A 56481-nucleotide genomic window follows, 5' to 3' on the forward strand; every position below is an offset into this window, starting at 1 on the left:
TGCAATTCGCAGGGATGGACTACATCACGGCGGCAGGCGCATTTAACTGGCTTGTGCCAGCCTACATAGACGTGATCGACATCATCGCGGTGGGTGCGGGCGTATCAGCTATCAACGGGGGCGCCGTTTACGGAGCATCAAGCCCCGTGTCGCAGCGAGTGGGTAAATCAGTCACTCCGGGTCAGAGTATTACTGGAACGATTGGAACAACTGTGTCGGTTGACGGAATGTCGCTGAATGATGCAGCCACCAATATCTACGTAGTTCAACCCGCAGGTGTTGGGGGAGACGTCAATTTTCCTGGCTTTCAGGAGAGTAATGGGCCGGCTGATATCTACTCACTCACGGGAAACCTTATCGGACCAAGTATTGATGGAAGCGCACGCATTAACCGATCATATAGTCCCACCGCGCAGTATAGCGGCACCTTCCCCGGCGGTGGGGCATCTAGGGGAATTGGGTCTACACCGAACTACGGCGGCTCCGCCGCTGTGTTCTTTGTAATGTTCCGGAGGGTCAGGTAATGGCTTACTGCAAGATCAACCTCGAAACCCTCGCCGTCGTCAGCGGCCCGGAAGATCTTCCCCCGGCGCTCATGGGTTTGCTTCCAGAGTCCTTGGTCGATCTCGGCTGGACTGACCCCGCTCTGGGGATGATCGGTTGCGGGTACTGGCTGACAACCGAAGAGGCTGTCGAGCTCCCGTCGGCGCTCACCCACCAGATCGTCGCCGATCCTGATCGGGCGCCCCTGGTCGATGAGGACGCCAAGAGCATCACCATGCCGCGCAAGGTGGTGCCTCTGCCGGCCGATGTGCTGGCGGCCAATCTGGCGGCACGCCAGGGAGCCAAGGTGGACGCGATCAATGTGGAGCGGGACCGCCGCTTGGCGCTTGGCGTGACACACGGCGGTAAGACCTTCGGGACGGATGTCCTGACGCGCACGGACCTGGGGGGCATGGCCACCACTGCGGCTCTTGTGCTGGCCGGCGCGCTCGACTGGCCTGACAGCTACGCCCAAGGCTGGATCGCCATGGACAATAGCAGGCTCCCGCTGCCGGCCCCGCAGGACGGCATCGCCCTGGCCGCTGCGGTCGCCGGCACCTATAGCGCGGTGGTGCAGCACGCCCGCGATTTGATGGACGCCGCCCTTCAATCGAATGAGCCCGAGGCGATCGACCAAACCCTAGGTTGGCCACAGCAAGCCCGTTGACCGACGTCAAACCATTGTGCGCGTCACGTCAAACCAAATTTCGCGCCACAGGGGGCCGGTTGGGTGCGCCACTCTAAAGAGGTTCTCCGGCAGCGTCGATGCATGCACGGGCTTGAGCGGAGCCGATACCCCGTGCCGTGCGTTGTTGCATGTCATGGGAAAGACGGCAGACGGGAGTTCGACGGCAATGTTCCAATCGGCGGCGCGAGGGATGTACCGGCTGGCGGCGGTGACGCTGACCCTGTTCTCCCTGCTGTTCATCGGGCTGTCGGCGCTGACGGTGGTGGAGGGGGTCGTGGCGCTGAACGCCGCGACCCTGACGTCGGCGATGCTCGACGGGGTCGGGATGATCGTGCTGGCGATCGCCGTGTTCGAGATCGCCAAGTACCTCTACGAGGAGGAGATCGCCCGCGACCGCGAGCTGCGCCGCGCCGACGAGGCGCGCCGGACCCTGACCAAGTTCCTGACCACGATCATCGTCGCCTCGAGCCTGGAAGGGCTGGTCCTGGTGTTCGAGGCGAGAACCTCGGAGATCTCCGAGATCGTCTATCCGGCCATCCTGCTGGCGGTCGTCACCCTGCTGGTGGTCGGGCTCGGCACGTTCCAGTGGATGACGCGCCGGGCCGAAAGCATCCCGGTCGATCCCAGCGCCTCCGAAGCCGACGAGGCGGAGGACGACAAGCGCACGGAGGCATAGGCCGACACGGCGAGCCGTCCCGGCAGCCCTCGACCGTTCGGCGTCATTGACCCGCCCGCCAAGCCTGCGCCAAGCTTGCCGCCATCCTAACTGGTGCAGGGGGAAGGGTCATGGCCCGCGATACGGGCAACTACACCGGAGTCTACGGCTTTCCGGATTCCGAGGCGGCGGCGCGCCGGCTGGCCGAGGCGCTGGGCATCCCCTGCCATATCGCCGAGCTGCACCGTTTTCCGGACGGCGAGAGCCTGGTCAGGCTGCCGGAGCCGGTGGAGCGCGCCATCGTCTACCGGTCGCTCGACCGTCCGAACGACAAGCTGGTGGAACTGACGCTCGCCGCGTCGGTGCTGCGCCGGCAGGGGGCGACCGACCTGTGCCTGGTGGCGCCCTACATGGCCTACATGCGCCAGGACGCGATCTTCCGCCCGGGCGAGCCGGTCAGCCAGGCGGTTGTCGGAGACTGGCTGGGGCGCTGTTTCGACCGGTTCGTCTGCGTCGAGCCGCATCTGCACCGCACCCATACCCTGGACGAGGTTTTCGTCGGCCGTCCGTCCGTCTCGCTGAGCGGTGCCGCGCCGATCGCCGACCATCTGCGCCGGCAGGGCGTGGCGCCCGGTACCGTGATCATCGGCCCAGACGAGGAGTCCGCGCCGCTGGTGGAGGCGGTGGCCGGTCCGCTGGGCCTCGCCGCCATCGTCGGGCGCAAGGAACGGCGCGGCGATCGCGACGTCACGGTGACGCTGCCGGCGGATTCTCGCCTGGCCGGACGGCCGGCGGTGATCGTCGACGACGTCATCAGCTCCGGCGAAACCATCTTCTCCTGCGCGCGGGCGGCGCTGGCGCAGGGGGCGGAGGGGGTGCGGGTCTATGGCGTCCATGCGCTGTTCGGCGACGCGGTCGCCCAGCGTTTCCTCGACGAAGGGCTGGGCCGGCCCCTGTCCTGCGACGGCGTACCGCACCCGTCCAATGCCCTGGCGCTCAGCGGCCTGATCGCGGACGCGATCCGCAGCTTCGCAGCGACCTGACCGCGGGCCTCCGGGGGCCCCTGGCACTTGCTCCCCACAAGACGGGCCACATGCCCCCGCCGGCCGGCGGGCGGCATCGCGGCGGTGCGCACCCTGGCAGGCGCGTCCGGTAATGCTTAGGATTGGAGGCGATTTTGATGTAAGCTGAAGGGGTCCGCGCTGCCCGGGGGTGGTATGGCGGCGGAGCGGGCAGCGGCACATGACGGGGCCGGCGGTGAGCGGAGGCGAGGGATGGCCAGGGTGACGGATGTCGTGCTTCGGATGGCGCGCAAGCTCACCGAGGATATCGCCAACCTGGGCCGGCAACGCGCCGCGGGAAAGCCCCGGACCTTCCCGCGCTTCCGTGAAATCCGTGCCGCCTACCTCGACATCCAGGGGCTGGTCTTCTCCATCCAGGAAAAGCTCGACGCCGCGGGCAAGGAGCTGCCCCCCAATTTCCCGCAATGGGTGACCCGGCAGAAGCTGACCGCCATCGCCATCTTCACCGACATCAGCCATTCCTTCATCAGCGATCCGCCCCTGGCCCTCACCGCCTCGCTCGGCGCCTTCGACGTGCTGGTAGCGGAGCAGAAGGCCTTCAACGAGACGCTGCACAGCTTCGACACGATGCTGATGGAGGCCGGCATCGACGACAAGACCGCCGACGAGCTCGACGCCACGCGGACGAAGATCGAGCAGATCCTGGGCATGATCGAACGGCTTCTGAAAAGCAGCCCCAAGATCCTCGAGGAGTTCTGATGGACGGGCCGGCCGCCGATCCTGCCGCAGGCAGCGCGCCGGCTTCGCAGTCCGGCCTTCACGGCGACCACCCCCCCGGCCCCCGGCCGTCACGCCGCCATTTCCGGCCGCCCACGACCCTCGTCCTGACGGTGCTTGTCCTCGCCGTCGGGGCGGGGCTGTCGGTGCTGGCATGGGACCAGAGCAGGCGATGGCTGCATGCCGAGGAGGTTCACCGCTTCTCGGACCGGGCGGAGGAATTGCACAGCCGGTTGGCGGAGCGGGTGAGGCTGTACGAACAGGTCACGCGCGCCGCCGCGTCCCTGGTTATGGCCTTCCCGGCGCTGGGTTGGCGCGACTGGAGCCGCTTCGTGGAAGCGCTGGACGCGCCTGGCCGCCATCCGGGCATGACCGCCGTCGCCTATGCCCGTGCCGTTCCGCCCGGCGGCTCCGGCGACCTCGTGGCGTCGATGCGGGCCGTCGGCCTGTCGGATTTCCGCATCTGGCCGGACCGGGGCGGCGACCGGGCGGGCGACGGGGCCGAGCGGCTGGTGAATGTTTTCGCGGCGCCGGTGAACGAAGCCAACGTCCGCGCGCTCGGCTTCGACATGATGTCGGACAAAGTCCGGCGGGCCGCCATCGAGCAGGCGCGCGACAGTGGCGAGCCGTCGGCGACCCCGGCCGTCACGCTGAAGATCGACGAGGCGGCCGGGGTGAAATCCGCCTTCATCGTCTATCAGGCGACCTACCGTGGCGACCCCCAGCCGCCGTCCGTCGAGGCCCGGCGGGCTGCCTTCACCGGCGTCGCGCTGACCCCGGTGCGCATCGGCCCGCTGATGGGGCGGCTGCTGGAGGATCGGCGCCCGGACATCGGGATCGAACTCTACGACGCACCGCCGACCGCGGGGGATTTCCCGCTGTACCGCAGTCCCCAGCTTCCCACCGCCAGGCAGCCGGCGTCGTCCGCCGCCATCGCCATCACGCGGGAGCTGCCGGTCGGCGGCCGGGCCTGGACCGTCCGCTATGTGGACCTGCCCGCGGCCTCCCCGGCGGCGGGCTGGATGCCGCCGGCGGTGCTGGCGGGCGGGCTGGTGCTCAGCCTGGCATTGGCGGCGATGCTGCGCGTGATGATGGCGACACATACGCGCGCCCTGGCCATGGCGCAGCAGATGACCGCCTCGCTGCGCCTCCAGGAGGCCGAGCGCAGCCGGCTTTTCACCCAGGCACCGCTGGGCATCGCGCTGATCGGCGTGGACGGCACGGTGACCGATTGCAATCCCGCCTTCGCCGCCGCTGCGGGCATGGAGCGCGGCGACCTGCTGGGCGTCGATGCCCGGCTGCGCTTGGCCGACCAGGCGGCCGTCTTCGCGCTGGACGCGGCGCTCCAGGGCGAAAGCGGGCGGCTGGAAACCGACCAGCCGCTGCTGATCGGCGGGCGGCGCAGCCATTTCAGCCTGCATTTCCAGCCGGTCACCGTCGGCGGCGACCTGAAGTTCGTGCTGGCCTTCGCCGAGGATACCGGCGAGAAGCGGCGGGCGGAGCAGCATATCCAGTACCTTGCCCATTTCGACGCGCTGACCGGGCTGCCGAACCGCGTCCTGCTGTTCGACCGCCTGGCCCAGGCCCTGCGCGAGGCGCGGCGCGACGGCGGCAGGGTGGCGGTGCTGTTCATCGACCTGGACCGCTTCAAGGTGATCAACGACAGCCTGGGCCATTCCTTCGGCGACGAGGTGCTGCGGTCGGTGGCGCAGCGGCTCCAGGCCGGCTTGCGCGACTGCGATACGGTCGGGCGGCTGGGAGGTGACGAGTTCCTGATCGTCGCCCGCCGGATGGCCGTGCCGGACGATGTGGCCCGCATCGCCGGGAAGGTGGTGGCCCACCTGGCCAGCCCCTTCGCCGTCGGTGGCCGGAACTTCGTGGTGACGCCCAGCATCGGCATCAGCCTCTATCCCGACGATGCCGAGGATCCGGAGGGCCTGATCCGCTGTGCCGACATCGCGATGTATCACGCCAAGGAGCATGGCCGGAACAGCTTCCGTTTCGTCACGCGGGAGATGGGTGCCAGGTCGCGGGAGCGGCTCGACCTGGAGGGCAACCTGCGCCGGGCCATCCAAGAGGGCCAGCTTTTCCTGGTCTACCAGCCCCAAGTCGATACCCTGTCGGGGCGGATCGTCGGATTCGAGGCGCTGGTCCGCTGGCGCCATCCGGAGGAGGGGCTGATCATGCCCGGCCGCTTCCTGCCGGTGGCCGAGGAGAGCGGCCTGGTGCTGGCGATGGGCGACTGGGTGCTGGGCGAGGCCTGCGCCCAGATCCGGCGCTGGAAGTCGAGATTCAGCCTGTCGGTCCCGGTGGCGGTCAACGTTTCCGGCGCCCAGTTCCGCGACGGCCAGTTGCCGCTGAAGGTCGCCCATGCGCTCGACATCAACGGGCTGAGCGGGCCGGAGCTGGAGATCGAGGTGACGGAAGGCACGCTGATCGGCGACGTCGAGGCGGCGGCGGCAACGCTGACGGCGCTGAAGCGGCGTGGCGTGCTGATCGCGTTGGACGATTTCGGCACCGGCTATTCCAGCCTCAGCTACCTGCACCGGCTGCCGATCGACAAGCTGAAGATCGACCGCTCCTTCATCCACGACCTGTCCACCGGCGCCAGCGACTCCTCGGTCCCCCGCGCCATCGTCGGGCTTGGCCGCAGCCTGGGACTGTCGGTGATCGCCGAAGGGGTCGAGACGCAGGAGCAGCTCAGGCTGCTGCGCGACCTGTCCTGCGAAAGCTACCAGGGCTTCCTGTTCAGCCGTCCCGTGCCGGTGGAGGAGGTGGAGCAGTTGCTCGGCCGGCGGGAAGCGGGCGAGCCGGTGCCGGCCTGACGCGCCCGCCAGTCTTCCCGGGTGATCTCCCACAGTTCCGTCTCAAGCCGACCGGCAACATAGTCGCGCATCTCGATGCCGACGAGCCGCATGCCCATGCGCTCCGACAGGCGGCTGGAGGCACGGTTCGCCACCGCCTTGGGCACGCGCAGGACCGGCCGCCCCAGCGTCTCGAACCAGAAGCCGGTGACCGCCTCGGCGGCCTCGGCCATCAGCCCGCGGCCCTGCCAGGGCAGCCCGAGCCAGAATCCCCGGTTGTTGTCCTCCTCCAGCATCAGGCTGATCGCGCCGATCACGTCGTCCGGAGCCTCGCGCAGGCGCAAGGTCCAGTGCCATTCCTCGCCACGGGCCGCGGCCGGCAGCGCCACGTCCCGGACATAGCCGAGCGCGCCGTCGGGCGGGTAGGGCCAGGGGACACGGTCGTTCAGGTGGCGCACGATCTCCCACCGCGGGAACAGCCGCTGGATGGCCGCGGCGTCGGCGATGGCCAGCGGCTGCAGCACCAGCCGGCTGGTGGCGAGCCGCGGCGCGGCCGGGAGCAGGGCGTCGCCGTCGCAAGGCGCCGTCATGTGGCGGAGGCGCGGGAGGGGCGGCCGAGCAGATCCAGGGTCGCCAGCGCCATCACCTGTGCCGAATGGACCATGTCGTCGATGCCGACCCATTCGTCGGGCTGGTGGGCGAGGTCGAGGATGCCGGGGCCGTAGGCGATGCAATCCTTCAACTGGCCGACGCGCACCACATGCTTCTGGTCGTAGGTGCCGGGGGACACCACGCGTTCGGCCGGCCGGCCCAACACCGCCTCGATGGCGGCGGCCACCGCCTGCACGACCGGCGCCTCGGCGTCGGTCATCGTCGGCAGGAAGGCCAGCACCTCGCGCAAGTCGTAGTCGAAGCCCGGCCGGATGCGGCGCAGGTCGTCCAGGATGGCGACGATCTCGCCGCGCACCGTTTCCGGATCCTCCTCGATCAGGTAGCGGCGGTCGATCACCATGCGGCAGCGGTCGGGCACCATCGGGCTCGGCAGCCCGCCGTGGTCCTCGGCCTGGCCGCCGTGGATGGCGTTGATGTTGATGGTGGACTGGCGCGCCCCCTCCGGCACCACCGGCATGCCGGTGCGCCTGGCGGCGAGGCGGGGGATCAGCTCCGTCTCGATCCGGTGCAGCACGGCGCCCATGTGGCGCACCGCGCAGTTGCCGAGGAAGGGCATGGAGCCGTGGGCGACGCGGCCCTTGGTCTCGATCTCCGCCCACCAGACGCCGCGATGGCCGACGCAGACGCGGTCGACGTTCAGCGGTTCCGGGATGATGACGTGGTCGACCCGCGGCCGGGAGAAGTATCCCAGCCCGGCCAGATGCCCGACCCCGCCGTAGCCGCCCGACTCCTCATCCACGGTGCCGGAGATTTCCAGCGCGCCGGCGGTCAGCCGCCCCTCGTCCAGCAGCGATTCCACCGCGATGATCGAGGCGGCGATGCCCCCCTTCATGTCGCAGGCGCCGCGTCCGTAGACCCGGCCGTCCCTGACCAGGCCGCCGAAGGGATCGACGGTCCAGCCCTGGCCGGCCGGCACCACGTCGATGTGGCCGTTGAAGTGGATACAGGGGCCCGGCCGCGGCCCCTCGATGCGGGCCACCACGTTGGTGCGCGGATAGCGGTCGCTGTCGCCCGCCGCCCCTTCCGCCCGCACATACCCGACGGTGAAGCCGCGGGCCGCCAGCCGGCGGCCGATCAGCTCGGCGCAGTCGGTGTAGGCATCACCGGGCGGGTTGACGGTGGGGATGCGGATCAGGTCGCGCGTCAGCGCCACCAACTCGTCGCGGCGCTCCTCGATCCGGCGGAACAGGCTTGCGGTGGCGGCATCGGCGGCCGGTCGGTCGGGACGCATGGGCTCTCCCGCGAAGATTGCGGGCCCAGTGTCCCCCGAACCGGACGGTCAGTCCACCCCGCCTTTCGGAAACGTTGCAGTCCGTTATGTTGCGATGCACTTTCCTGGTGCGGCCCTGCCCGTTGGAGTGTGACCGGTTCAGGCGGACTCACTCGAACCGTGAATCGCACGGGAAAACAATGGCCGGAGTCGCGCCGCCCCTCTACCGGAGACGCCGTGCCATGACCGTTGTCCACCCCCATGGGCTCAGCGCCCCGACCCTGACCGATGCCGAGATCGCCGGCATCGCCGCAAGCTTCGTCGATGCCCGCCGTGGTGCCACCGCGCTCGCCGACTTCCCCGGCCCCCTGCCGGCCGACCTCGCCACCGCCTACGCCATCCAGGCCGCGGCGATCGCGGGGTGGGGTGACGAGGTCGCCGGCTGGAAGGTGGCGCGCGTGCCGCCGGCCCTTGAGGAGAGGCTGGGCGCCATGCGCTACATCGGCCCGGTCTTCGCCCGCGGCATCCGCCGTTTCGACGGCGGCGACCTCTCCTTCCCCGTGATCCCGGGTGGCTTCGGCGCGGTGGAGGCGGAGTTCGCCGTGCAGGTCGCCGCCGATGCGCCGGCCGACAAGCTCGATTACAGCCCGGCCGAGGCCGGCGCCTTCATCGGCGCCGTCCACGCGGCCATCGAGGTGGCGGGGGGACCGCTGGCGCCGGTCAACGACCTCGGCCCGACCGCCGCGACCTCCGTCTTCGGCAACAACACGGCGCTGATCGTCGGCGAGCGGGTCCCGACCGACGACGAGGGCGGAGGCACCGCGGGCGCCGACGCGCTGAGGGCCGAGGTGCTGATCGACGGCCAGAGCGTCGGGGTCGGCAGCACCGCCAAGCTGCCGGGCGGCATCGCCGCGGCGCTGGCGGTGGCGTTGGGCACGGCCGCCCGGGTCGGCCGTCCGCTGAAGGCAGGACAATGGGTGTCGACCGGCGCGCTCACCGGTGTCCATGCCATCGCCATCGGACAATCGGCGCGTGTCTGCTTCACCGGCTTCGCGCCGATGAGCGGGATCGCCGTCGCCGCCATGCCGGCCGAGTGAGTTCGACCCTTCACCATCCGTGCCGCGGATGGCGCAATCCTGGGTCCGACCGGGGGCATGGCGACCCGCCTTCTTGACGGAAGCCAACGGGAGGCGGGGGTGCTTCAATGGCGCCCCTCCTCCCATCGCCCCTGCACGAGACCCACCCCTTGTCCCAGCCGAGCGCCGCGTCCGAGGCCACCCCCCTCAATCAGCCGTCTCTGCAGCCGTCCCTGCAGCCGTCCCTGCCGCCGGCGCGGCTGTTCGCCGGCGTGGCGCTCGCCGTCCTCGGGGTCATGGCCTTTTCGCTGCGGCCGGTCATCATCAAGCTGGCCTACCGGTACGACGTCGATCCGGTGACGCTCATCATGCTGCGCATGGTCTTCTCGCTGCCGTTCTTCCTGGCGATGGCAGCCTGGTCGGGGACGCGGGGCGGGCGGAGCCGGGTCAGCGGGCGCGACTTCGCGCTGACCGTCGGGCTGGGCATCACCGGCTATTACGCCGCCAGCTTCTGCGATTTCCTGGGCCTGCGCTACGTGTCGGCGGGGATGGGGCGGCTGTTGTTGTTCCTCTACCCCACCATCGTGGTGGTCCTGTCGGCACTGTTCCTCGGCAAGCGGATCGGCCTGCGCGAGGTGGTGGCGCTGGTGGTCTCCTATGTCGGTGTCGCCCTTGTGGTGTGGTCGGAGGTCGGGACCGGCCATCCCGACTTCATGACCGGGGCCGGATTGGTCTTCCTGGGCGCCTTCCTCTACTCGGTCTACCTGGTCGGCAGCAGCCGGGTGGTGCAGCGGATCGGCTCCATGCGCTTCACCGCCTACGCCATGACGGCCGCCAGCCTGTGCTGCATCGCGCAGTTCCTGGTGCTGCGGCCGCTGTCGGCACTCGACCTGCCGATGCCGGTCTACGGGCTGTCGGCGCTGATGGCGGTGGCGTCCACCGTCCTCCCGGTCCTGATGACGGCGGAGGCGCTGCGCCGGGTCGGCCCCAACCTGGTGGCGATGAGCGGCGCCATCGGCCCGGTCTCGGCCGCCGTTTTCGGTTATCTGGCGCTGGCGGAACCGATGGGCTGGCTGCAGGTCGTCGGCGCTGCGCTGACGGTCGCCGGCGTGATGATCATCACCCTCTGGAAGACGCCCTGACCCTGTCCCGGGCCGACCCCGCGGTCGCGACGGCAGGATCGATCGGCGTGCCGGCGGCCGCCTTCCGGGTTGGATGGAATAATCGCCGCGGTGGCGGCGTCGCACATGACCTGAACAACATGCCGCCGGCACGGACCGGCGGCGGGGACCGGAAAGGGATGAGAGAGATGATGAACAATGCCACCGACGCCGGCTGGACCGACCGCAGCGTCGGCGCCGGCCAGGACGCCCTGCTGCTGGCGGCGCGCGTGCTGCTGGGCGCCATCTTCGTGCAGAGCGGCTTCGGCAAGCTGATGGCGCTGGGAGGCTTCATTTCCGGGCTGGAAAGCCAGGGCGTGCCGGCCGCCGCCGTGCTCGGGACCATCGGCGCGCTGGTCGAGGCGTTCGGCGGCCTGGCCGTGGTGCTGGGGGCCTGGACCCGCCTGGCGGCGCTGCTGGTCGCCGTCTTCACCGTGGCCGCCACCCTGATCGCCCACCGCTACTGGGATGCGGCACCGGAAGCGGCGAAGATGCAGCAGATCCAGTTCATGAAGAACCTCGCCATCATCGGCGGCTTCCTGTCGCTGGCCGCATCCGGCGGCGGGCGCTTCAGCATCGACGGCTGGCGGATGGGGCGCCGCTGACCTGACGTTCGGTTGCCGCCGGACGGGAGAGGGGCCATATCTGGCTCTTGTCAGAACCCGCCGGCGGTCCCGATGTCCTTGCGTGCCCATGTCCAGCAATCGGCCAAGCGACTGGCCAGGAAACTGTCCGGAAGGGGCCGCGGCATCGCGGTGGCGGGGGTGTTGCTGCTTGGCGCCTCGGCCGTGACGGCGGTTCCCGCCGCAGCGGCGCCGGCCGCCTCCGACCTGGCACAGAAGACCTGCGGCGTCCTGACCAGCCGCGTCGACGAGGTTGCCGGGCGCGGCCCGCTGTTCCTGCGCAGCTACGACAATGCCTTCGCTCCCGGCCCGACCAGCGAGCCGGCGCTGTCGACCGCCGCCTTCACCTACGACAATGCGCTGGCGATCATGGCGCTGACCGCCTGCGGCCGGCAGAGCCAGGCGCTGCGCATCGGTGAGGCGCTGCTGGACGCCGTGTCGCTCGACCGTGCCGGCTACAAGGGCCGGCTGCGCAACACCTACCGCGCCGGTGCGCAGAGGCAGCGGCCGATCCCGCCCAACGGCTGGTGGGATGCCGTCGGCAACCATTGGGGCGAGGATCCCTATCAGGTCGGCACCGCCACCGGAAACGTCGCCTGGGCCGGGCTGGCCCTGCTGACGCTTGCCGAGGCGACCGGGCAGGACAGGTTCCGCGACGGTGCGGCCGAATTGGCCCGCTGGGTGGTCGACAACGCCCGCGACCCGCGCGGGCCCGGCGGCTTCACCGGGGGCGTCCAGGGCTTCGACGACGCGCCGCAGCCGCTGACCTGGAAATCCACCGAACACAATACCGACCTCGCCGCCCTGTTCGGCTGGCTGGGAGGCGACTTCGCCGCCCCCGCGCGCGAGGCGCGGGGTTTCCTCGATGCCATGTGGCAGGCCGGGAACGGCCATTTCCCGATCGGCACCACGCCCGACGGGGTGACGGCGAGCATCGCCACCTCCGGCCTCGACGCCCAGCTCTGGCCGCTGCTTCTGCCGGGGGCGCCGGCCGGATGGCGGGAGGCGTTGGCCTATGCCGAGCGGGCGCACGGCGCGGATGGCGGTTTCGACTTCAACGACGACCGCGACGGGATGTGGGTGGAAGGCACCGCCCAGGCGGCCTTGGCCTACCGCGCCGTCGGCCGCCCGACGGACGCGGAGCGGCTTTTCGGCGAACTGCTGAAGGAGATCAGCCCGGGCGGCTACCTCTACGCCACCCGTCCGCAGGTCCTGACCACCGGCCTCGCCATCGGCCCCGACAGCAAGACCGACGACTTCCTCTATTACCGCCGGCCCCACCTGGGGGCCACGGCCTGGGCGTCGCTGGCGTCCCTGGGGTGGAACCCGTTCACCGGAAAGAAGATCCCCTGACCGCGGCCCGGATCGGTGCCTGGTTCAGCCCGCCCGGATCTGCGACAGGAAGCCCTCCACTTCCCGGTGCATGGCTTCGGACTGCCGCGAGAGCTCCCGCGCGGCGGACAGCACCTGGCCGCCGGCCGTCTCGGTCTGCGTCGCCACGCCTGTCAGGTCCGAAAGGCTCTGCGACACGCTGACGGTGGCATGCGAGGCCTGCTGGATCGCCCGGCTGATCTCCTCGGTGGTGGCGTTCTGCTCGACGATCGCGCCGGAGATGGCGGTGGCGATCTCGTTCATGCGGGCGATGGTGACGCCGATGCCCCGGATCGCCCGCACCGCGCTGTCGGTGACCGACTGCATCGCCTGGATCTGGGTGGCGATCTCGTCGGTGGCGCGGGCGGTCTGGCTGGCCAGGCTCTTCACCTCGCTCGCCACGACGGCGAAGCCTTTGCCCGCCTCGCCGGCACGCGCCGCCTCGATGGTGGCGTTGAGCGCCAGCAGGTTGGTCTGCGCGGCAATGTTGCTGATGAGCTGCACCACCTCGCCGATCCGCTGGGCGGTCTGGGACAGGTCGCCGACCACCGCGTCGGTCTGTTCGGCCTCCTTCATCGCCGCTCCGGCGACGGCGGTGCTCTGGTCGACCTGGCGGGCGATCTCGGCGATGGAGGCGTTCATCTCCTCCGTGGCGGCGGCGACGGCCTGCACGTTGGCGGAGGTCTGTTCCGACGCGGCGGCGGAGCCGGTTGCCTGATGCATCGACTGCTGGGCGATGCCGCTCATGCTGCGGGCCGTGCTCTCCAGTTCGGTGGCGGCGGAGGATACCCCCCGCAGGATGCCGGAGATCGCGCTGTCGAAGGCGCGCAGCAGCCCTTCGCGGCGGGTTGCCACGGTCAGCGCCTCCTCGCGCCTGCGGTCGGCGTCGGCCTGGGCCGCCCGTCCCTGCACCAGCCCCTGGCGGAAGCCCTCCACGGACCGCGCCAGCTCGCCGATCTCGTCCTTGCGGGCGATGCCGTGGACGGGGACGTCCAGCGCACCGCCGGCCATCCGCCGGACCTCCAGCATCAGGGCGCGCAGCGGCAGGACCAGCCCGGCGCGCGAGATCATGAGCGACGCCAGCAACCCGATGCCGAGCGCCAGCGCCGCCGCGACGGCCAGGGTGGTTTCCATCGTCCGGGCAAGGCTCGCCGCGTCGCTCACCGCGGCGTCGGTGCGCTTCGTCACGTCGGCGTTGTAGATCTTGACCGCGTCGGTCAGCGCCATCTGGCCGTTGCGGCTGTTCTTCAGCCCGTCCAGGATCATCCCGCGGTCGTTGCCGGCCGCCGCCGCCTTGGCGGTGTCGATCATCGCATGGACATTGGCTTCGTAGCCGCGGAACCCGGCACGGATCGCGTCGACCTTCGACGCCCCCTCGGGCGGAGTGCGCGAGGCCAGCGAGTCCAGCCGCCCGTTCATCTCGGCGATCCGCTTGTCCGCCTGAGCGGTGAAGGTCCCGGCCTGGGCGGGATCATTGCCCAGCTCATATTCCATCCGGCTCAGCGCGATGATGTCGATGCGCATGTCGAAGGCGTCGAGCTGTTCCTTCTGCGTGCGCACCAGTTCCGCCACCGCCTGCTCCGTGCGGTTCAGGGCGTAGAAGCCGGCGGCGGCGGTCACCACGGAGAAGAGGCCGACGATGGCCGCGGCGGCGGCCGTTTTCGTTTGGATGGGCCAATCGGCAAGCATGTCCTTCACCTTGCTTGGACAATGGTCTGTGCAGGCACGGGTGCCGCTGCAGGTCCATGGATGGAATGGGGAAGCATCCGCGCTTTAATGAGAGCCATCCGAGCACAGCATTGTTTATTTTTCTTGAATCCCGGCGCAAGGCGCCGAGAAAATCCCTAATTGCGGGTTGTAACGTCAGTGTAATACAAGCGTTTTCCGGCTGTTGTTCTTCGAACGCTTCAGCCGTCGGGGCGCTCTGCCGGGGTTGTCCACCCTGGATGTGTCGCTCACGGGATCGGGATCACCCGTGGAAATACTCGTACAGCTTCTGGGCGATGGCGGCGCTGATGCCCGGCGTGGCCTCAAGATCCTTCAGGCCGGCCGACGCCACCGCGGCGGCACTGCCGAAATGATGGAGCAGGGCCTTCTTCCGGGTCGGGCCGATGCCGGGAATGCCGTCGATACGGGTGTGGGACATCGCCTTCATCCGCCGGGCACGGTGGCCGTCGATGGCGGTGCGGTGCGCCTCGTCGCGCAGCCGCTGCAGGAAATGCAGGACCGGATCGTTGGGCGGCAGGCTGAGTGGCGGCTGACCGGGCCGGAACAGGCGCTCGCGCCCGGCATTGCGGTCGGGACCCTTGGCGATGGCGACGAGCGGGATGTCGGTGATCCTCAGCATCGCCAGTTCGTCGCGCACCGCGTTGAGCTGTCCCAGCCCGCCGTCGATGAGGATGAGGTCCGGCCACAATCCGGCGCTGCGGTCCGGGTCGTCGGTGCGGGCGCGGGCGAAGCGGCGGGTGAAGGTCTCGCGCAGCATGGCGTAATCGTTACCCGCGGCCTCCGGATCGCGGATGTGGAAGCGGCGGTAGGCGTTGCGCTGGAATCCCTCGGGTCCGGCGACCACCATGGCACCGACCGGGAAGGCGCCCTGGATGTGGGAGGTGTCGTAGATCTCGATGCGCTTCGGCGAAGCCGGCAGGGCGAAGAGGCGCGCCACTCCCGCCAGCAGCGTTTCCTGGGTCGAGCGCTCGGCCAGCCGCCGGCCGAGCGCGTCGCGGGCGTTGGTCAGCGCATGCTCCACCGCGCGCTGCTTGGGGCCGCGTTTCGGGCATTCCACCGTCACCCGCCGGCCCGCGGTCAGGCTCAGGGCTTCGGCAAGCAGGTCCGGCGCCGTCGCCGGCTCGCTCAGCAGCAGCAGGGCGGGCGGCGGCATGTCGGCGTAGAGCTGGGCGGCGAAGGCGGCGAGGATGGCGCCGGGCTCCTCGTCCGCGTCCACCCGTGGGAAGAAGGCGCGGGTGCCCTGGTTGCGGCCGCCGCGGAAGAAGAAGGCCTGGACGCAGGCCGCCGCCCCCTCGCGGTGCAGGGCCAGCACGTCGGCGTCGCCGAGCGTGCCTTCCAGGTTGATGTCCTGGCGGCTCTGCAGTGCGGTCAGGGCGCGGATGCGGTCGCGCCAGCGGGCGGCGTCCTCATATTCCAGCCGGTCGGAGCTGTCGGTCATGCGGCGGGCGAAGGCGGCCTGGACCTCGGCGCTGCGGCCGGACAGCACGTCGCGCACGCCCTGCACCTGCTCGGCATACTCCTCCTCGCCCACCCGCCCGACGCAGGGGGCGGAGCAGCGCTTGATCTGGTACTGCAGGCAGGGCCGGGTGCGCGAGGCGAACACGCCGTCGTCGCAGGTCCGAAGCTGGAAGGCCCGCTGCAGCGTCGAGATGGTGATGGCGACCAGATGCGGCGAGGCATAGGGGCCGAACAGGTCGGAGTCCCGACGGTTGCCCTTCCCGCCACCGCCACGGCGGTCGGCGCTGCCGCGGTGCTGCATCAGGCGGGGAAAGTCATGACCTTTGCCGCCCTGGCCTTTGCCGCCCTGGCCTTTGCCGATGACGATGTAGGAGAAGGAACGCTCGTCCTTGACCAGGATGTTGAAGGGCGGCAGCAGGCTGCGGATCAGGTTGGCTTCCAGCAGCAGCGCCTCGGCCTCGGTGTGGGTGGTGACGAATTCCATGGCGCGGGTCAGCGCCACCATGCGGCGCGTGCGGTTGGGCAGCCCGTCGGTCCGGGTGTAGCTGGCCACCCGGCGCTTCAGGTTCTTCGCCTTGCCGACATAAAGGACCGACCCGTCGGCCGCCAGCATCCGGTAGACGCCGGGCGTGTCCGGCAGGGTCGGCAACTGGGCGCGGATCACCTCTGCCCCGTCCATTCCTGTCCTCGATCCCCTGATCCCGATTCGCAGCCACACAAGCAATAGAACGGAACGGGATCAAAGGACAAGAATCGGACACGGGAATCGGATACGGGGCTCCGGGGTGGCGCTGGCGGATCAGCCGCCGAAGACGGTGTTGAGCTGGGCGCCGACCCGCACGAAGGTCGTGCGCTTCGGCACCTCCTTCAGCCGGGTGGCGCCGATGTAGGTCATCATGCTGCGGACGCCGCCCATCATTTCCTGCATCGTGCCCTCGACCGGGCCGCGGTAGGGAACCTCCACCGTCTTGCCCTCCGAGGCGCGATAGGACGCCACGCCGCCGGCATACCTCTTCATCGCCGTGTCCGACGACATGCCGTAGAAGGTCATGGCGACCGGCACCCGCTCACCGTCCCGCTCCTCGAAGCGGATGTCGCCCTCGCACTCGTCATGGCCGGCCAGCATGCCGCCGAGCATCACGAAGTCGGCGCCGGCACCGTAGGCCTTGGAGATGTCGCCCGGCACGGTGCAGCCGCCGTCGCCGCAGACCTGGCCCTTCAGCCCGTGGGCGGCGTCGGCGCATTCGATGATGGCGGAGAGCTGCGGGTAGCCGACCCCGGTCATCTTGCGGGTGGTGCACACCGATCCCGGCCCGATGCCCACCTTGACGATGTCGGCCCCGGCCAGCAGCAGCGCCTCGGTCATGTCGCCGGTAACGACATTGCCGGCCATGATGACGCTGTCGGGATTCTCGTCGCGCATGCGGGCGATGATCTCGACGAAGCGTTCGGTGTAGCCGTTGGCGACGTCGAGGCAGATCTTGCCGACCGGCGCCTGGGCCTTCACCGCCTTGAACTTCTCGTGGTCGGCATCGGTGGTGCCCATCGAATAGAAGACGTTGTCGAGCGTCACCGACTCGTCCTCCGCCCGGAAGAAGGCGATCAGGTCGTCGGCCCGGTAATGCTTGTGCAGCGCGCTCATGGCACCGAAGCGGGCGAGCGCGCGCGCCATCGACATGGTGCCGGTGACGTCCATGTTGGCGGCGATCAGCGGGAAGCCGGTCCAGTCGCGCTTGGTGTGCAGGAAGGTGAAGGTCCGGTTGACGTCCACGTCGTTGCGGCTCTGCAGCGTGCTGCGCTTCGGCCGGATCAGCACATCCTTGAAGTCGAGCTTGAGATCGCTTTCGATGATCACCACGCACCTGTCTGGTCTGTTTGGTAGGGCCGATGGTTACGCAAGGCCCAACATCACAGAGTGGAGGTGCGGCGGCGGTTCGGCAAGCGGGATCGCGGGGGCCGGCAGGGGCGTGCCTTTGAAGGTGTTTCCGGAATGCCGGGGGGTGTCTCCCGTCCTATTCGTCGCCGTCTTACTCGTCGACGTCCTCGGCGTCGCCGCTGGCGGGTTCGCTGCCGTCGGCGACATGGACCTGGCAGTCGGCGGTGCTCAGCACCTCCATCAGCTCCGCGGACGGCAGGCGGTCGGTGAACAGCGCGTCCAGCACGCTGACATGCGCCATGCGGATCATCGCGTTGCGGCCGAACTTGGTGTGGTCGGTGACCAGGAAGACGCGCCGCGAGCTCTCGATGATGGCGCGGGCGACGCGCACCTCCTGCTCGTCGTAATCGAGCAGGTCGCCCTCGGCGTCGATGCCGCTGATGCCGATGATGCCGATGTCGACCTTGTAGCGGCGGATGAACTCGACCGTCGCCTCGCCGATGATGCCGCCGTCACGTTCGCGCACCTGGCCGCCGGCGATCGACAGCGCGAAATTGGTGCTCTTGTGCAGGACGGTGGCGACGTTGAGGTTGTTGGTCAGCACCCGCAGCCGCTTGTGGCCGGTCAGCGCCTGGGCCACCGCCTCCGTCGTCGTGCCGATGTTCAGGAACAGCGAGGCGTCCTCGGGCACGTGCCGGGCGACCAGTTCGGCGATGCGGCGCTTTTCTTCCGCCATCAGGGTCTGGCGGGTGGAATAGGCGATGTTCTCGACGCTGGACGGGACGGTGACGCCGCCGCGGAACCGGCGCACCGCCGATTGGGCGGCCAGATGTTCGATATCGCGGCGGATGGTCTGCGGCGTGACGTCGAAATGCTCGGCCAGCCACTGGATCTGCACCATGCCTTTGGCATGGACCAGGGCAACGATCTCCTGCTGGCGGCGTTCGGCGTCCAGGCGCGCGTCCATATGGGGGCTGTCTCCGGCGGGCGGGGTTTGGGAAGGGCGGGGCGAGTGGATCAGAAGTGCGGAATGGAGCAAAGCGAAAATGGACGCCAGCGGAACCGGTGCCGCGTCCGCGGGGTAAGCTAGCCGCAAGATTGTTTGGCGGACAAGCTTAATTGTTACGGAACATCGATGCCCCAAGGATGGGGCGGGTGGCGTTTGCGAAAATCCGGCCGGATCATGGCGCCGACACCCATCGGAAAGCCGGCCGGCCGACCGGCCGGCCTCGCCTATTTTCCTATGGGAAAGCTCTGCGTTCCGGCGTAGCCTTCATACATCATCAGCAGAACAAACATTTTCCTTTTCAATCGCAAACGAACACCGTATGTTCCGAACCGAAAGCGTCAGGTTTCGAAAGCGACCGGCGCGATGGGCAGAGGAACTCGAGGAAGTCATGGCAAACGCCACCAGCGCAGGGGCCGGCGCAGAGGCTGCCGATCACCCGATCGTCGATCTTCTGGTCGTCGGCGGCGGCGTGAACGGCGCGGGGATCGCCCGCGACGCCGTCGGGCGCGGCATGTCCGTGGTGCTGTGCGAGCAGGGTGATCTGGCCGGCGCCACCTCGTCGGCCAGCACCAAGCTGATCCATGGCGGCCTGCGCTACCTCGAATACTACGAGTTCCGGCTGGTGCGCGAGGCGCTGCAGGAGCGCGAGGTGCTGCTGCGCGCCGCGCCGCACATCATCTGGCCGCTGCGCTTCGTCCTGCCGCACGACAGCAGCATGCGTCCGGCCTGGATGGTGCGCATCGGCCTTTTCCTTTACGACCATCTGGGAAAGCGAAAGCTGCTGCCGGCGTCGCACGGTGTCGACCTGACCACCGCGCCGGCCGGCCGGCCGCTGGCTGGCGGCTTCACCAAGGCCTTCGAATATTCCGACTGCTGGGTCGAGGACAGCCGGCTGGTCGTGCTGAACGCCATGGATGCGCGCGAGCGCGGGGCGGAGATCCTGACGCGGACCCGCTGCGACAGGGCGGTCCGCCGCGGCGGGCTGTGGGAAGCGACCCTGGTCGACAGCGACAGCGACAGCGGCGCCGTCCGTGCCGTCCGTGCCCGCGCCCTGGTGAACGCGGCCGGCCCCTGGGTGCGCGACGTCATCACGCGGCGTACCGGCGTCAAGGTCGACAAGTCGGTGCGGCTGGTGAAGGGCAGCCACATCGTGGTGCCGAAGATCTACGAGGGCGACCACGCCTACATCTTCCAGAACGACGACCGCCGCATCGTCTTCGCCATTCCGTACGAGCGCGACTTCACGCTGATCGGCACGACCGATCTCGATTATTCCGGCGACCCCGCCGCAGTCGCCATCAGCCCGGAGGAGATCACCTACATCTGCCGGGCGGTCTCGCGCTATTTCAAGGCGCCGGTGCGCGAGAGCGACGTGGTGTGGACCTACAGCGGCGTCCGGCCGCTGTTCGACGACGCCAGCGGCAACGCCTCCGCCGTCACCCGCGACTATGTGCTGGAGATGGACGAGCCGGCCGGCGAAGCGCCGATGCTGTCGATCTTCGGCGGCAAGATCACCACCTTCCGCCGCTTGGCGGAGGAGGCGGTCGACAAGCTGGGCGGCGCGCTCGGCAAGAGCGGGGGGAACTGGACCGCCGATTTCCCGCTGCCCGGCGGCAACATCCCCGAGGCCGATTTCGCGCGCTTCCTCGACCAGTTCAAGCGCGGCCGGCCCTGGTTGCCCGATGCGACGGCGCTGCGGCTGGCGCGCGCCTACGGCACGCGGGTCGAGGGCCTGCTCGGCGGCGCGCAGGGGCTCGCCGACCTCGGCCGGGACTTCGGCGGCGGCGTGTACGAGGCCGAACTGGACTATGCCGCGCGGGAGGAATTCGCGCTGTCCGGCGACGACTTCCTGTGGCGGCGCTCCAAGCTCGGGCTGCATCTGGACGCGGCGGCCCGGCAGGCCATCGGCGGCTGGTTCGAGGACCGCCGCCGCGACCGGTCCCCCGACCGCCGCCAAGCCACAAGCGACGTGCAGGCCGGCCGCCGGTCGATGGGAGGGCTGCGGTGACACTCAGACTTGAAGGCGCGGCGAAGCGCGTCGGCGCGGAGCAGCATCTCCACCCCCTGTCGCTGGAGCTTCAGCCGGGCAGCTTCAACGTGCTGCTTGGCCGGACGCTGGCCGGCAAGACGACGCTGATGCGGCTGATGGCGGGCCTGGACGCCCCGAGCGCCGGGCGCGTGCTGGAGAACGGCAAGGACGTCACCGGCCAGTCCGTCCGCCACCGCGACGTGGCGATGGTCTACCAGCAGTTCATCAACTATCCGGCGATGACGGTGTACGAGAACATCGCCTCGCCGCTGCGCCGCCAGGGCAAGGACAAGGCCGAGATCGACGCCAAGGTGCGCCGCACCGCCGCCATGCTGCGGATCGAGCCCTATCTGGCGCGGCTGCCGGCCGAGCTGTCGGGTGGCCAGCAGCAGCGCTGCGCCATCGCGCGGGCGCTGGTGAAGGGCGCCGGCCTGCTGCTGCTGGACGAGCCGCTGGTCAACCTGGACTACAAGCTGCGCGAGGAGCTGCGCGCCGAGCTGCGCGACATCTTCGCCGATGGCAGGACCACCGTCGTCTACGCCACCACCGAGCCGCAGGAGGCGCTGATCCTCGGCGGCAACGTCACCGTGCTGCACGAGGGGCGGATGCTGCAGACCGGCCCGACGGGCGAGGTGTTCCATGCCCCGGCCTCGCTGGACTGCGCCGAGGTGTTCAGCGACCCGCCGATGAATGTGGTGGATGCCATCCTGACCAACGACCGGGTGGCGCTGACCGACGGCACCAGCCTGCCGCTGTCGGCCCACGACCGCAACCTGCCGGCCGGCCCCTGCCGCGTCGGCATCCGCGCCAACCACCTGACGGTGCTGCGCCGCAGCGAGCGGCTGGTGCCGATCCGCGGCCGGGTCGAGCTGTCGGAGATCAGCGGGTCGGAGACCTTCATCCACCTGCGCCATGGCGGCACCACCCTGATCGCACGCGAGGAGGGGGTGCACAGCCACCCGATCGGCAGCGACATCGAGGTCTACGCCGATCCCGACCGCATCTTCGTCTTCTCCGCCGCCGGCCGGCTGGTGGCGGCACCCAATTGGCGGCGCCGCGCGCTGCGCAACATCGCGTGAGGGCGGAAGCGATGGCGACCATCCAGTTCGACAATCTCGGCCACTCCTACCACCCGCATCCCGGCAAGCCCGAGGATTACGCGCTGCGCCGCCTGTCGCAGGAGTGGGAGGACGGCAAGGCCTATGCGCTGCTCGGGCCCTCGGGCTGCGGCAAGTCCACGCTGCTGAACATCATCTCCGGCCTGCTGGTGCCCAGCGAGGGGCGGGTGCTGTTCGACGGGCTGGACGTCACCCGCTGCACGCCGGAGGAGCGCAACATCGCCCAGGTGTTCCAGTTCCCGGTCATCTACGACACGATGACGGTGTACGAGAACCTGGCCTTCCCGCTGCGCAACCGCAAGGTTCCGGCCGCCGACGTCGACCGCCGGGTGCGGCAGGTGGCCGAGGCGCTCGACCTGACCGCGGACCTGAAGAAACGCGCCCAGCGCCTGACGCCCGACGCCAAGCAGAAGATCTCGATGGGCCGCGGGCTGGTGCGCTCGGACGTCGCGGCCATCCTGTTCGACGAGCCGCTGACCGTCATCGACCCGCACACCAAGTGGATCCTGCGCCGCAAGCTGCGCCAGATCCACGAGGACTACCGCCTGACCATGATCTACGTGACCCACGACCAGGTGGAGGCGCTGACCTTCGCCGACAAGGTCGCGGTGATGTACGAGGGCGCCATGGTCCAGCTCGGCACCCCGCAGGAGCTGTTCGAGAATCCGCTGCACACCTTCGTCGGCTACTTCATCGGCAGCCCCGGCATCAACCTGATGCCCTGCACGCTGGGCGGCGACCACGCGCTGGTCGACGGCATCGCCATCCCGCTGCCCGAGCGCACCGTGCCGGCGGTGGAGGGCAGGGCGGCGGGGCGCTTCGAGTTGGGCATCCGCCCGGAGTTCCTGGAGCTGACCCGCGCCGGCGGCGCCGGAGCGGTCCCGGTGCAGGTCACCGGCGTCGACGACCTCGGCACCTCCAGGCTGGCGACCGTCCGGCTCGGCAGCCACACGCTGAAGGCCCGGCTGAACGAGGAGCAGGAAGTCCCGGCGCTCGACGCCGCCGTCCGCTTCCCCGGCCGGTGGACCAAGCTCTACCGCGACAGCCATCTGGTCAACTGAGGACCCATCGCCATGGACAAGGTCCAGGACAACCGGGCTTGGTTCCTGATCATCCCGGTCTTTCTGATCGTCGCCTTCAGCGCCGTGGTGCCGCTGATGACGGTGGTCAACTATTCGGTGCAGGAGATCTTCGGCCCCGGCCAGACCTTCTTCGTCGGCACCGAATGGTTCGAGGCGGTGCTGGCGGACGACCGGCTGCACGATGCGCTGGTCCGCCAGATCATCTACTCGCTGGCGGTGCTGCTGATCGAGATTCCTCTCGGCATCCTGATCGCGCTCGGCATGCCCGGTGGCCGCAGCGCCAGGACGTCGTTGACGCTGGTGCTGCTGGCCCTGCCGCTGCTGATCCCCTTCAACGTGGTCGGCACCATCTGGCAGATCTTCGGGCGCGGCGACATCGGCCTGCTCGGCGCCACCTTCCGCGCCATCGGCATCGACTACAACTACACCAGCAATTCGGCCCACGCCTGGATCACCGTCCTGGTGATGGACGTCTGGCACTGGACCAGCCTGGTGGCGCTGCTGTGCTACGCCGGCCTGCAGTCGATCCCGCCGGCCTTCTACCAGGCGGCCAAGATCGACGGCGCCTCGAAATGGGCGGTGTTCCGCTACATCCAGCTTCCGAAGATGCGCGGCGTCCTGATCATCGCGGTGCTGCTGCGCTTCATGGACAGCTTCATGATCTACACCGAGCCCTTTGTGCTGACCGGCGGCGGCCCCGGCAACTCCACCACCTTCCTCAGCCAGTACCTGACGCAGATGGCGGTGGGTCAGTTCGACATCGGCAAGGCGGCAGCCTTCTCCATCGTCTACTTCCTGATCGTGCTGCTGTTCAGCTTCGTCTTCTACACGATCATCACCCGCACAGGCGAGGGAGAGAGGAAATGAGCAAGGCCGCGGTTCTCGCTCCCGGTTCGCTGGCGGCGCCGGCCAACATCCGCCGCTCCTCGGCGCGGGTGTCGGGCAGGACGGTCGTGCTGGTCTGCTACGTCGTCTTCCTCATGCTGCCCATCTACTGGATGGTCAACATGTCCTTCAAGACGAACGAGGAGATCCTGTCGGGGCTGACGCTGTACCCGCACAATCCGACGCTGCGCAACTACGCCGTCATCTTCACCGACCCGAGCTGGTACAGCGGCTACATCAACTCGATCTACTATGTGACGCTGAACACGATCATCTCGCTGTCGGTGGCGCTGCCGGCGGCCTACGCCTTCTCGCGCTACCGCTTCATCGGCGACAAGCACGTCTTCTTCTGGCTGCTGACCAACAAGATGGCGCCGCCCGCGGTGTTCCTGCTGCCCTTCTTCCAGCTCTACCAGACGGTCGGGCTGTTCGACACGCACATCGCCGTGGCGCTCGCCCACTGCCTGTTCAACGTGCCGCTGGCGGTGTGGATCCTGGAAGGCTTCATGTCGGGCGTGCCGCGCGAGATCGACGAGATGGCCTACATCGACGGCTACAGCTTCCCGCGCTTCTTCACCACGGTCTTCATGCCGATGATCCGCGCCGGGATCGGCGTCACCGCCTTCTTCTGCTTCATGTTCAGTTGGGTGGAGCTGCTGCTGGCCCGCACGCTGACCTCGGTCGACGCCAAGCCGATCGCCGCCACCATGACCCGCACCGTCAGCGCGTCGGGCATGGACTGGGGCCTGCTGGCCGCCGCCGGCGTGCTGACGATCCTGCCCGGCGCGCTCGTGATCTGGTTCGTCCGCAACTACATCGCCAAGGGCTTCGCCCTGGGCCGCGTCTGACAGGGGCCTTGCCATGGACATGGACTGGATGGCGTGGACCACGCCGACGGCGATCTTCTTCCTCTGCATCGCCCTGATGCTGGCCGCGATGACGGCGTGGGAGGTGGTGTCGCCGACGGTGGAGGCCAAGGGGTTCCTGCCGATGCGCACGACGCGCGGCGACCGCCTGTTCATCGGCCTGCTGGGCAGCGCCTTCATCCATCTGGGCTGGCTCGCCACAACGGACCTGTCGCTGTGGGGAGCCCTGGCGGTCTCGCTGGTCTGGACCGCGGTCGTGATCCGGTTCGGCTGAGGGGGAGGGGACAACGGAAGGGGACGCGGAAGGCGGACAAACGCCTGACATTCGGTCGCGCAGAAACGGCGAAGTCTCGACACCAACAGGATCCAGAATGGCAGGATCCAGAATGGGAGGAATCATGCTCAAGAACACGTCACTCAACAACCTGCCCCTGCGGCGCCGGCTGACCGGCGCGGTGATGGCCGGCGGCATCGGTGTGGTGATGGCCATGGCGTCGGCGGCGCCGTCGGCGGCGATGACGCCGGACCAGGAAGCCGTAGCCAAGCGCATCATCGAGGAACTGCAGCCCTCCACGCTCTCCAAGGACGAGCAGATGAAGGAGCTGGAATGGTTCGTCAAGGCGGCCGAGCCCTACAAGGGCATGGAGATCAACGTCGTCTCCGAGACGCTGACGACCCACGAATTCGAATCGAAGACGCTGGCCAAGCTGTTCAGCGACCTGACCGGGATCAAGCTCAAGCACGACCTGATCCAGGAAGGCGACGTCATCGAGAAGCTGCAGACCCAGATGCAGTCGGGCCGCAACGTCTATGACGCCTACGTCAACGACAGCGACCTGATCGGCACCCATTTCCGCTATGGCCAGGCCATAGCGCTGTCCGACTTCATGAGCGGCGAGGGCAAGGACGTCACCCTGCCGACGCTGGACGTCAAGGACTTCATCGGCACCAGTTTCACCACCGGCCCGGACGGCAAGCTCTACCAGCTTCCCGACCAGCAGTTCGCCAACCTCTACTGGTTCCGTGCCGACTGGTTCGCCCGTCCCGACCTGAAGGAGAAGTTCAAGGCCAAGTACGGCTACGACCTGGGCGTGCCGCAGAACTGGTCGGCCTACGAGGACATCGCCGAGTTCTTCACCAACGACGTGAAGGAAATCGACGGCGTGCGCGTCTACGGCCACATGGACTACGGCAAGAAGGACCCGTCGCTCGGCTGGCGCTTCACCGACGCCTGGCTGTCGATGGCCGGTGCCGGCGACAAGGGCCTGCCCAACGGCAAGCCGGTGGACGAGTGGGGCATCCGCGTCGAGGGCTGCCGACCGGCCGGCGCCTCGGTCAAGCGCGGCGGCGACACCAACGGCCCGGCGGCCGTCTACTCGCTAGTCAAGTACATCGACTGGCTGAAGAAATACGCGCCGCCGGAGGCGGCCGGCATGACCTTCTCCGAATCCGGCCCGGTCCCGGCGCAGGGCAACGTCGCCCAGCAGATCTTCTGGTACACCGCCTTCACTGCCGACATGACCAAGCCGGGCCTGCCGGTGGTCAACGCCGACGGCACGCCGAAGTGGCGCATGGCCCCGTCGCCGCACGGCCCCTACTGGGAGGAGGGCATGAAGCTCGGCTACCAGGACGTCGGTTCCTGGACGCTGCTGAAGTCCACCCCGGCGGAGCGCCGCAAGGCTGCCTGGCTCTACGCCCAATTCACCGTGTCGAAGACGGCGTCGCTGAAGAAGACGCTGGTCGGCCTGACCCCGATCCGCGAGAGCGACATCCAGTCGGAGCCGATGACCGCAGCGGCGCCGAAGCTCGGCGGCCTCGTCGAGTTCTACCGCAGCCCGGCCCGCGTCGCCTGGTCGCCGACCGGCACCAACGTGCCCGACTATCCGAAGCTGGCCCCGTTGTGGTGGCAGAACATCGCCGAGGCGGTCACCGGCGAGCGCACCCCGCAGCAGGCGATGGACAACCTGGCCGAGCAGATGGAGCAGGTGCTGGCCCGCATGGAGCGCGCCAACATCGGCGGCGAGTGCGCGCCCAAGCTGAACAAGGCCGAGGACGCCAAGGTCTGGTTCGACAAGCCCGGCGCGCCGAAGCCCAAGCTCGACAACGAGAAGCCCAAGGGCGAGACGGTCGCCTACGACGACCTGCTCAAGGCCTGGAAGGAAGGCCGCGCCCGCTGAACGCGGGCGCGGTAGGGGGCTCATCCTGCCGGCACCTGTCCTGGTTGCGCCGGGGGTGACCCTGGGGCGGCGGTTCGCCGCCGCCCCCTCTTTTTGCTCGGCGGCTGCCGATCGCGTCACCTGGTGCCGGGCATGGCTTGGGGGAAAGCGAGGCAGGCGCGAGACCGGAACATTCACGGGGAACACGCACCATGAGCAAGGCCGGCCATATCCTCGCCATCGACCAGGGCACCACCTCGTCCCGGGCGATCCTGTTCGATGGCCGGGGGACTCCGCTGGTGGAGGCGCGGCGCGAATTCCCGCAGCATTATCCCGGCGACGGCTGGGTGGAGCATGATCCCGCCGACATCCTGCGCGACGTCCGCACCGTGGCGCGCGAGGCGGTGGAGAAGTCCGGGATCGACGTCTCCGCCATCGCCGCGATCGGCATCACCAACCAGCGCGAAACCGCCGTGGTGTGGGACCGCGCCACCGGGGAGCCGATCCACCGCGCCATCGTCTGGCAGGACCGCCGCACCGCGGCCCTTTGCCGGGACCTGGTGGCGGCGGGCAATGCCGAGCTGGTGCGGTCCAAGACCGGACTGCTGATCGACGCCTATTTCTCCGCCACCAAGATCGCCTGGATCCTCGACAACGTGCCGGGTGCCCGCGCACGGGCTGAGCGGGGCGAGCTGTGCTTCGGCACCATCGACAGTTTCCTGATCTACCACCTGACCGGCCGCCGGGTGCACGCGACCGACGCCACCAACGCGTCGCGCACGATGCTGTTCGACATCCATGCCCAGGACTGGGACGACGAGCTGCTCGGCCTGTTCCGGGTGCCGCGCGCCATGCTGCCGCGGGTGCTGGACAGTTCCGACGATTTCGGCGCGACCGATCCCGAGCTGCTCGGGCGTCCCGTCCCGATCGCCGGCGTCGCCGGCGACCAGCAGGCCGCCGCCTTCGGGCAGGCCTGCCTGACGCCGGGCATGGCGAAGTCCACCTACGGCACCGGCTGCTTCGCGCTGATCAACACCGGCGACACGCCGGTGGTGTCCAAGAACCGGCTGCTGACCACCATCGCCTACCGTCTGGACGGACGGCCCGCCTATGCGCAGGAAGGCTCGATCTTCGTGGCGGGCGCCGCCATCAAGTGGCTGCGCGACGGGCTGGGTGTCATCACCCATGCCAGCCAGACCGACGACATGGCAACGCGCGTTCCGGACAGCCACGGCGTCTACTTCGTTCCGGCCTTCGTCGGGCTGGGCGCGCCGCATTGGGATTCGCATGCCCGCGCCGCGATCTTCGGCATGACGCTTGATGTCGGTCCGGCCCACATCGCCCGCGCGGCGCTGGAGGCGGTGGCCTACCAGACCCGCGACCTGATGGAGGCGATGGCCGGCGACTGGGGCGGGACCATCAACGCGCTGCGTGTCGACGGCGGCATGTCCGCCAACGACTGGCTGTGCCAGTTCCTCGCCGACCTCCTGGACATGCCGGTCGAGCGGCCGAAGGTGATCGAGACCACGGCGCTAGGTGCCGCCTGCCTGGCGGCGCTGCGCGTCGGCGTGTTCGACGGGCTGGATGCTGTATCGGAGGCCTGGCGAAGCGAGCGCCGCTTCGACCCCCACATGGACCGGGCCAAGCGCGACCGCCTCTATGGCGGATGGCGCGAGGCGGTGGCGCGGGTGCGGACGGAGCGCTGACCGTTCCCGACCGACGCAGGCTTCCTCCCTCGACTGCGTCCGTCCCCGCCTCCCGGGCGGGGAACACTGGGCCGGGCGGCGATGCCGCCCGGCCCCTTTCTTTCCGGTGCCGGCCTCATACCAACGGCTTTTGAACCTGACTTGTCAGGATCAATAGCTTCGGCGGCATGTGCCACCGCCGCGCCAGTCGGCGCGGATACCAGCGGTCATCATCAATGACCACTGGTATCAGACGATCGACAGCATCGCCGCTGCCGGGGCATCGAGGGCGTCGGCCAGGGCGCGGAGCCCGCGGGCGGCCTCGTCGCGGCCGCGCGGCATGCACAGGCCCAGGCGCACGGCATGCGGGGCGCTGGCGCGGCCGACGGCGAAGGCGTCGGCGCCGGTGACGATCACGCCGCGCCGCCGGGCCTCGGCGATGAAATCCTCCCGCCGCCAGGGTTCGGGCAGCACCAGCCAGAGATGCTGGGCGGCTGGATGGCCGCAGACCGCATCGGCCGGCAGGATCGACCGGGCCAGACGCTGGCGGGCCAGATCCTCCTCCCGCTGGGTGGCGACGATGCGGTCGGCGGTGCCGTCCTGGATCCAGCGTGCCGCCACCTCGGCCGGAAGCGCCGGGGCGGAATATTGCAGCGCCCGGATGGTGGCCTCGGCGCGGGAGCGCAGCTCCGGCGGGGCGACGATGAAGCCCAGCCGCAGGCCGGCGGCAAGGCTCTTGGACACGCTGGACACGTAGAGCGTGATGTCCGGCGCCATGCCGTGGATCGGTTCGGCGTCGGGTACCATGAAGCCGAACACGTCGTCCTCGATCAGCACCACGCCGTACCGGCGCGCGATCTCGATGATCTCGCGGCGCCTCGCGGTCGGCATCACGACGGCTGTCGGGTTCTGCAGCGTCGGCACCAGATAGGCCGCCTTCGGTCCCAGCCGGCGGCAGGCGCTGTCGAAGGCGGCGGGCACCAGCCCATGCTCGTCGATCGGCACGCCTTCCAAGTGGTACCCTTGGGTGGCGGCCAACGCCTTGGTGCCGATGTTGGTCAGCCGCTCCGCCAGGATGACGTCGCCCGGCCGCGCCACCGCTCCAAAGGCCACCGCCAGCGCATTCTGCGCCCCGTTGGTCAGCAGCACCGAGTCGGGCCCGGTCCTCACCCGGTGCTGGCGCTCCAGCCACGCGGCGATCGCGGCCCGATGCTCCGGCAGGCCGGCATGCGGGCCATAGCCGATCAGGGTGGCTGCGCGGCCCGATGCTGCGATGTCGATCAGCGTCTGGCCGAAGGTCTGAACCGCCACCGCATGCTCGGGATGGACCGTGGTCATGTTGACGACGGCGTCGGCGGTGTTCCCGCCGGCCGGCGGCCAGGTGATCGGCAGCGGCGCCGGCGGCGGACGCTGCCCCTGGACGAAAGTGCCGCGCCCGACCTCGCCGCCGATCAGCCCGCGCTTTTCCGCCTCGGCATAGGCACGGGTCACCGTGCCAACCGTCACGCCCAGGCGGAAGGCAAGGTCGCGGTGGGTCGGCAGGCGGCTGCCCACCGGCAGGGTGCCGTCGGCGATGTCGTCGGCGAGCGCATCGGCGATCACCCGGTAGAGCGGACCGGGTCGGCCTTCCAGGGACGGAGTCCAATTTGTCATGGGTACAAGTGTGACATTGTTCGCGACCACAGGCAAGTTCCGCGGAATTGTCACCCAATCCGACCGTGGTGTGGCTCGACAATCTGGGCTTGCACCTCGCAGAGTTCCGTCGGCAGCCATTAGGCGTGCTTGGCGGTTGTCAGGAGCCCGCCGAGCCGATAGCTTGCGGATGAAGCCCGTCCCGAAACAGGGGGCGGGCTTGGCCAGAGCTGTGGCGGATGGGCGGCGGCGGCCCCCGCACCCGGCTGAGAGGGCGGAGGACTGCTCCGCAGCGGGATTCCGGCGTGGGGGACAATGCACACGATCGCGGTGGTTGACGATGATCCCATCACCCGCGAGACGCTGAGGGCCTATCTGGAAGGCGAAGGCTACCGGGTGATGCTGGCCCGCGACGGCGACCAGTTGTCCGCCCTGCTGGCGCGTGCCAGGATCGACCTGCTGCTGCTCGACATCCGGCTGCCGGGCAAGGACGGGTTGGCGGTCACGCGGGACCTGCGCGCCAGTTCCAACATCGGCATCATCCTGATCACCGGGCGTTCGGACCGGATGGACCGCCTGATCGGGCTGGAACTCGGCGCCGACGATTACATCACCAAGCCCTTCGAGCCGCGCGAGATCCTGGCCCGCACCCGCAGCCTGCTGCGCCGTGTGGGCGGGCCGGCGAAGCCCGTCGGCGGACGCGTGAAGCGGTTCGACGGCTGGGAACTGCACCTCGACAAGCGCCGGCTGCGTGATCCCGGCGGTGGGGACGCGCGTCTGACCTCGGCCGAGTTCGACCTGCTGGCCGCCTTCGTCGAGCATCCCGGCCGGGTGCTGAGCCGCGACGACCTGCTGGACCTGACGCTGCGTGGGGACGCCGTTCCCTTCGACCGTTCCATCGACCGGCTGGTCCGCCGCCTGCGCCGCGTGGTGGAGCCGGACCCGGCGGAGCCCACCCGCATCGTCACCGTGCATGGCATGGGGTACATGTTCCAGGCTGCCGTGGATTGACCGGGTGCCCCCGGGCAGGCCCGCCGGTCAGCCCTCTGGCCGCCGGGGCGGTGACCGGAGGAAGGAGTCGACGTCCTCCAGCACCGGGGAGAACCAGCGCAGGGGGACGGCGAAGGATGCCAGGATGCCGACATGGCCCAGCCCCTCGTACTCCATCTCGCGCACGGGCACGCCCAGCCGGCGGGCCTTGGCCGCGAGGTTGCGGCTGTTGCGCGGCAGCACCGTTTCGTCGGCTGTTCCGGTGGCCAGGAACAGGGGCGGGGCGGCCTCGCCCAGATGGAGGATGGGCTGGGTATCGGGGCGCCGATCCTCAGGCCCGAACAGGTCCTTCAGCATGTCGCTCCGCAGGGGAAGGAAATCATAGGGGCCGGCCAGTCCGACCGCGGCGGCGAGGTCGCGGGCCGGGTCGAGTCCCTGTTCCGCCAGCCAGCGGGGATCCGCCGCCAGCATCACCGCGTTGTAGGCACCGGCCGAATGGCCCATCACCGCGACGGGACCGGGCCGCAGGCCATGCGCGGCGCCGTCGCGCCGCACCCAGGCGACTGCGGCGGCACAGTCGCGCAGGAAGTCTGGATAGCGCGCCTGCGGATAGAGGCGGTAGTCGGGAATGGCCACCGCATAGCCGCGGCTGGCCAGCGCCTGGGCGACGAACCGGTACATCCCCTTGTTTCCCGAGTCCCAGTTGCCGCCATAGAAGAACACCACCGGCGGGGCGTCCGGCAGCGGTCGGTCGGGGCGGTAGAGGTCGAGCCGGAGGCGCGGATCCGCGCCGAAGGCAAGATCGGCCGTCAGGCTGTAGCCGGAGCGCGGAGTCAGGGTGTCGACCAGGTCCGCGCCGGAACAGGCCATCAGCAGCGGCACGGCGAGAAGCGGGCGCAATGCCGCCAATGCTGCCCGGCCGGTCAGCCGGCGCCTCGGCACTGGAGGGAAGGGGCGCCTTTCCTCACGGCCGGGCCGGGGTGGCCCGGCGCTGCGGCCGTCCGGCAGGGGCGTTCTCCTCGGCCCGGCCCGGCATGCGGAAGGTGCTGAGCTCGGCGATGCGGTTGACCGAGAGGCCGCTCAGGCGGCACCCGGCCACCTCCAGGATCTCGAACCCGGCCTTGCGCGGATAGCGGGCGGACACCCGTTCGCGCGCGTCGCGCTCCCCATCGGCGGTCAGCAGGTAGCGGCGGATGCCCGTCCAGCCGCGATAGCCGCGCTGGTCGGCGAAGCTGACGCCGCCCGGGCTGTAGCGCACCGCCACCTCCCAGAAACGGCCGGGGCGCGGCTCGTTGCGGTCGAACACGAAGTAGCGGTCGAGCGGCGCGGCCTTCTTCTGGTCGAGTTCCAGGACCGCGGCCTGGAGGTCGCTTTCCGCCTTCTGCACCCGCCGTTCCAGCTCCGCCTGGGCCTGGATGAGTTGCCCATGGTCGGCCGCGACCTCTGCGACGTCCGCCGTCACCTCCTCCACCTTGTCCTTCAGCTTGGACATGGCGGCGCGGGTGAGCACGAGCTGCCTGCGCCAGTAGCGGTTGGACAGGACGGTCAGCACCATCAGGCCCAACGCGAAATAGAGCATCATCCCCGTCATGCCGGCCCCATCATGCCACTGCCGCCTCGGCTTCGGGGTCGGGAGCCAGGGCCAGCGGCACCACCGGCGAGCAGATCAGCCCGTTGCGCGTGCCGAAGCTGGCACGCACCGCGCCGTGCGCCTGGTCGGCCGAGGGCGCGATGATGTGCGCCACGTTCCGGTATTCCCAGATCTGGCGGGAAAAGATGATGTCCTTGCGGTCCAGCTCGTTGAAGTTGGGACCGACCCCGAGCTGGGACCAATAGACGTCGCCGTTGGAGTCCGGATCGCCCAGCTCGTGGACCAGTTCGATCTTGGAGAGTTCCAGCGCCCTCAGTTCGGTCTGCGCCTTCTGACGCCGGCCGGTGAACTCGGTCAGGCGGGCCTGCAGCGCCGTCAGGTCGGCGCGCTTGCGTTCCGTCTTCTGCCGCCATTCGGCCAGTGCATTGCGCTTCTTGTCATACAGGCGCTGGTTCATCGCCTCGCGCGTCTTCTCGGCGCTGACGCGGCCGACGTCGACGACGATCGACAGTCCGAGCGCCGCGGCGCTGGTGATGAGGAGCAGCATCCCCAGGAACTCGGCGGAAATGACCATTCGCCCTCCCCCACAATCCCGCGCCGGCGCCAGACGCCCGGTCGTCCCCATCGTGCCATGGGCGGGGGACGGCTGCGACAGCCCGCGGCAACCAGCCGCATGGGGAAAATCATACCATCGCGCGTGTTCGGAAGGATGCGGTTTCTCGGCGAATCCCCCGGGATTGCGCCTATTTTCGGAGGAGGCCATGACCGGATGGCCAGGACGGCGCACCCGGTCATAGTCCTAGCGGATCAGCCGGTCTTTTCCTCGCCGGCCGCCGGGACGAAGGTCATGGCGACGCCGTTCATGCAGAAACGCTTGCCGGTCGGCCGCGGCCCGTCGTCGAAGACATGGCCGAGATGGCCGTGGCAGCGGGCGCAATGCACCTCGGTGCGCGGATAGGCCAGTTTGTAGTCGGTGGAGGTTTCCACCGCTCCGGGCAGCGGATCCCAGAAGCTGGGCCAGCCCGACCCGCTCTCGTATTTGGTGTCGCTGGCATAGAGCGGCTGTCCGCAGCCGGCGCACACGTAGGTTCCCTGCCGCTTTTCATCGTTGAGCGGGCTGGAACCCGGATATTCGGTCGCATGCTCGCGCAGCACGCGGTACTGCGTCGGGCTCAGGCAGCATTTCCAGTCCTGTTCCGTCTTGTCCGAGTCGGCCATGCCGTCGGTCTCCCTCTCTGATGTCCCGTGATGTACCCGACTATATTGGTCGGCGATGGCGCTTGCCCAAGGCGCCGCCGCCGCGGATCACGATCCTGTGATGGATCGCTGCCGCCGCGGCGTACCGAACGTACGGTCTGCCAAAAGAATCTTGCGGAGCGGTGGGGCGGCCGCTTCCGGATTCCGGCCCGTTCCGGTAAAATCCGCAGCGCTGACAGTCTGGGGCAACCGGTCCGGGGCAGAGACGCGCCGCATGATGGAAGAACGCTACCTTCGCGCGGTTCGCGACGCCCTGGTGCGGCACCAGCAATGGCTCCTGCGCGACCCGGCTGGGCGCGGGCGGCGCGCCAATCTCAGCTTCTACGACCTGGGCGGGCTCGGGCTCAGCCGCATCAACCTGACGGGGGCGAAGCTGACCGGCGCCAGCCTCGCGAAGGCGCGGCTGGTCGGCACCATGCTGTCGAAGGCCGACCTTTACGGTGCCAATCTGGCGGGAGCCGACCTGACCGGCGCCCAGTTGCAGCATGCCGACCTGCGCGGTGCCCGGGTGGACGGCGCCCGGCTGCAGAGCGCCAACCTGCAGGGTGCCGACCTGCGTCGCGGGCTGGTGCTGGAGGCCGGGGAGTTCCGCGCCGCCGGGAACGCCGACGGCGCCACGACCTTCGTCGGCTGCAGCCTGTCGGGGGCGATCCTCACCGATTGCCGGATGGCGCAGTGCGACTTCTCCGGCAGCGACCTGTCGGGCGCCGATTTGACCGGGAGCGATCTCAGCGGAGCGATCCTGATCGGTGCGGACCTGACGGGGGCGACCATGCGCAAGGCGACGCTTGACGGCGTCCTGATGTGCGGCGCCCGCCTCGGCGACGAGTTGCGCATCGCGCTGGAGCGCCAGGGCGTCGATGTCGACGGCACCGGCATGACCACCACCGCCGCGCGGATGTCGGACCTGATCGCCGGCCACCAGATCTGGGTGGACAAGCTGGGCAAGGGCGGCGAGCGGGTCGAGCTGCAGCGCATCGACCTGCGCGGCTACAATTTCGCCAACCAGCTCCTGTGCGGGGCGGTCATGCGCTTCTGCGGCCTGCGCGGCGCCGATTTTTCCGGCGCCAAGCTGATGATGGCAGACCTGTCCTACAGCGACCTGCGCGATGCGGACTTCACCAGCGCCGACCTGTCCGGCTGCAACCTGGAGGGGGCGAACCTGGCGGGCGCCAAGCTGTGGCGGGCCAAGCTGCGCAAGGTGGATCTCAGCGGCGACGGCAGCCGGCTTTGGCCGACCAGCTTCGCCAGGGCGCGCCTCAACGGGGCCGACCTGCGCGATGCCAGCCTGGCCGGCGTGCTGCTGCACGGCACCGACCTGACGGCGATCAAGACCAGCTTCTCCACCCTGAAGGGCGCCGACCTGTCCGCGGCCCGCGGCTGGCAGCCTTGCGGAGCGACGGCATAGGCTGAGGCGGTGCCGGGGCGCGGCTGTATCCTGCGGCTGCGGTTCGTGAGCGGTTCCTCGGGGATGGACCGTCCGCCGGCCCGCAGGGTTGCCCGGTCACCGGTCCCTCACGACCCGTCGGTCACCGGGATGCGCCCGGAGACGATGCCGCGGCGGGCAGCCTCCGCCGCGTCGACCATGGCGGGGGTCAGCAGGGCGCGGTTGTTCTCGTCGACCGCATAGTCCATCCCGCCATCGGCCAGGCCGAGGGCCATCATGCCGGCAGTCCATCCGCCCTGGCGCGCCGCCTGGAAGCTCGATTCCACCGCGAGGTCGACACGCTTCAGCATCGAGGTCAGGATCGTGCCCGGGTACAGGTAGTTCTGGTTGCTGTCGACGCCGATGGCCAACCGTCCAGCCTCGTGCGCCGCGGCGAAGATGCCGAAGTTCGACACGCCGGCTCCGGCGAACACGACATCGGCACCGCGCTGGAACTGGCTGCGTGCCACCTCGGCGCCGGTTGTCGGGTCGTTGAAGGCATCCGGCGTGGTGCCGACGAAATTGACCAGGAGCTTCGCATCGGGACGGGCGTGGCGGACGCCCTGGTCGAATCCGGCGGAAAACTTGCGGATCAGCGGGATGTCGAGGGCGCCGATGAAGCCGACGGTCCCGGTCTTCGACGCCAGCGCCGCCAGCACCCCGACCAGGAAGGATCCCTCCTGCTCCTTGAAGGTGACGGAGCGGATGTTCGGCCCGTCCGCCAAGGCATCGATCAGGGTGAAGCGGACCGACGGGTGTGCCGGCGCCAGACGGGCCAAGGCTGCCGCGTAATAGAAGCCGATGGCCACGATGTCGGTCGCGCCGCGGCGCAGAAGTGCCGCCATGCCCTGTTCGAACTGCACCGGGCTGGAGGGGAGGAACTCCATGACCGGGATGCCGGTCGCCGCCTTCAGCCGCTCGCCGCCGGAAAACGCGCCTTCGTTGAAGCTCTTGTCGAACTTCTGGCCGGCGGCATAGAGCAGCGCCGGCCGGATCGTGTCTGCGCGTGAGCGGGCCGGAAAGGCGGTCAGTGTGGCACCGGCGGCACCGAGCAGCAGAAGCGACCGGCGTGACTGGTTCGGCATGGCGTTGCCCGGCCTTGAAGGAACCCGACGTGACAGGCCTATTGTTGGCACGCGGGCTCCGATCGGGCCAGAATTTTGTTGCGCTGCAACGGATTGCCCGCCGCGGAACGGCGCGGTCACGGACTGTTCGGCTTGTTGCATGGCGCGCACCGGTCAGGGCAGCCATGTCAAGACGTGACTTTGCCGCAGGCGGCGGACCGAGCAGCTTAAAGGCTGCGGACTCTGTCCGGCCGTTCCCCCGATTTCCAGTCATGCGGATTCCCTGATGCTCGCGCGCCTTGCCGCCGTCCGTTCCCGTTCGCCTGCCGAAAGCCCCTTCTTCATCGCCGCGCTGGGCGTGCTGATGTCGTTCGGCCCGATGGGGACCGACATGTATCTGCCCGGCATGCCGGCGATCGGCCGCGACCTGCATGTGCCGCAGGATCAGGTGCAATGGACCCTGTCCGCCTTCTTCCTGGGCTTCGGGCTGGGGCAGCTCCTGTGGGGGGCGCTTGGCGACCGGTTCGGCCGGCGGTTGCCGGTGGCGACCGGCATCCTGCTCTATGCCGTCGGCTGCGTCGGCTGCTCGCTGACCACCGACATCACCCATCTGGCGGCATGGCGGTTCGTCCAGGCGGTGGGCGCCTGCGCCGGTCCCGTGCTGGTCCGCGCGATGATCCGCGACGTGTTCCAGCGCGACCGCGCGGCCAGCGTGCTGTCGATGATGATGCTGGTGATGGGAGCGGCACCGATCATCGCGCCGCTGATCGGCGGCCAGATCCTGATCTGGGCGAACTGGCGCTGGATCTTCTGGGCGCAGGCCGCCTTCGGGCTCATCGCCCTGCTGGCGCTCGCCTCGCTGCCGGAGACCCATCCGCCGGCGCGCCGCGGAAGCCTGCGGCCGATGGTGCTGCTGGGCTCCTACCGCACGCTGCTGACCGATCGCCGCTATCTCGGCTATGCGGTGGGGTCGTCCTTCATCTATGCCGGCATGTTCGCCTTCATCTCCGGCTCGCCCTTCGTCTACATCGACCTGTTCGGGGTGAGGCCGGAGAATTACGGCTTCCTCTTCGGCCTCAACATCGTCGGCATGATCATCATCAACACCATCAACAGCCGGGCCGTGATGCGGTTCGGGTCGGACGTGATGCTGCGGATGGGGGTCTGGCTGTCGGCGGCCAGCGGCATCCTGCTGGTCGCCTGCGTGTCCGGCGGCTGGGGCGGCTTGTGGGGGCTGGTCGGCTGCCTGTTCCTGTTCATGGCGCTGACGGGCTTCTGCTTCGCCAACTCCATGGCCGGGGCCTTGCAGTCCTTCCCGCAGATCGCCGGCACCGCCTCGGCACTTGCAGGGATGCTGCAGTTCAGCAGCGGCGCGTTGTCGGGCTGGGTGGTCGGCGTGATGGCCGACGGCACCGCCATGCCGATGGCCGCGGTGATCGGCGGCGCGGCGCTGGTCAGCCTCGCTCTCAACCTGTGGCTGGTGCGTCCGGTGCGCCGGATCCAGGCCGCGGAATAATCCAGCAAGAAATTATTGTTGTTCTTCGACGCGGCTTGCGCCGCATCGCGTGAATTGAGTTTTCCGGCGGCGCGCTCTACGCTGCGCGCCAAAGGGAGACACGCACATGCCGCCGACCACGCCGCCGAAGCACCGCCCCATCCTGACCCGCCGACAGATCCTGGCATCCGCCGCCGGCGCCGCTGCCCTGGCGCTGCCGCCAGCCGTGGCTCTGTCGCTGGCCCGGCCGGCCCTGGGCGCCACCGCACTGCGCGTCGGCTACATTCCCATCATTCCGATGACGCAGCTCTATGTGCTGATGGGTGAGGGCTGGGCGAAGGATGCCGGCCTCGACCTGCGGACCACCAGCTTCCAGTCGGGACCGGCGATGATCCAGGGGTTGGCCTCCGGCACGCTGGACGTCGCCTATGTCGGCATCGGCCCGGCGATGATTGCGCGCTCGAAAGGGGTGAAGCTGAAGGTGGTGGCCGCCAACGTCATCGATCAGGTGGCGCTGATCGGCCGCGGTCCGCTGGTGAAGGCGATCACCGGCGCCGCCGCCCCGGCCGTCGGGTTCAAGGCGTTCCGTGCCGCCAACGGGCGGCCGGCCAAGATCGGCTCGCTGCCGTCCGGCTCGGTCCCCGACACTGTGCTGCGGTACTGGATGCAGGAAATCGCCCGCATCGCCCCTGACGACATCGAGATCGTCGGGATGGGCGAGCAGCCGCTGCAGCAGGCGCTGCTGACGGGTGCCGTCGACGGCGCTTCGATCCTGGAGCCGACGCTGACCCTGGTGCAGGACCGCCTGCCGGATGCGGCGATCGTCGCCAAGGCCGGCACGATGTTCCCCAGGCAGCCGGGGGCGGTGCTGGCGGTGACCGAGGATGCCATCGCCAACAACCGGGCCGCCGTCCAGGAGCTGGTCAAGCTGCACATCCGCGCCACAGCCTTCGCCAAGTCCGATCCGGGGCGTACCGCGGAGCTGGTGACGGCCGCCATCGGCAAGGGGCTGGTCGAACAGGAGGTGATGCTGAAGGCCCTGACGTCCGACGCGACGACCTTCGTCGACGACCCGCGTGCCATCCTGGACTCCACCAAGCAGATGCAGGCGTTCCAGCAGACGCTGGGCCAGATCACCGACTCCGTCAATGTCGACGGACTGTTCGACCTTTCCTTCCACGACGCCGCGAGCGGAAAGTGACAGCCATGAGCGACGATACCGGCACCGGTCGCATGCCCCTGCGGCTGGTCATCCACGCGCCGACCCCGGCGGCGCTGGAACGGGCTCGCAACAACGCCCGCAACCTGTTGAAGGCACGGCCGGACGCCGAGGTGCGGATCGTCGTCAATGCCGGCGCGGTCGCGGCGGCGCTCGACACCCCCGACGGCGACACCGATGGGCTGCTGCGGGTTTGCGGCAACACGCTGGGCAGGCTCGGCCGCAGTGCCGGCGGCCTGACGGTGGTCGCCGCCGGCGTGCTCGACATCGCCGAGGCGCAGGCGGCCGGCTGGGGCTACATGCGGGCCTGAATGGCGACCGCCCCGCCGCGCCTTAGAGTCCATCTGGTGCTTTTTGAGGCACCAGACAGACTCTTAGTTTTTGGTCTTCCGTGTGATTCACGTTTCAAGCGATACCGCTTGAAACGATCACACTCTAGCCCACGCCCCATCCTCCGGTATCGGGGAAGGGCGCGGCCGGCGGCGGCAGCGCTGCCGTGGCATCGGGTGTGATGCCACGGGGCAGCGCCGGCGCGTCGGCGGGCGCGGGACGCAGGCGCGTCGCCCTGACCCACCAGCGCGGTTCGGCCGCCGCGATGGCCGCTGCTGCGGCCTCGGCGGCCACCGCCGTTGCGTAGAGCCCGAAGGCGGTGGCACCGCTGCCGGACAGGCGGGCCAGCAGGCAGCCGGCGCTGCGCTCCAGCGCCGCCAGCACGTCGGCGATCACCGGCGCGACGGTCAGCGCCGGGGCGGTCAGGTCGTTGCCGCGCTCGGCGAGACGGGCGGCGAGGCCGGCGGCGTCGGTCGGCCGGCTGGAGAAGCGGGCTGGGGCAGAGAAGCCGGCGCCGCTCGCCGCCCGCGCCTTGAACACGGCCGGCGTGGGGACCGGCACGCCGGGATTGGCGAGCACGACATGGGTTTCCGGCAGCTCGGGCGCCTCGTCCAGGAGATCGCCGATGCCGCCGAAGTAGCAGCTCCGGCCGGCGACGCAGACCGGCACGTCGGCGCCCAGCCCGGCGGCGACCGCGAATAGTGACGGGTCGTCGGCCGGCACCCCCCACAGCCGCGCCAGCGCCCGTAGGCAGGCCGCCGCGTCCGCCGAGCCGCCGCCGATGCCGGAGGCGACCGGCAGCGCCTTGGACAGGGCGATCATCACGTCCGCCTCCCGTCCGAGGCGCCGGGCCAGGGCATGAGCGGCACGGATCACGAGGTTGGTCGCCGGATTCTCCCCCATCAGCGCCGTGCCGAAGGGGCCGGAGATCGTCAGTCGCGGCCCCGGCTGCGGCAGCCCGGCGCCGCGCAGCGCCACCCGGGCCGCTCCCGGAGCAAGCGTGATGGTATCGCCGAACTCGGCGAAGGCGACGAGGCTGTCGAGTTCATGATAGCCGTCGGCACGCCGTCCGGTGACATGAAGGTAGAGATTCAGCTTGGCCGGCGCGGCCTCGACGATGGGAGTGCCAGTGGAGTTGCCAGTGGAGGTGCCGGTGGAGGTGTCGGTCAGGGGGGCCGATGCCATGGGTTCCGATCCGATGGAGCGCGACGACGGCCCTTCTCTCGCACCGATCCTCCGGAGCGGCAAGAGAGGATGCGCCAGGAGAGGATGCCGCAGCAGAGGATGTTGCCGGTGGCCCGTCAGAGCGACGCCGCCAGTTCCTTCACCAGGGCCTCGCCCATCGGCCAGGGACCATGGCCGCTGGCGGGGTTGATGTGGCCGGCATCGCCGGCGTCGATGAAGTCGGCACCCCACAGCGCCGCGAAGGCGCAGGCCCGCGCCGCGGGGCAGTAGGGATCGTTGCGGCTGCCGACGACCAGGGCCGGGAAGGGCAGGGGGGCGGTCGGCACCGGGGCGAAGCCGTGCACCTCCGGTGGGGTGTGGTCGGGCGATTCGACATCGGGCGGGGCGACCAGGAGGGCGGCCGCAACCTTGCCGGTCGTCGCATCCGTCGCCGTGGCGGCCCAATGCGCGACCAGGATGCAGGCCAGGCTGTGGGCGACCAGGACCACCTGGCCGGGAGCCGCCCGGACCGCCTCGTCCAAACGAGACGACCAGTCTTCCAGGGCCGGCGCATCCCAGTTCCCGAACTGCACGCGGGACAGTGCCGGCAGACGGTCCTGAAGCCAGCTCTGCCAGTGCTCGGGTCCGGAATTGCCCAAGCCCGGAAGGATCAGGACGGCAGGCTGCGTCATTCTTTCAACCCCGTGATCGTGTCCGTCGCGCAAGGTATCAGCCTGCCGGTACGGGGCAAGCGGGTGCGTCGACCGGCCGCCGCTTGCCCGGCGGTGCTGCGCTCAGACCGGCGGACAGGACTGGGTGTTCGGCGGCTCGCCGCCGGTGCGGGCGTTGCTGCTGCGCGCGGCGGGCGCTACACCGCCCGGCAGCGGCACGATCAGCCGCCGCTTGACCGGTTGCTGCGCGGCGCGGCGCGACACCCCGGCGAAGATCTGCTTGGATGCCTCGATCATCGTCACGCCGGCGAACGCCTTGAACCAGCGCCCGCCGACCTCCTCCCACGCCGGTGCGGTCTTCTGCAGGAAGTGCGAGCGGAGCGGGGGGATGAACAGGGCGTGGCCGGTGCGCTCCGGCACGAACATGGTGTCGCGCAGAACCTGCTTCAGTTGCGAGGCCGAATAGGGAAAGCCGTGGCCGAACGGCGTCCAGTCGGCGCGTGCCCACAGGCCGCGGCGGTTGGGCACCACCGCCAGGACCCTGCCGCCACCGGCCAGGACCCGCCAGATTTCCCGCATCATCGGGCGGAGCTGCTCTGTGCCCTCCAGGCCATGGACCAGCAGCACGCGGTCGATGGTGTTGTCGCCGAAGGGAAGGTCCGCCTCGTCGCCGAGGGCCACCATGCCCGGCCCTTCCACCGGCCAGAAGCTGACGCCCTGGCTGGCCGGCATCACCGCCATCACGCGGTCGGCTTCGCCGATGAAGGGGCGCAGGTACGGCGTGGTGAAGCCGACGCCGAGGACGATCTGGTCGCGCAGGTCCGGCCAGATCTGGCGGATGCGGCGACGGATCATCCGCTGGGCGGTCCTGCCCAATCCGGACTCGTAGAACTCCCTCAGATCGACGATATCGGTGTACATGGTATCCCAGCGTAACACGGGTTTCGTATCGCAACAGCAGGGGAGTCCGCTGCCGTGGAGGTCATTCTCGTTCCGGCTTTCGCCGACAACTATATCTATGTGCTGCGCGACGCGGCATCCGGCAAGGTCGGCGTGGTCGATCCGGGAGAGGCAGGCCCGGTTCAGGCAGCGTTGGAGCGTCGCGGCTGGACGCTGACCCACATCCTGCTCACCCACCACCACGACGACCATATCGGCGGCGCCGCGGAACTGAAGGCGCGGTATCGTGCCACGGTGATCGGTGCCCGGGCCGACGCGCACCGCATCCCCGATCTCGACGTCGCGCTCGGCGACGGCGACCGAACCATGTTCGGCGAACAGACGGCGCGCGTGATGGCGGTGCCCGGCCATACCAGCGGCCACATCGCCTTCTGGTTCGAGGGAGCCGAGTCGCTGTTTTGCGGCGATACCCTGTTCTCGCTGGGCTGCGGCCGCCTCTTCGAGGGAACCCCGGCCCAGATGTGGCAGTCCCTGCAGGACCTGCGCGCCCTCTCGCCGTCGACGCGGATCTATTGCGGGCATGAATACACCCTGTCCAACGGCCGTTTCGCATTGACGGTCGACCCCGACAACGGCGCCCTGCGCGAGAGAATGGATGAGGTCACGGCATTGCGGGACCGCGGCCAGCCGACCATTCCCACCACGATCGGGCTGGAACGCCGCACCAACCCGTTCCTGCGCGCCGACGATCCCGCCGTGCAGGCGGCGGTCGGGATGGCCGGCGTCCCGGCGGTGGAGGTATTCGCCGAACTGCGCCGCCGCAAGGACCATTTCCGCGGGTGAGGACCACCCAACCCCGCCGACACTCGCGATCCACAGGAAGGAAAAGCCGATGATGAAGCTGCGCTGGAGCGCCACTTCGCCCTATGTGCGCAAAGTGATGATGGTGGTGATCGAACGTGGGTTGGCGGATCTGGTGGAACGGGTTCCCACCGATCCCTGGTCGGCGGACACCGACCTGCCGGAGGACAATCCCCTGGGGAAGGTCCCGGCCCTGACGCTGGAGACGGGAACCACGCTGTTCGACAGCCCGGTGATCGTCGAGTATCTCGATTCGCTGGGAGATCGGCCGCCGCTGCTGCCACCCGCCGGCCCGGCCCGCTGGGCGGCGCTGCGCCTCCAGGCGGTTGCCGACGGCATCTGCGACGCGGCGATCCTGCGCCGGCTGGAGGCGCAGCGTCCTGACGGGGAGAAGTCCGCCACCTGGATGGAGCGCCAGCGCCGCGCGGTCGCCCGTGCACTCGACCTGCTGGAATCCGAAGCGCCGAGCCTGGACGGCGACCTGACCATCGGCACGCTGTCGGTGCTGGTGGCGCTTGGCTACCTCGATTTCCGCTTCGGGCACGAGGATTGGCGCGCCGGACGGCCGGCGCTTGCCGCATGGCACGAAGCGGCGGCGGACCGCGACAGCGTCCGCGCGACGGCGCCGCCGGCGTAAGGTCCGGGGCTGGTTTTCCGGGAGCGGCCTTCAAAGCCTTCCGGCACAGCCGGCCAGTTCCCGGGCCGGCTGTGCCGCAGTGCCTCGCGTGACTATAGTGCGCTCGGCTTAGAGGAAAGGTGAAGTCCAGGCAGGCCCCGGACCGTCTTCCGAAGCACAAATATCCCGAACGGCAAGCAATCCGCGGCTGAAATTCCCTGGGGCGGGGACCAAGTCGCCGTCGGCTGCATTTACATTTCATTCACCATGAGCGGCCGCGCATCTCCCTGCGATGCCCATGCTCCGCCACGCGCGACATCGCTTCGATTGTGCGTCGCGAAAACTTCATCGAACCGTCACCGATTCATGCAAACAGAGGCGCTACCCATGGCGTGGCCGGCATGCGGAGAACCGCAAGGCCGGTTCCGCGAACCTTCAGCCACGGGTGGCCCACATGGCAGAGCGCATCGACCCGCGCCGGCGGTCCGGCATCAAGTCGAAGATGCTGATCGCCTTCGGTACCGTGGCGGCCCTGCCCTGCATCGCCGCCGTGGTCGGCTGGATGTCCTACGGGGCGGTCAAGGACCATGTCGCCGACATCACCGGCACGCAGGTTCCGGTGCTGAGCGCCGCGCACGGGCTGGCCACCACCACCGCCCGGGTGCTGGCGATCGGGCCGCTGATCGATGCGGCCTCGTCCGACGCGGATCTCGCCCGGCTTCGCGGCGAGGCCGACGCGCAACGCACCGGGCTGGACGCGCAACTCGCCAGGCTTGCCGGCGGCTATGCCGTTCCGGAAGCCGCGGGCGCCGCCCGGATCGCGGAGCTGACGACAACCGCGCGCTCGCTGCTCGGCACCGTCGACGCGCTGGGGGCGGCCACCGGCCGCCGCCTGGCGCTTCAGGAGCGGCGCAGCGCCCGGCTGGCCGAGCTGAGCGAGATCCATGCCCGGCTGCTTGCCGCCCTGAGACCTGACATGCAGGCCTCGCGCGAGCAGTTGGCCAACGCCATCGCCGCCATGGTCGAGGCGACGTCCCAATCCTCCGCCGCCATCGGCGGTGAACTCGGCCAGACCGTCATCCCGCTGTTCCAGTTGCGCGGGGCCGCCTCGGCGCTGACCAAGTCGCTGTTGATCGGCGCCTTCGAGACCGACCGTTCCAAGGTGATGTCGCTGTCGACCGACTTCGACTCGGCGGCATCCGACCTGCAGGGGGCGCTGCGCCCGCTCGCCCGGAGCGAGGCCGCGGCCCCGGTGATCGCGGCGATGAACGAGCTTGCGGCCTATGGCGGCGATGGCGAGCAGAACGTCTACATGCGCCGCGTGCGCCAGCTCGACCCGACCGTCCCGCAGGCGGAAGCCCGCGCGATCGCCAACGGGCTGGCGGCCAGCGTCGACGACATCGTCCGGCTCGACCGCGACGCCAGCACCCGCATGCTGCCGCTGATGCTGAACTCGCGCAGCCGCATCGCCGAGGCCGGCGGCGCCATCGAGACGCGCATGCAGGACCTGTCGACCAGCGTCGTGCCGGCGGCGCAGCAGCGCTACACCATCCTGAGCGGCCTGATGGCCGATGCCAACCTGCTGGCGGGAAAGCTGGCGGAAGCCGGCAACGCGGAAACCCCCGCTCGGCTGGCGGCACTCCGCCGCACGCTCGACCCGCTCGCGGAGGGGATGCGCAAGACCTTGGGCGAGGCGGGTGGCGATCTCGGCGATGCGGTCCCCACCCTGGCGGCGGCGCTGCTCGCGGCAGGGTTCGGCGACGACGGCATCCTGGCGCTGCGCGGCGGCGAGCTGGCGGCCTATGCCGAGAACGCCAGCCTGATCGACGGCAATCGCCGCACCGGCGCCGCCTTGACCGCCATGGTCGACGAACTGGTCCAGTCGGCCGAGCATGCCACCGTCGAGGGCGCCGCGGCGGCCCACGCCGCGCTCGAGCGCACCAACGACGTCCAGATCCTGCTGGCCAGTTCCGGCGTGCTGCTGGCCGGCCTGATCGTCACCCTCTATGTCGGGCGCCGCGTGGTCGGCCGGATGGAGGCGCTGGCCGCGGCCATGCGCCGGGTTGCCGCCGGAGACCTCGCGGTGGACCTTAAGGCCGTCGGCAACGACGAGATCACCGACATGGCGGCGGCCCTCGACGTCTTCATCGCCAACGCCCGCTCGATGGACGAGGCGCGCGAGAAGGTCGAGGTGGAGCGGCGCAACGCCGCGTCGGCCCGCCGCACCAGCATGCTGGAGATCGCCGACCAGTTCGAGCGCAACGTGCTGAGCAGCGTGGAGACGCTGGCCGAGGCGGCCCGCGTGATGGCGGCACGGGCCCGGTCGCTGACCGACATCGCGGCCAACGCCAACGAGCGCGCTGACGCTGCGATGCAGCTCTCGGGCGAGATGGCGGCCGGCATCCAGCAGGTGGCGACCGCCGCGGCGGAGATTTCCCAGTCCATTACCGAGATCAGCCGCCGCACCGGCGAGTCGGCCCGCATCATCGGCGACACCGCGGCCGGCGCCGAACAGGTGAAGGCGACGGTGGCCGGCCTTTCGGCGACCGCCGGCGAGATCGGGGCCGTGGTCGGGCTGATCGACGAGATCGCCGGCCAGACCAACCTGCTGGCGCTGAACGCCACCATCGAGGCGGCCCGAGCCGGCGAGGCGGGAAAAGGCTTCGCCGTGGTGGCTGGCGAGGTCAAGGCGCTGGCCGGCCAGACCGCCCAGGCAACCTCCGAGATCGCCCGGCAGATCGCCGCGACGCAAAGCGCCAGCCGCCAGACCGCCGATGTCGTCGCCACCATGACCGGCAGCGTCCAGCGCATCGAATCGAACGCCTCGGCCATTGCCGCGGCGGTGGAGGAGCAGGCGACCATCACGTCGAGCATCGTCGACAGCACGCACCGGGTCGCGGTCGGAACGCAGGCGGCGTCGGACCATGTCGCCGGCCTGTCGGAGGCCGCGGCCAAGGTGCGAGCCCAGGCCGGGGACGTGCTGCAGGTCGCCGAAGGCCTGTCTCACGAGGCGACCAGCCTCGGGTCGGCGGTCAATCTCTTCCTTCAGGAAATCCGTGCTGCACGCTGAGCGTGCAGGCGTGAGCAGGGTGGGTCGGTTTCATAAAACTGACACGTAAACAAAACAAACCCGTCACCGGCGGTGGCTATGGTCACCGCGACGGAGAAGGCGGGTCGCGCCGTCCGGCCCAGGCCGGGCACTCATCAAACCCGACGACAACGTCCAAACCTATCGGGAGTTTCTTGCCGTGAAAACGATGACTTCGGCGTTCGCTCGCTGCGCCGCCTTCGGTGCCCTGGCCGTCCTGTCCGTGTCGGTCGCCTCGGTGTCGGTCGCCTCGGCCGCCGACATCTCCGGCGCCGGCGCCACCTTCCCCTACCCGATCTATGCCAAGTGGGCCGACGCCTACAAGAAGGAGACCGGCATCGGCCTGAACTACCAGTCGATCGGTTCGGGCGGCGGCATCAAGCAGATCAAGGCCAAGACCGTGACCTTCGGCGCGTCGGACATGCCGCTGAAGCCGGAGGAGCTGGAGCAGGCCGGCCTGATCCAGTTCCCAATGATCATGGGCGGCGTCGTCCCGGTGGTGAACCTGAAGGGCATCAAGCCGGGCGAGGTCAAGCTGTCGGGCACGGTTCTCGCCAACATCTACATGGGCGAGGTCACCAAGTGGAACGACCCGCAGATCAAGGCGCTGAACCAGAACGTCAACCTGCCGAACACCGCCATCGCCCCGGTCTACCGCTCCGACGGGTCGGGCACGAACTTCCTGTTCACCGACTACCTGTCGAAGACCAGCCCTAAGTTCAAGACCCAGATCGGCGCCAACACCTCTGTCCAGTGGCCGGCCGGCATCGGTGCCAAGGGCAACGAGGGCGTTGCCAACATGGTCAAGCAGACGGATGGCTCGATCGGCTACGTCGAATACGCCTACGCCAAGCAGAACAACATCACCTACCTCGACCTGCAGAACAAGGACGGCAAGACCGTCTCGCCGAAGATCGAGGCGTTCCAGGCCGCCGCGGCCAATGCCGACTGGGCCAACAGCCAGGGCTACTACGTCATCCTGACGGACGAGCCGGGTGCCGAGAGCTGGCCGATCACCGGCGCCAGCTTCATCCTGATGTACAAGAACCCGCAGGACACCGCCGCTTCGGCCGAAGCCCTGAAGTTCTTCTCCTGGGCCTACAAGAACGGCGGCAAGATGGCCTCCGAGCTTGACTACGTCCCGATGCCGGAAAAGGTCGTCGAGATGGTTCAGAAGACCTGGTCGCAGCAGATCCAGGCCGACGGCAAGCCGGTCTGGACCGCGTCCGCCAAGTAATCGGGCCACCCCGTTCCCGGGTGCGGCCGCATCCGGGGACCTGATCCGCCGGCGGGGAAGGGGGGTAGCCTTCCCCGCCGCTCGTCTCACGGAGCGGCCATGACCGAGATCGCGCTAGCCTTGACCGAACAAGCCTCCACCACCCGACGGGCCCGCCGCCAGCGCCTGCAGGACGCGGCCTTCCGCAACGCCACCCTTGCATTCGCGCTGCTCGTCCTGCTGATCCTGGGCGGCGTCACGGTTTCACTGATCGACGGCGCGCTTCCGGCCTTGCGTGCGTTCGGCTTCGGTTTCGTCGCCACCGAGGTCTGGAACCCGGTGTCGGAGAATTTCGGCGCGCTCGCCCCGATCTACGGCACGCTGGTCACCTCCATCATCGCGATGGCCGTCGGCATCCCGGTCAGCTTCGGCATCGCCCTCTTCATCACCGAGATGTGCCCCGCCTGGCTGAAGCGCCCGCTCGGCGTCGCCATCGAGCTGCTCGCCGGCATTCCCAGCATCATCTACGGCATCTGGGGCCTGTTCGTCTTCGCCCCCTTCATGCAGTCGACGGTGCAGCCCTTCCTGATCAGCACGCTGGGCCAGATCCCCGGCCTCGGCAACCTGTTCATGGGACCGCCCTACGGCATCGGCATCCTGACCGCCGGCCTGATCCTCGGCATCATGGTCCTGCCCTTCATCACCTCGATCACCCGCGACGTCTTCGAGACGGTGCCGCCGATGGTGCGCGAATCGGCCTACGGGCTGGGCGCCACCACCTGGGAGGTGGTGTGGAACGTGGTGCTGCCCTACACCCGCACCGGCGTGATGGGCGGCGTGATGCTGGGGCTGGGCCGCGCGCTGGGCGAGACGATGGCCGTGACCTTCGTCATCGGCAACGCGCACCGCATCAGCTCCTCGATCATGGCGCCCGGCACGACGATCTCGGCCTCGATCGCCAACGAGTTCACCGAGGCGGTGGGCGACGTCTACACCTCGTCGCTGGTGGCGCTGGGCCTGATCCTGTTCCTGATCACCTTCGCCGTCCTGTCGCTCGCCAAGCTGATGCTGCTCCGCCTGCAGCGCAAGGCCGGAGTGTAAGGCCATGACCATGACCAATTCCGCCACGCTCGCCGCACCCGTCGGCGGCCTCTACCACCGGCGCCGCATCACCAACAAGGTGGCGCTGGGCCTGGCGCTGGGCGCCGCCGGCTTCGGCCTGTTCTGGCTGGTCGCCATCCTGTGGACCCTGCTCTACAACGGCCTGTCGTCGATCAACATCGCCCTGTTCACCGAGAACACGCCGCCGCCGGGCGGGGAGGGCGGCCTGCTGAACGCGATCTTCGGCAGCGTGATCATGACGACCGTCGCGACCCTGGTCGGAACGCCGATCGGCGTCATGGCCGGCACCTATCTCGCCGAGTTCGGACGCAACACCAAGCTGGCCGAGGTGGTGCGCTTCATCAACGACGTGCTGCTCAGCGCCCCGTCGATCATGGTCGGGCTGTTCGTCTACGAGGTGATGGTCGTCCGCATGGGCCATTTCTCGGCCTGGGCCGGCGCGATGGCGCTGGCGGTCATCGTCATCCCGGTCGTGGTCCGCACCACCGAGGACATGCTGAAGCTGGTGCCCAACAGCCTGCGCGAGGCGGCCGCCGCACTGGGTGCCCCCCAGTGGAAGGTGATCACCATGGTCGCCTTCCGCGCCGCCCGCAACGGCATGATCACCGGCGTCCTGCTGGCCATCGCGCGCATCAGCGGCGAGACGGCGCCGCTGCTGTTCACCGCGCTGAACAACCAGTTCTGGAGCGCGGACATGAACGCGCCGATGGCAAACCTGCCGGTGGTCATCTTCCAGTACGCGATGTCGCCGTACGAAGACTGGCGCCAGCTCGCCTGGGGCGGCGCGCTCCTGATCACGGTGACCATCCTGCTCCTCAACATCGGCGCCCGGCTGCTGGCCGGTCTCGGCACGACGAGAAAGTAACCATGACGATGACCCACATGGACGCCAACAGCCACGCCCACGGCAGCCGCATGATCCCCCCGACCGCCTTCGCGGGCGGCGAGCGCCCGATCGCCGGTGCCGGCCTGCCCGAGAAGATCAGCGTCCGCAACCTGGACTTCTTCTATGACGGCTACCGGGCGCTGAAGAACATCTCGCTGCCGCTCTACGACCGTCAGGTCACCGCCTTCATCGGGCCGTCGGGCTGCGGCAAGTCGACCCTGCTGCGCATCCTCAACCGGATGTACGATCTCTATCCCAAGCAGGTGGCGACCGGCGAGGTCATGCTGGACGGCACCAACATCCTGTCGCCCAAGCAGGACCTGAACCTGCTGCGCGCCCGCGTCGGCATGGTGTTCCAGAAGCCGACACCCTTCCCGATGTCGATCTACGACAACATCGCCTTCGGCGTGCGGCTGTACGAGAAACTGTCCAAGGCCGACATGGACGAGCGGATCGAATTCTCGCTGCGCCGCGCCGCCCTGTGGGACGAGGTGAAGGACAAGCTGCGCCAGAACGGCATGAGCCTGTCGGGCGGCCAGCAGCAGCGCCTGTGCATCGCCCGCGCCATTGCGGTGAAGCCGTCGGTCCTGCTGCTGGACGAGCCGACCTCGGCGCTCGACCCCATCTCCACCGCCAAGTGCGAGGAGCTGGTGGACGAGCTGCGCTCCGACTACTGCATCGCGATCGTGACGCACAACATGCAGCAGGCGGCCCGCATCTCCAACTTCACCGCCTTCATGTATCTGGGCGAACTGATCGAGTTCGGGAACACCGAAGAAATCTTCACCAACCCGACCAAGGAAAAGACGTCCGAATACATCACCGGCCGCTTCGGCTGACCATCGGGCCGGGCAGGGCACGCAGACGGGAAGGGGCCGCAGGACGTGCGGCCCCTTTTCCTTTTCCCATGGCCTGCACGGACGATCCGAGCGGGCGGCTTGAAACGGCCGTCCTCCGGTGCATCATGGCGGTGCGGCCTCCTGTGACCGCCGAACGCCTGACGAACCGGATGATTGGACCACCACGATGTCGAGCATTCATCGATCCGCCGCCGACGGATTTGCGGCCGAGGCCGCAAGCTATGTCCGCGGCCGTCCCGACTACCCGGCGGAGGTCGCCGACTGGCTTGCCGGCGACCTCGGACTGGGGAAAGGCAAGACCGCCCTCGATCTGGGTGCCGGCACCGGGAAGTTCACCACCTACCTCGTCCGGACCGGTGCCGCCGTGGTCGCGGTGGAGCCGGTGGCGGCCATGCTCGATCAACTGGTCGAGCGGAATCCCGGCGTCGAGGCGAAGGCGGGAACGGCGACGGCCATTCCCCTGGCCGACGGATCGGTCGACGCCGTCCTGTGCGCACAGTCTTTCCACTGGTTCGCCAATGGTGACGCGTTGGATGAGATGCGCCGGGTTCTGAAACCGGGCGGCATGCTTGGCCTGATCTGGAACGTGCGCGATGAACGCGTCGGCTGGGTCGCCGAACTGACCGGTATCATGGCCCCCTACGAAAACGGGACGCCGAGATTTTACAGCGGCGAGTGGCGGCGCCTGTTTCCGGCCGACGGCTTCGGGCCGTTGCAGGAGCGCCATTTCCATCATGGCCATACCGGACCGGCGGAGCAGGTGATCGTCGACCGGACCCTTTCGGTGAGCTTCATCGCGGCTCTGCCGCCGGAGGAGAAGGCGCGGGTGGGCGACCGGCTTCGAAGCCTCATTGCCGGCACCCAGGAACTGGCAGGCAAGGACGAGGTGACGTTTCCTTATGAAACCGCAGCGTATTTCTGCCGGAAACTGGGATGAGTGGTTTGCATCGGTCTCCAGGATTTCCGCGCCCACATACTCCGATACGTTCCGACGTTCAAAAGATTGCCACCTTTCAATCTCCCCCATATTCGTCGAGGGATTTGACGCAAATCAACGCCAACTAATGCCCTTCGAGGTGACGGTCGCCTCATGGGTTTCACTGTCTTCAGACAAACTTTCATGCCTAAGTAATGAAAAGATAGCGCGTCATACCCATTGCTGTCACAGCGAATAGTTGATTCGTAGGTTATGTCATCCGGGAGGTGTTCTTTGAACCAAATGCGGCACATGAGAGTGGGCAGTCTCGTCTGCGGGTTCGGCGAAGATCCTTGGATGGAGCAGAGTGGAGGCCTTGAAGAGCGGCTTCAGTCGTTGCATGAGGAGATCCGCGAATGGCCTGGACTGGAGCATCTGCACCGGATCGCCGTGGTGACCTACGATGCCAGGGCGGAGCGGGTCCGGACATTCGCCCACAGCAACGTCGGTCCGCGCCCCCTCGACCCCCTCTCCGGCAACCTGGGCGATTATCCTCTTCTGCAGGCCGTCGCCGAGACGGGACGTCCGTGGATTGACAATGCGATCATCTCAGTCCCCGGATCCACCGGCCCAGGCGGCCGGCTGCTCCAGCAGGGCTTCCGCTCACGCTATCTGAGCCGCATTCACTGGCAAGGCAGCCTGTATGGATTTCTCTTCCTGAACTCACGGAAGGAAGGATTCTTCACGGAATCCATCGTGTCCGCACTCATGCCGTACCGGCGGGTCATCGGCGTGCTTGTCGCATCCGAGATGACCAGCACACGCGCCATGCTGGCGGCCGTCCACACGGCCCTGGAGGTCAGCCACTACCGCGATGAGGAAACCGGCGCTCACCTCAGCCGTATGAGCCGCTACGCCCAGCTCGTCGCAGCGAAAATCGCATCGAAGCACGGTCTTTCGGACGAGTTCATCGAGTATGTGCTCCAGTACGCCCCCCTGCATGATGTCGGCAAGGTGGCGATCCCGGACAGCATCCTGCTCAAGCCCGGCAAGCTGACGCCGGACGAGTTCGGCGTCATGAAAACGCATGTCACCAAGGGCTTGGACATCATCAACGCGATGATTCACGACCACGGCCTTGGCGCTTTGCCGCACGCCGCCATTTTGCGCAACGTGGTGGCCTGTCACCATGAGGCGTTCGACGGCTCCGGCTATCCCAACGGCCTCTCCGGCGAGGCCATTCCACTGGAAGCCCGTATTGTCGCGGTCGCCGACGTGTTCGATGCGCTCACCTCGGTGCGTCCCTACAAGGGAGCGTGGACGAACGAGGCCGCGGCGGCTTTCCTGCGCGAGCAGGCGGGCAGGAAGTTCGATCCGGACTGCGTCGCAGCACTGCTCACGGACATGAGCGTCATCGAGGCCATCCAGCAGCAGTTCCGTGACGTCCCCTCAATCCCGCCCGCGCCCGGCCGCTGATGCCCGCCACGAGGAACTCGCAAATGGGATGGGCGGCCTGAGCTCCCTCGATTTCACAGACTCGGCTTCACAGACAGAATCCCCGTTATGGAGTCGCTCGGCGGACGCTCCAGCCGTCATCGAACCGGCCGCCGGCCGGCTGGCAGGCCCCGCCTTGCGCGATAACGTTTGGGGCGGCGGGAGCAGGGTCTTGGTCAAAGCCTTGGAAAACAAGGCAAAAGCAAATTCCATAATCATCCTTATGTGCCATGGGAGTGACGCCGGCCGGGGGAGCGGCAGCGTCACTCCCGGCTTGCCGCTCTCACCCTCGGATCCGGTCAGCCGCGCCGTGCTGCGGCGATCGCGGCCACGTCGATCTTCGTCATGCCCATCATGGCCTCGAATGCGCGCCTCGCTTCAGCGCCGCCAATCGCCAGCGCCTCGGTCAGCACACGCGGCGTGATCTGCCAGGAGACGCCCCATTTGTCCTTGCACCAACCACAGGCACTTTCCTGGCCACCGTTGCCGACGATGGCGTTCCAATAACGGTCGGTCTCCTCCTGGTCGTCGGTGGCGATCTGGAAGGAGAAGGATTCGTTGTGCTTGAACGTCGGGCCACCGTTCAGGCCGAGGCATGCGACGCCGGCGACCGTGAACTCGACCGTCAGCACGTCGCCTGCCTTGCCGGATGGATAATCGGCGGGCGCGCGGTGAACCGCGGTGACGGCACTGTCGGGAAAGGTTGCGGCGTAGAGGCGGGCGGCATCTTCGGCATCCTTGTCGTACCACAGGCAGATCGTGTTCTTGGCCATCGGCGTGTCCTTTCGGCGAAAGCAGCCTCAGACCTTATATCTCATCCCCTGTGGTCGGGAGCATGCCGCGACGTGCATCTCCCGAACCGGAGAGGCTCTCCGGAGGCCGTGACCGCGATACATCCGATATCGGAATAAATGCGCTTTGCAGTGCGTGGGAAATCAACTATGATCCGCCTCCTTTCATCGCCCGCCCCCTGCCCTTTTGCCGGCGCGGAGCGTCATGCCCGGCCGACACCGGCCCTTTCGTGTTTCAGGATCCCTGCATGTCTTCCGTTCTCCGGCCGCGCAAGGCCGCCATGGCCTTCATCCTCGTCACTGCCGCGCTCGACATCGTGGCGATGGGCATCATCATCCCGGTTCTGCCGGCGCTGATCGAGGAGTTCGCCGGGGCCGATGCCCAGGCCGGCACCATCAACGGCGCGCTGATCGCGCTCTGGGCCATGATGCAGTTCTTCTCGTCACCGGTGATCGGATCGCTGTCCGATCGTTTCGGGCGGCGGCCGGTCATCCTGTTGTCCGCCTTGGGGCTGGCGGCAGACTATGTGCTGATGGCGGTGGCACCGACGATGTGGTGGCTGGTCGCCGGGCGTGCGATCGCCGGCATCACCTCCTCCAGCTTCACCACCGTGTTCGCCTACATGGCCGACGTGACGGCACCCGACCGGCGCGCGCGCGCCTACGGCTTGGTCGGCGCGGCCTTCAGCGCCGGCTTCATTGCTGGCCCGCTGCTTGGCGGCCTGCTGGGTGAACTGTCGCCGCGCGCGCCATTCTGGGCCGCGGCGACGCTGAGCGGCATGACCTTCCTCTATGGCCTGTTCGTGCTGCCGGAATCCCTGGCGCCCGAGAACCGCATGGGCTTTTCCTGGCGCCGGGCCAACCCCTTCGGTTCCCTGCGCCTGTTGCGCTCGCATCCGGAACTGTCGGGGCTGGCGTTGGTCAATTTTCTGCTGCACTTCGCCCATCACGTCTTCCCAGCCGTCTTCGTCCTCTATGCGGCGCACCGGCATGGCTGGAGCGCCCGGGATGTCGGCCTTCTGCTGGCGGCGGTCGGGACGCTCGACATGACGGTGCAGGGGGTGCTGGTGTCCCGCATCGCCGGCCGGCTGGGGGATCGTGCAACGCTGTTCCTGGGTCTGTTCGGCGGCGCCTGTGGCCTGGCCTGGATGGGGTTGGCGCCGAACGGTACATGGTTCGCGCTTTCCATTGTGCCGACTGCCCTGTGTGGGCTGGCAATGCCGACCATCCAGTCGCTGATGACGCAGCGCGTCTCGGCATTTGAACAGGGGCAGCTTCAGGGTGCCAACATGAGCGTGGCGAGCCTTGCAGGCATCCTGTCACCGGTCTTCTTCGGTACCCTCTACTCCGCGTCGATCGGCGCCGGGGCCCTGTTCCCCTTCCCCGGCACACCGTTCCTGGTCGCCGGCCTGGTGCTGCTCGCCGGGGCGCTGATCGGCTGGACGGTGGCACGGCGCAACGGTCGTGCCGCGGAGGCGGATGGTATGGCAGCGTAGCCGGCCTGGGGCGGGAGCGCGGTAGCGGAGGTCATCCACGCCGATGGCGCCCCTTCGGAGGCGCGATGGCTGTTCACCAAGCGACGCCAAGGCACGACGGGGCGACAACACTGGAGTTCGTTGCCCTGTCCGCCATCCCGCCGGCCATTCGATTGCCCGGAAGCCCATGAGAAACGAGAGCCTCCGGCCAGTTTTTCACGGCCCGCTGGTTTTGTTATTCTTCTTCGCCTTCTCCTTCTTCGCTTCATCGTGATGCCACTTGATGGCGAAGAACATGCCCGTGCCCAACACGATGATCTTGAACGGAAAGAAGACGAGAGGGAACCAGTCATACATTTTGAATGTCTCCAAGCTGTGACACGACCTGTCGCCAGAGAAGCCTGACGACAGCCGGGTCAAGCGCGGGTTTTGTCTTCAGGCAGAGCTTCAGGCGGCTGGATCGGCGCGGCTGTATCGAAACGGGCCTCCTCGGCCTTGTAGAAGTACTGGCTGGCCACCAGCCAACCCTTCAACGGTCGCAAGGGCGGAATACAGGTCAGCAACAGGAACGGCAGGGTCGTGACGACATGTACCCAGTAAGGGGGTTCAAACCTTACCTCGATCCAAAGCGCCAGGATGACCGTGGGGATGCAGGCGAAGCAGATGACGAAGAAGGCGGGACCGTCAGCCGGATCGGCGTAGGAGTAGTCCAGTCCGCAGACCTCGCAGTGGGAGCGCAGCTTCAGGAAGCCGCTGAACAGATGCCCCTGGCCGCAGCGTGGGCAGCGACCACGCACGCCGGTGCTCAGAGGGGGAAGAGGCGGCCACTCCTGTGCGGATGACATCGCATGTTCCTTCGGGGCAAAAGCAGGCAATTGCTGCATGCAATGCGGCATTATATGCTCAATTACGGCATACAATGTC

General features: G+C 68.7%; 51 protein-coding genes (2 of these 51 running past the window's edge). 33 read left to right on the top strand and 18 right to left on the bottom strand.

Annotation, left to right across the window (positions count from 1 at the left end; genetic code table 11):
• The 6 genes from J2850_RS20030 to J2850_RS20055 form a co-directional block, all read left to right on the top strand.
• Positions 1-524 carry the 3' portion of a hypothetical protein gene (locus J2850_RS20030; RefSeq protein WP_209985262.1) on the top strand. 55 nt of this gene lie to the left of the window's left edge, so the window shows 524 of its 579 coding nt (coding positions 56-579); its start codon lies beyond the left edge, outside the window; it ends in the stop codon at positions 522-524.
• Positions 524-1210 (top strand): DUF4376 domain-containing protein, encoded by a 687-nt coding sequence (locus J2850_RS20035; protein WP_209985264.1) that lies wholly within the window; start codon positions 524-526, stop codon positions 1208-1210. Before J2850_RS20030 ends, J2850_RS20035 begins: the two co-directional genes overlap by 1 nt.
• Positions 1211-1397: 187 nt before the next feature.
• The gene (locus tag J2850_RS20040; RefSeq protein WP_209985268.1) at positions 1398-1907 is read left to right on the top strand and encodes a hypothetical protein; all 510 of its coding nucleotides are present in this window, start codon (positions 1398-1400) and stop codon (positions 1905-1907) included.
• A 110-nt stretch (positions 1908-2017) separates the two neighbouring features.
• Positions 2018-2929 (top strand): ribose-phosphate diphosphokinase, encoded by a 912-nt coding sequence (locus J2850_RS20045; RefSeq protein ID WP_209985270.1) that lies wholly within the window; start codon positions 2018-2020, stop codon positions 2927-2929.
• 231 nt (positions 2930-3160) lie between these two features.
• Positions 3161-3667: a hypothetical protein gene (locus tag J2850_RS20050; protein WP_209985273.1), complete on the top strand. Its 507-nt coding sequence runs from the start codon at positions 3161-3163 to the stop codon at positions 3665-3667.
• Positions 3667-6510: a bifunctional diguanylate cyclase/phosphodiesterase gene (locus tag J2850_RS20055; RefSeq protein WP_209985276.1), complete on the top strand. Its 2844-nt coding sequence runs from the start codon at positions 3667-3669 to the stop codon at positions 6508-6510. Before J2850_RS20050 ends, J2850_RS20055 begins: the two co-directional genes overlap by 1 nt.
• Here the strand turns inward: J2850_RS20055 and J2850_RS20060 are convergent.
• Both J2850_RS20060 and J2850_RS20065 read right to left on the bottom strand, forming a co-directional pair.
• Complete coding sequence (locus J2850_RS20060; RefSeq protein WP_209985278.1) at positions 6417-7079, bottom strand: GNAT family N-acetyltransferase; 663 nt, start codon at positions 7077-7079, stop codon at positions 6417-6419. The genes J2850_RS20055 and J2850_RS20060 overlap by 94 nt on opposite strands.
• The gene (locus tag J2850_RS20065; RefSeq protein ID WP_209985281.1) at positions 7076-8392 is read right to left on the bottom strand and encodes an acetylornithine deacetylase/succinyl-diaminopimelate desuccinylase family protein; all 1317 of its coding nucleotides are present in this window, start codon (positions 8390-8392) and stop codon (positions 7076-7078) included. The genes J2850_RS20060 and J2850_RS20065 overlap by 4 nt, the downstream gene beginning before the upstream one ends.
• 221 nt (positions 8393-8613) lie before the next feature.
• Here J2850_RS20065 and J2850_RS20070 point away from each other — a divergent pair, with 221 nt between their 5' ends.
• The 4 genes from J2850_RS20070 (at position 8614) to J2850_RS20085 (ending at position 12583) form a co-directional block, all read left to right on the top strand.
• Positions 8614-9468, top strand: a complete 855-nt coding sequence (locus J2850_RS20070; protein ID WP_209985285.1) for a 2-keto-4-pentenoate hydratase — start codon at positions 8614-8616, stop codon at positions 9466-9468.
• A 107-nt stretch (positions 9469-9575) separates the two neighbouring features.
• Positions 9576-10589, top strand: a complete 1014-nt coding sequence (locus tag J2850_RS20075) for a DMT family transporter (protein WP_209985288.1) — start codon at positions 9576-9578, stop codon at positions 10587-10589.
• A gap of 167 nt (positions 10590-10756) precedes the next feature.
• A complete protein-coding gene (locus J2850_RS20080; protein ID WP_209985291.1) occupies positions 10757-11212 on the top strand; it encodes a DoxX family protein in 456 nt (151 codons plus the stop codon).
• A gap of 72 nt (positions 11213-11284) precedes the next feature.
• A complete protein-coding gene (locus J2850_RS20085; protein ID WP_209985294.1) occupies positions 11285-12583 on the top strand; it encodes a hypothetical protein in 1299 nt (432 codons plus the stop codon).
• Between the two features lie 24 nt (positions 12584-12607).
• Here the strand turns inward: J2850_RS20085 and J2850_RS20090 are convergent, their stop codons facing one another.
• The 4 genes from J2850_RS20090 to J2850_RS20105 form a co-directional block, all read right to left on the bottom strand.
• Positions 12608-14290, bottom strand: a complete 1683-nt coding sequence (locus J2850_RS20090; RefSeq protein WP_209985296.1) for a methyl-accepting chemotaxis protein — start codon at positions 14288-14290, stop codon at positions 12608-12610.
• 280 nt (positions 14291-14570) lie between these two features.
• Positions 14571-16466 carry an excinuclease ABC subunit UvrC gene (gene uvrC, locus J2850_RS20095; RefSeq protein WP_209985299.1) on the bottom strand — a complete coding sequence of 632 codons (1896 nt, stop codon included), beginning with the start codon at positions 16464-16466 and terminating at the stop codon, positions 14571-14573.
• 120 nt (positions 16467-16586) lie between these two features.
• Positions 16587-17645, bottom strand: a complete 1059-nt coding sequence (locus J2850_RS20100) for a GMP reductase (RefSeq protein ID WP_307354495.1) — start codon at positions 17643-17645, stop codon at positions 16587-16589.
• Between the two features lie 169 nt (positions 17646-17814).
• Positions 17815-18630 carry a DeoR family transcriptional regulator gene (locus J2850_RS20105; protein ID WP_281415001.1) on the bottom strand — a complete coding sequence of 272 codons (816 nt, stop codon included), beginning with the start codon at positions 18628-18630 and terminating at the stop codon, positions 17815-17817.
• A gap of 430 nt (positions 18631-19060) precedes the next feature.
• Here J2850_RS20105 and glpD point away from each other — a divergent pair, with 430 nt between their 5' ends.
• From glpD to glpK, 8 genes are all read left to right on the top strand, one after another.
• Entirely contained in the window at positions 19061-20680 is a 1620-nt protein-coding gene (glpD, locus tag J2850_RS20110) for a glycerol-3-phosphate dehydrogenase (RefSeq protein WP_209985301.1), read from the top strand.
• Positions 20677-21780, top strand: a complete 1104-nt coding sequence (locus J2850_RS20115) for an ABC transporter ATP-binding protein (protein WP_209985304.1) — start codon at positions 20677-20679, stop codon at positions 21778-21780. Before glpD ends, J2850_RS20115 begins: the two co-directional genes overlap by 4 nt.
• An 11-nt stretch (positions 21781-21791) precedes the next feature.
• Complete coding sequence (locus J2850_RS20120; RefSeq protein ID WP_209985307.1) at positions 21792-22880, top strand: ABC transporter ATP-binding protein; 1089 nt, start codon at positions 21792-21794, stop codon at positions 22878-22880.
• Positions 22881-22892: 12 nt separating this feature from the next.
• Positions 22893-23768, top strand: coding sequence for a carbohydrate ABC transporter permease (locus J2850_RS20125; RefSeq protein WP_209985311.1), 876 nt, complete (start codon positions 22893-22895; stop codon positions 23766-23768).
• Complete coding sequence (locus tag J2850_RS20130; RefSeq protein WP_209985314.1) at positions 23765-24634, top strand: carbohydrate ABC transporter permease; 870 nt, start codon at positions 23765-23767, stop codon at positions 24632-24634. The genes J2850_RS20125 and J2850_RS20130 overlap by 4 nt, the downstream gene beginning before the upstream one ends.
• Positions 24635-24647: 13 nt before the next feature.
• Positions 24648-24926 (top strand): DUF2160 domain-containing protein, encoded by a 279-nt coding sequence (locus J2850_RS20135; RefSeq protein WP_246513269.1) that lies wholly within the window; start codon positions 24648-24650, stop codon positions 24924-24926.
• A 124-nt stretch (positions 24927-25050) separates the two neighbouring features.
• Positions 25051-26829 (top strand): ABC transporter substrate-binding protein, encoded by a 1779-nt coding sequence (locus J2850_RS20140; RefSeq protein ID WP_370878956.1) that lies wholly within the window; start codon positions 25051-25053, stop codon positions 26827-26829.
• A gap of 191 nt (positions 26830-27020) precedes the next feature.
• Positions 27021-28514 (top strand): glycerol kinase GlpK, encoded by a 1494-nt coding sequence (gene glpK / locus J2850_RS20145; RefSeq protein WP_209985319.1) that lies wholly within the window; start codon positions 27021-27023, stop codon positions 28512-28514.
• Between the two features lie 228 nt (positions 28515-28742).
• On the opposite strand, the gene J2850_RS20150 is transcribed toward glpK, so the two are convergent.
• Entirely contained in the window at positions 28743-30146 is a 1404-nt protein-coding gene (locus tag J2850_RS20150; protein WP_209985322.1) for an aminotransferase-like domain-containing protein, read from the bottom strand.
• Between the two features lie 294 nt (positions 30147-30440).
• Here J2850_RS20150 and J2850_RS20155 point away from each other — a divergent pair, with 294 nt between their 5' ends.
• Positions 30441-31136 (top strand): response regulator, encoded by a 696-nt coding sequence (locus J2850_RS20155; protein WP_209985324.1) that lies wholly within the window; start codon positions 30441-30443, stop codon positions 31134-31136.
• Positions 31137-31163: 27 nt separating this feature from the next.
• On the opposite strand, the gene J2850_RS20160 is transcribed toward J2850_RS20155, so the two are convergent.
• From J2850_RS20160 to msrB, 4 genes are all read right to left on the bottom strand, one after another.
• The gene (locus tag J2850_RS20160) at positions 31164-32057 is read right to left on the bottom strand and encodes an alpha/beta hydrolase (protein ID WP_209985327.1); all 894 of its coding nucleotides are present in this window, start codon (positions 32055-32057) and stop codon (positions 31164-31166) included.
• Positions 32058-32079: 22 nt separating this feature from the next.
• Positions 32080-32706 (bottom strand): hypothetical protein, encoded by a 627-nt coding sequence (locus J2850_RS20165; RefSeq protein ID WP_209985330.1) that lies wholly within the window; start codon positions 32704-32706, stop codon positions 32080-32082.
• Positions 32707-32716: 10 nt separating this feature from the next.
• Positions 32717-33280, bottom strand: coding sequence for a hypothetical protein (locus J2850_RS20170; RefSeq protein WP_209985333.1), 564 nt, complete (start codon positions 33278-33280; stop codon positions 32717-32719).
• A gap of 233 nt (positions 33281-33513) precedes the next feature.
• Positions 33514-33924: a peptide-methionine (R)-S-oxide reductase MsrB gene (msrB, locus tag J2850_RS20175; RefSeq protein WP_209985336.1), complete on the bottom strand. Its 411-nt coding sequence runs from the start codon at positions 33922-33924 to the stop codon at positions 33514-33516.
• Positions 33925-34177: 253 nt separating this feature from the next.
• Between msrB and J2850_RS20180 the strand changes: the two genes are divergently transcribed.
• Positions 34178-35371: a pentapeptide repeat-containing protein gene (locus tag J2850_RS20180; protein ID WP_209985339.1), complete on the top strand. Its 1194-nt coding sequence runs from the start codon at positions 34178-34180 to the stop codon at positions 35369-35371.
• A 107-nt stretch (positions 35372-35478) separates the two neighbouring features.
• On the opposite strand, the gene J2850_RS20185 is transcribed toward J2850_RS20180, so the two are convergent.
• The gene (locus J2850_RS20185) at positions 35479-36474 is read right to left on the bottom strand and encodes a BMP family lipoprotein (protein ID WP_209985343.1); all 996 of its coding nucleotides are present in this window, start codon (positions 36472-36474) and stop codon (positions 35479-35481) included.
• Between the two features lie 265 nt (positions 36475-36739).
• On the opposite strand from J2850_RS20185, the gene J2850_RS20190 reads away from it, so the two are divergent.
• The 3 genes from J2850_RS20190 (at position 36740) to J2850_RS20200 (ending at position 39478) form a co-directional block, all read left to right on the top strand.
• The gene (locus J2850_RS20190; protein WP_209985346.1) at positions 36740-37969 is read left to right on the top strand and encodes a Bcr/CflA family multidrug efflux MFS transporter; all 1230 of its coding nucleotides are present in this window, start codon (positions 36740-36742) and stop codon (positions 37967-37969) included.
• 106 nt (positions 37970-38075) lie between these two features.
• Positions 38076-39149: an ABC transporter substrate-binding protein gene (locus tag J2850_RS20195; RefSeq protein WP_209985349.1), complete on the top strand. Its 1074-nt coding sequence runs from the start codon at positions 38076-38078 to the stop codon at positions 39147-39149.
• A gap of 5 nt (positions 39150-39154) precedes the next feature.
• Positions 39155-39478, top strand: a complete 324-nt coding sequence (locus tag J2850_RS20200) for a DsrE family protein (RefSeq protein ID WP_209985352.1) — start codon at positions 39155-39157, stop codon at positions 39476-39478.
• A 124-nt stretch (positions 39479-39602) separates the two neighbouring features.
• On the opposite strand, the gene J2850_RS20205 is transcribed toward J2850_RS20200, so the two are convergent.
• The 3 genes from J2850_RS20205 to J2850_RS20215 all read right to left on the bottom strand — a co-directional run bounded on the left by J2850_RS20205 (position 39603) and on the right by J2850_RS20215 (position 42253).
• Positions 39603-40682 (bottom strand): 4-(cytidine 5'-diphospho)-2-C-methyl-D-erythritol kinase, encoded by a 1080-nt coding sequence (locus tag J2850_RS20205; RefSeq protein WP_209985354.1) that lies wholly within the window; start codon positions 40680-40682, stop codon positions 39603-39605.
• Between the two features lie 116 nt (positions 40683-40798).
• Positions 40799-41353: an RBBP9/YdeN family alpha/beta hydrolase gene (locus J2850_RS20210; RefSeq protein ID WP_209985357.1), complete on the bottom strand. Its 555-nt coding sequence runs from the start codon at positions 41351-41353 to the stop codon at positions 40799-40801.
• A gap of 102 nt (positions 41354-41455) precedes the next feature.
• The gene (locus J2850_RS20215) at positions 41456-42253 is read right to left on the bottom strand and encodes a class I SAM-dependent methyltransferase (protein ID WP_209985361.1); all 798 of its coding nucleotides are present in this window, start codon (positions 42251-42253) and stop codon (positions 41456-41458) included.
• A gap of 54 nt (positions 42254-42307) precedes the next feature.
• On the opposite strand from J2850_RS20215, the gene gloB reads away from it, so the two are divergent.
• The 9 genes from gloB to J2850_RS20260 all read left to right on the top strand — a co-directional run bounded on the left by gloB (position 42308) and on the right by J2850_RS20260 (position 53273).
• Complete coding sequence (gloB, locus tag J2850_RS20220; protein ID WP_209985364.1) at positions 42308-43075, top strand: hydroxyacylglutathione hydrolase; 768 nt, start codon at positions 42308-42310, stop codon at positions 43073-43075.
• Between the two features lie 49 nt (positions 43076-43124).
• The gene (locus J2850_RS20225; protein WP_246513271.1) at positions 43125-43730 is read left to right on the top strand and encodes a glutathione S-transferase N-terminal domain-containing protein; all 606 of its coding nucleotides are present in this window, start codon (positions 43125-43127) and stop codon (positions 43728-43730) included.
• A gap of 433 nt (positions 43731-44163) precedes the next feature.
• Positions 44164-46779, top strand: a complete 2616-nt coding sequence (locus J2850_RS20230; protein WP_246513273.1) for a methyl-accepting chemotaxis protein — start codon at positions 44164-44166, stop codon at positions 46777-46779.
• A gap of 187 nt (positions 46780-46966) precedes the next feature.
• On the top strand, positions 46967-48034 hold the full coding sequence (gene pstS, locus J2850_RS20235) for a phosphate ABC transporter substrate-binding protein PstS (RefSeq protein ID WP_209985536.1): 1068 nt from the start codon (positions 46967-46969) through the stop codon (positions 48032-48034).
• A gap of 99 nt (positions 48035-48133) precedes the next feature.
• On the top strand, positions 48134-49114 hold the full coding sequence (gene pstC / locus J2850_RS20240; RefSeq protein WP_209985370.1) for a phosphate ABC transporter permease subunit PstC: 981 nt from the start codon (positions 48134-48136) through the stop codon (positions 49112-49114).
• A 4-nt stretch (positions 49115-49118) separates the two neighbouring features.
• Positions 49119-50000, top strand: coding sequence for a phosphate ABC transporter permease PstA (pstA, locus tag J2850_RS20245; protein ID WP_209985375.1), 882 nt, complete (start codon positions 49119-49121; stop codon positions 49998-50000).
• Between the two features lie 2 nt (positions 50001-50002).
• Complete coding sequence (gene pstB, locus J2850_RS20250) at positions 50003-50860, top strand: phosphate ABC transporter ATP-binding protein PstB (RefSeq protein ID WP_281415002.1); 858 nt, start codon at positions 50003-50005, stop codon at positions 50858-50860.
• Between the two features lie 187 nt (positions 50861-51047).
• Positions 51048-51818 (top strand): class I SAM-dependent methyltransferase, encoded by a 771-nt coding sequence (locus tag J2850_RS20255; RefSeq protein ID WP_209985378.1) that lies wholly within the window; start codon positions 51048-51050, stop codon positions 51816-51818.
• Positions 51819-52154: 336 nt separating this feature from the next.
• On the top strand, positions 52155-53273 hold the full coding sequence (locus tag J2850_RS20260) for an HD-GYP domain-containing protein (protein ID WP_209985380.1): 1119 nt from the start codon (positions 52155-52157) through the stop codon (positions 53271-53273).
• 317 nt (positions 53274-53590) lie between these two features.
• Here J2850_RS20260 and J2850_RS20265 read toward each other — a convergent pair whose 3' ends face one another.
• A complete protein-coding gene (locus J2850_RS20265; RefSeq protein WP_209985383.1) occupies positions 53591-54064 on the bottom strand; it encodes a VOC family protein in 474 nt (157 codons plus the stop codon).
• 266 nt (positions 54065-54330) lie between these two features.
• Between J2850_RS20265 and J2850_RS20270 the strand changes: the two genes are divergently transcribed.
• Positions 54331-55578 carry a TCR/Tet family MFS transporter gene (locus tag J2850_RS20270; RefSeq protein ID WP_209985386.1) on the top strand — a complete coding sequence of 416 codons (1248 nt, stop codon included), beginning with the start codon at positions 54331-54333 and terminating at the stop codon, positions 55576-55578.
• A 195-nt stretch (positions 55579-55773) separates the two neighbouring features.
• Here the strand turns inward: J2850_RS20270 and J2850_RS20275 are convergent, their stop codons facing one another.
• Positions 55774-55914, bottom strand: coding sequence for a hypothetical protein (locus J2850_RS20275; protein ID WP_209985388.1), 141 nt, complete (start codon positions 55912-55914; stop codon positions 55774-55776).
• Between the two features lie 59 nt (positions 55915-55973).
• A protein-coding gene (locus J2850_RS20280; RefSeq protein ID WP_281415003.1) for a DUF983 domain-containing protein crosses the window boundary here: on the bottom strand, positions 55974-56481 show its 3' portion. It continues 2 nt past the right edge of the window; the window shows 508 of its 510 coding nt (coding positions 3-510); the start codon is cut by the window's right edge — 1 of its three bases falls inside, at position 56481; it ends in the stop codon at positions 55974-55976.

This window comes from Azospirillum picis (assembly GCF_017876115.1).
Classification (GTDB): Bacteria; Pseudomonadota; Alphaproteobacteria; order Azospirillales; family Azospirillaceae; genus Azospirillum; species Azospirillum picis.

Excerpts from the sequence above, each read along its gene's own strand:
- J2850_RS20035 (WP_209985264.1), top strand. The coding sequence starts at position 524 with ATGGCTTACTGCAAGATCAACCTCGAAACCCTCGCCGTCGTCAGCGGC.
- J2850_RS20040 (WP_209985268.1), top strand. The coding sequence starts at position 1,398 with ATGTTCCAATCGGCGGCGCGAGGGATGTACCGGCTGGCGGCGGTGACG.
- J2850_RS20045 (WP_209985270.1), top strand. The coding sequence starts at position 2,018 with ATGGCCCGCGATACGGGCAACTACACCGGAGTCTACGGCTTTCCGGAT.
- J2850_RS20050 (WP_209985273.1), top strand. The coding sequence starts at position 3,161 with ATGGCCAGGGTGACGGATGTCGTGCTTCGGATGGCGCGCAAGCTCACC.
- J2850_RS20055 (WP_209985276.1), top strand. The coding sequence starts at position 3,667 with ATGGACGGGCCGGCCGCCGATCCTGCCGCAGGCAGCGCGCCGGCTTCG.
- J2850_RS20060 (WP_209985278.1), bottom strand. The coding sequence starts at position 7,079 with ATGACGGCGCCTTGCGACGGCGACGCCCTGCTCCCGGCCGCGCCGCGG.
- J2850_RS20065 (WP_209985281.1), bottom strand. The coding sequence starts at position 8,392 with ATGCGTCCCGACCGACCGGCCGCCGATGCCGCCACCGCAAGCCTGTTC.
- J2850_RS20070 (WP_209985285.1), top strand. The coding sequence starts at position 8,614 with ATGACCGTTGTCCACCCCCATGGGCTCAGCGCCCCGACCCTGACCGAT.
- J2850_RS20075 (WP_209985288.1), top strand. The coding sequence starts at position 9,576 with ATGGCGCCCCTCCTCCCATCGCCCCTGCACGAGACCCACCCCTTGTCC.
- J2850_RS20080 (WP_209985291.1), top strand. The coding sequence starts at position 10,757 with ATGATGAACAATGCCACCGACGCCGGCTGGACCGACCGCAGCGTCGGC.
- J2850_RS20085 (WP_209985294.1), top strand. The coding sequence starts at position 11,285 with ATGTCCTTGCGTGCCCATGTCCAGCAATCGGCCAAGCGACTGGCCAGG.
- J2850_RS20090 (WP_209985296.1), bottom strand. The coding sequence starts at position 14,290 with ATGCTTGCCGATTGGCCCATCCAAACGAAAACGGCCGCCGCCGCGGCC.
- uvrC (WP_209985299.1), bottom strand. The coding sequence starts at position 16,466 with ATGGACGGGGCAGAGGTGATCCGCGCCCAGTTGCCGACCCTGCCGGAC.
- J2850_RS20105 (WP_281415001.1), bottom strand. The coding sequence starts at position 18,630 with ATGGACGCGCGCCTGGACGCCGAACGCCGCCAGCAGGAGATCGTTGCC.
- glpD (WP_209985301.1), top strand. The coding sequence starts at position 19,061 with ATGGCAAACGCCACCAGCGCAGGGGCCGGCGCAGAGGCTGCCGATCAC.
- J2850_RS20120 (WP_209985307.1), top strand. The coding sequence starts at position 21,792 with ATGGCGACCATCCAGTTCGACAATCTCGGCCACTCCTACCACCCGCAT.
- J2850_RS20125 (WP_209985311.1), top strand. The coding sequence starts at position 22,893 with ATGGACAAGGTCCAGGACAACCGGGCTTGGTTCCTGATCATCCCGGTC.
- J2850_RS20130 (WP_209985314.1), top strand. The coding sequence starts at position 23,765 with ATGAGCAAGGCCGCGGTTCTCGCTCCCGGTTCGCTGGCGGCGCCGGCC.
- J2850_RS20135 (WP_246513269.1), top strand. The coding sequence starts at position 24,648 with ATGGACATGGACTGGATGGCGTGGACCACGCCGACGGCGATCTTCTTC.
- J2850_RS20140 (WP_370878956.1), top strand. The coding sequence starts at position 25,051 with ATGCTCAAGAACACGTCACTCAACAACCTGCCCCTGCGGCGCCGGCTG.
- glpK (WP_209985319.1), top strand. The coding sequence starts at position 27,021 with ATGAGCAAGGCCGGCCATATCCTCGCCATCGACCAGGGCACCACCTCG.
- J2850_RS20150 (WP_209985322.1), bottom strand. The coding sequence starts at position 30,146 with ATGACAAATTGGACTCCGTCCCTGGAAGGCCGACCCGGTCCGCTCTAC.
- J2850_RS20155 (WP_209985324.1), top strand. The coding sequence starts at position 30,441 with ATGCACACGATCGCGGTGGTTGACGATGATCCCATCACCCGCGAGACG.
- J2850_RS20165 (WP_209985330.1), bottom strand. The coding sequence starts at position 32,706 with ATGACGGGGATGATGCTCTATTTCGCGTTGGGCCTGATGGTGCTGACC.
- J2850_RS20170 (WP_209985333.1), bottom strand. The coding sequence starts at position 33,280 with ATGGTCATTTCCGCCGAGTTCCTGGGGATGCTGCTCCTCATCACCAGC.
- msrB (WP_209985336.1), bottom strand. The coding sequence starts at position 33,924 with ATGGCCGACTCGGACAAGACGGAACAGGACTGGAAATGCTGCCTGAGC.
- J2850_RS20180 (WP_209985339.1), top strand. The coding sequence starts at position 34,178 with ATGATGGAAGAACGCTACCTTCGCGCGGTTCGCGACGCCCTGGTGCGG.
- J2850_RS20185 (WP_209985343.1), bottom strand. The coding sequence starts at position 36,474 with ATGCCGAACCAGTCACGCCGGTCGCTTCTGCTGCTCGGTGCCGCCGGT.
- J2850_RS20190 (WP_209985346.1), top strand. The coding sequence starts at position 36,740 with ATGCTCGCGCGCCTTGCCGCCGTCCGTTCCCGTTCGCCTGCCGAAAGC.
- J2850_RS20195 (WP_209985349.1), top strand. The coding sequence starts at position 38,076 with ATGCCGCCGACCACGCCGCCGAAGCACCGCCCCATCCTGACCCGCCGA.
- J2850_RS20200 (WP_209985352.1), top strand. The coding sequence starts at position 39,155 with ATGAGCGACGATACCGGCACCGGTCGCATGCCCCTGCGGCTGGTCATC.
- J2850_RS20205 (WP_209985354.1), bottom strand. The coding sequence starts at position 40,682 with ATGGCATCGGCCCCCCTGACCGACACCTCCACCGGCACCTCCACTGGC.
- J2850_RS20210 (WP_209985357.1), bottom strand. The coding sequence starts at position 41,353 with ATGACGCAGCCTGCCGTCCTGATCCTTCCGGGCTTGGGCAATTCCGGA.
- J2850_RS20215 (WP_209985361.1), bottom strand. The coding sequence starts at position 42,253 with ATGTACACCGATATCGTCGATCTGAGGGAGTTCTACGAGTCCGGATTG.
- J2850_RS20225 (WP_246513271.1), top strand. The coding sequence starts at position 43,125 with ATGATGAAGCTGCGCTGGAGCGCCACTTCGCCCTATGTGCGCAAAGTG.
- J2850_RS20230 (WP_246513273.1), top strand. The coding sequence starts at position 44,164 with ATGGCAGAGCGCATCGACCCGCGCCGGCGGTCCGGCATCAAGTCGAAG.
- pstS (WP_209985536.1), top strand. The coding sequence starts at position 46,967 with ATGACTTCGGCGTTCGCTCGCTGCGCCGCCTTCGGTGCCCTGGCCGTC.
- pstC (WP_209985370.1), top strand. The coding sequence starts at position 48,134 with ATGACCGAGATCGCGCTAGCCTTGACCGAACAAGCCTCCACCACCCGA.
- pstA (WP_209985375.1), top strand. The coding sequence starts at position 49,119 with ATGACCATGACCAATTCCGCCACGCTCGCCGCACCCGTCGGCGGCCTC.
- pstB (WP_281415002.1), top strand. The coding sequence starts at position 50,003 with ATGACGATGACCCACATGGACGCCAACAGCCACGCCCACGGCAGCCGC.
- J2850_RS20255 (WP_209985378.1), top strand. The coding sequence starts at position 51,048 with ATGTCGAGCATTCATCGATCCGCCGCCGACGGATTTGCGGCCGAGGCC.
- J2850_RS20260 (WP_209985380.1), top strand. The coding sequence starts at position 52,155 with ATGGAGCAGAGTGGAGGCCTTGAAGAGCGGCTTCAGTCGTTGCATGAG.
- J2850_RS20265 (WP_209985383.1), bottom strand. The coding sequence starts at position 54,064 with ATGGCCAAGAACACGATCTGCCTGTGGTACGACAAGGATGCCGAAGAT.
- J2850_RS20270 (WP_209985386.1), top strand. The coding sequence starts at position 54,331 with ATGTCTTCCGTTCTCCGGCCGCGCAAGGCCGCCATGGCCTTCATCCTC.
- J2850_RS20275 (WP_209985388.1), bottom strand. The coding sequence starts at position 55,914 with ATGTATGACTGGTTCCCTCTCGTCTTCTTTCCGTTCAAGATCATCGTG.